The sequence below is a fragment of the Chitinimonas sp. genome, assembly GCF_041904975.1.
In the GTDB taxonomy this organism is placed as follows: domain Bacteria; phylum Pseudomonadota; class Gammaproteobacteria; order Burkholderiales; family Chitinimonadaceae; genus Chitinimonas.
On the sequence record NZ_JAYRLZ010000007.1, the window covers coordinates 1 to 40,514 of the forward strand.

The following is a 40,514-nucleotide window of genomic DNA, read 5'->3' on the forward strand; positions in this document are numbered from 1 at the left end:
GGCATTCGGGCCGGCCAGCAAAGTGATACGTGCTTGGCCGGAACCATCGGTTACCGCCGTGCCCAGCGCAGGTTTCATTACGCCGAAGCGGGCATCGGTAGTAAAGGTCACCAGCTTGCCGGCCAGCGGTTGCCCGGTGGAGTTGACCAGCGTAGCCACTGCGTTAGCGTTGGTGTTCTGATCAATGGTGGCTGGACTCAAAGTCACCGTCATCTTCGAGGTCGGCGTATTGCCGCCACCGCCAAGGCCGGTGTAGTTGATGGTGCTGATGACCTGCGTGGTTAGTGTGGTACCTGGCGTTGTACCGGCAATGGTGACGTTGACCGATGCAGTCAGCGTCGCACCACCGGCAGTTTTGGCCGCCGTGAGGGCTACGCGTGCCTGACCGGAGGAGTCGGTCACGGCAGTGCCCGAAGCCGGCGTAAAGGTGGCAAAGGCAGGCGGCGTGTTGAAGGTGATCAGCTGACCAGCCATCGGACGGCCGTCTACGCCGACCAAGGTGGCGGTCGCACCGGTAGTCGATGCAGCACCAACCACATTGGAATCCATCGTTACCGTCAGTTTAGGCAGGGGGGCAGAATTGCTGCCGCCACCCTTGCTGTTGAAGTTGACTACCGCACGAACCGTATCGGCAGTAGTGGTGCTGGTGGAACCGGGCGGAGCATAGGTCGCAGTCAGCGATGCTGCGCCAACCGAAGGGCCGGCCAGAATGCGGATTTGCGCACGGCCGCTTGCATCGGTGACTGCGGTGCCGGCGCTGGGGTTCAGCAGGCCGAAATTGCTATCAGTGGAGAAGGTGATCAGTGCACCGGGGACAGCCTTGCCTGCACCATCCACCAGGATTGCCGTGGCCGTCGAGGCGACAAACGGATCAACGCTGGCATTGTCGATCGATATCGACATGGACGCGGACTTGGCCGATGGGACGACCTGGTCGCCGGGACCGCCGCAGGCGGCGAGTAATGCTATGGTCAGGGCCATCAACCAGTAGAAAAACTGGCGACTCCCCTCTCTCACTGCTGCAATGTGCATCACAGTTCATTCCTTTTCTTAGGTAATTCACCGAAGTCGTTCAGAGATAAACGTAATTCGAGACGAGCTGACATTCAAATGGCATTTAACGTCAACTGGCCGACAATTGCAATGTTGGGCGGATGTCATACAAAAAGAAAACCCCGCCGTAGCGGGGTTTTCCTGTACGTGGCTGCTGGACTGGCTTACATGCCCATATCCATGCCGCCCATGCCGCCCATGCCACCGCCAGGAGCGGGTGCATCTTCCTTCGGCAGCTCGGCCACCATGGCATCGGTGGTCAGCATCAGGCCGGCGATCGACGCGGCATGTTGCAGTGCCGAGCGGGTCACCTTGGCTGGGTCCAGCACGCCCATTTCGACCATGTCGCCGTATTCACCGGTGCCGGCGTTGTAACCGAAGTTACCCTTGCCTTCCAGCACCTTGTTGATGACAACCGAAGGCTCGTCGCCTGCATTGGCAACAATCTGGCGCAGCGGCGCTTCGATGGCCTTCAGCACGATCTTGATACCGGCGTCCTGGTCGTGGTTGGCACCCTTGAGGGTGTCCAGTGCAGCACGGGCACGCAGCAGGGCTACGCCACCGCCGGCAACAATGCCTTCTTCCACGGCGGCGCGGGTAGCGTGCAGGGCATCTTCCACGCGGGCCTTCTTTTCCTTCATTTCGACTTCAGTGGCTGCGCCAACCTTGATCACGGCAACACCGCCGGCCAGCTTGGCCTTGCGCTCTTGCAGCTTTTCGCGGTCGTAGTCGCTGGTCGACTCTTCGATCTGGGCGTTGATCTGGGCAACACGTGCCTTGATCGCGGCGTCCTGGCCGGCGCCGTCGATGATGGTGGTGTTTTCCTTGCCGATTTCCACGCGCTTGGCTTGGCCGAGGTCGGTCAGCGAGGCCTTTTCCAGGGTCAGGCCGACTTCTTCAGCGATCACGGTGCCGCCGGTCAGGATGGCGATATCTTCCAGCATGGCCTTGCGACGATCGCCAAAGCCAGGCGCCTTCACGGCAACAACCTTCAGGATGCCACGAATGGTGTTGACCACCAGGGTAGCCAGCGCTTCGCCTTCCACGTCTTCGGCGATGATCAAGAGCGGACGACCCGACTTGGCCACTTGCTCCAGTACCGGCAGCAGATCGCGGATATTGCTGATCTTCTTGTCGAACAGCAGCACGAAGGGGTTTTCCAGCGAAGCGATCTGCTTTTCCGGATTGTTGATGAAGTAGGGGCTCAGGTAGCCGCGGTCGAACTGCATGCCTTCCACGGTGTCGAGCGAGTTTTCCAGCGAGGAGCCGTCTTCGACAGTGATCACGCCTTCCTTGCCGACCTTGTCCATGGCGTCGGCAATGATCTTGCCGATATCTTCGTCGCTATTGGCCGAAATCGAACCAACCTGGGCGATTTCCTTGGAGGTGGTAGTGGGCTTGGCGATATTCTTCAGCTCGGCAACCAGGGCAACCACAGCCTTGTCGATACCGCGCTTCAGATCCATCGGGTTCATGCCGGCGGCAACGAACTTCATGCCTTCGTGCACGATGGCCTGGGCCAGCACAGTGGCGGTAGTGGTGCCGTCACCGGCGATGTCGGAGGTCTTGGAAGCCACTTCCTTGACCATCTGGGCGCCCATGTTCTCGAACTTGTCCTTCAGTTCGATTTCCTTGGCGACCGAAACGCCGTCCTTGGTGATGGTGGGCGAGCCGTAGGAACGCTCCAGTACCACATTGCGGCCTTTCGGGCCCAGGGTTACCTTGACCGCATCGGCCAGGATATTGACGCCAACGACCATGCGGGCACGGGCGGAATCACCGAATTTGACTTCTTTAGCTGCCATTTTAACTCTCCAGATTCATTTCACTGCGGCCCGCGGAAGGCTTTGCGCGCCTACCGTCTCCCGCAAAGGGAAAAGGGCCGGGGATGAGGATGTTCGAAAAAGCGTCGCGAAAGCGCCTTACGCTTCTACGACACCCATGATGTCTTCTTCGCGCATCACCAGCAGTTCATTGCCATCAACCTTGACGGTCTGGCCGCTGTACTTGCCGAAGATCACCTTGTCGCCGGCCTTGACCTGCAGGGCGCGGACCGAACCGTTTTCCATGATCTTGCCGGTGCCGATGGCAACCACTTCGCCCATATCAGGCTTTTCAGCGGCATTGCCAGGCAGAACGATGCCCGAGGCAGTCTTTTCTTCGGCTTCGACACGCTTGATTACGACGCGGTCGTGCAGGGGACGAATCTTCATGGTTTGCTCCTGTGGGGATCTGTTTTGAATGCCGTAACAGGCAAATTACTTAACTTCTGAAATCTGCTGTTAGCACTCACGGCTAACGAGTGCTAATAATATGGCCGCCGCTTGGCCATTTCAAGAGTGGCCGCATCAAGTTTGTTCAAGGGAGTTGAGAATGCAGAATCAGCAGTGGCTGGAGCGTAGCCGACGTTCCGTCTGGCATCCGTGTACCCAGATGAAGCAACACGAGCGACTGCCCATCGTGCCGATCGAGCGCGGCGAAGGCGCCTGGCTGATCGATTTCGACGGACAGCGTTATTTCGACGGGGTGAGTAGCTGGTGGGTGAATCTGTTCGGCCATGCCAATCCGCGCATGAATGCGGCGATTCTCGACCAGATGGGCAAGCTGGAGCATGTGATTCTGGCCGGCTTCACCCAGCGCCCGGTGGTGGAACTATCAGAAAAACTGGCCGAGCTGACCGGCCTTGGTCATGCCTTCTATGGCTCGGATGGCGCCAGCGCGACGGAAATTGCCCTGAAGATGTCGTTTCATTACTGGCAGAACGTCGGGCGGCGCGACAAAACGGGTTTTGTCAGCCTGCAAAACAGCTATCACGGCGAAACCCTGGGGGCGCTTTCCGTCACCGATGTGCCCCTGTTCAGCGCCACCTATGCGCCCTTATTACGTACTACGCATCGTGTGATGTCGCCCGACTGGCGTCTGGCCGAGCAGGGGGAAAGCGCTGAGCAATACGCGCACCGTGCTGCCGATGCGCTGGAGGCCCTGTTCCAGCGCGAAGCGGACCGGCTTGCCGCCATGATTGTCGAGCCGCTGTGCCAGGCCGCCACCGGCATGGCCATGTATCACCCGGTATATCTGCAACGGGTAAGGGCTTTGTGCGACAGCTATCAGGTACATCTGATTGCCGACGAGATCGCCATGGGCTTTGGTCGCACCGGTACCCTGTTTGCCTGCGAGCAGGCGGCGATCCGGCCTGATTTCATCTGCTTGTCCAAGGGCATTACCGGCGGCTATCTGCCGCTGTCGGCTGTGCTGACCCGCGACGAAGTCTACGCGGCTTTCTATGACGACGAGGTCGGTCGCGGCTTTCTGCATTCACACAGCTATACCGGCAATGCACTGGCCTGCCGCGCCGCGCTCGAAGTGCTGGCGATCTTCGCCGACGATGATGTGCTGGCGCAAAACCGCCGCAAGGCTGACGCCTGCGCGCCACAGTTTGCCGCGGTGGCAAATCACCCGCGCGTGCGCCATGCGCGCCAGCTTGGCATGATCTGGGCGTTTGATGTGATCGATGCCAAGCCGGGTTTTGCCGGTCGCTGGTTTGAGGCGGCTTTGGCGCGCGGGCTTTTGCTTCGCCCGGTCGGCAATACCGTGTATGTTATGCCGCCGTATGTGGCGAGCAGCGCAGAGCTTGGGCAGGTTTTCGCCGCTCTGGCGCAGTTGCTCGATAGCGGCCTGTGTTGATGGGCCTCGACAAGCCGCTGTTTGCCTATCTATAAAAACAAACTAGCTATCGACGTTTCCTACCCATGATGCTTGCCCTCAATGTCCCAGAGCCGATTACCGGCCGGAGCATTTCAGTCGAAACCAATCCCAAGGCCGTCAAGGCATGGCTGGTGTCGCTGCCGCCGGCCAATCTGAATGAGTCGGCGCGGGCCATCTTCGATGCGCTCACTTCACTAAATCGGGTCAAGCTGCCGGTGGACGACCGCCTGAAGCTGCTTGAGCATTATCAGGTAGCCATCGACCTGCTCGATGCGCCGCTTGAGGCAAGCTATGCCTCGGCGGCCTTGCCGGCCAAGGAAAAGAGCAAGCAGATCGCTCAGCTGGCGCGCAATCTGCAGCTGGAGATGGCCAATGGTTACAAGCTGGTGCTGCTGGAGCGGCTTGGCGCGCGGTTTGGCTTTGGCAACAAGCAGGTGCCGGAGCTGATCCAGAAGCTGATGATGGTGTACCAGAAGCTGATGTGGGTGTGCTGCAAGAGTTATGCACCGGTGCCGGCTGGAGTCTGGTCCGAGGTGCATACGCTGTTTCACCATGCCATCCAGAACAAGCTGATCGATTTGCCGGAAATGCCCGACCAGCCGGCGCGTACCATAGGCGGGTATTACAAGCAGATCTTGTTACTGGCGCTCTCAGATCCATATCGCTACCACCCGGCCGAGCACGACAAGATCAACGACCTGATCAAGAGCTACGGTCAGGCTGCGCAATTTCAGCCCTTGGGCAAGACGCCCAATCCGGCCGGGTTCTTTCTGATCCGGCTCGATAGCGATGCGCCGCCGGTGTTTTTGGGGCAAAAGCCGTTCGATGTGCAGGCCAGCAATGCCATCTTGCTCGACACGATGGAAATGGCGAAATTGCTGCACAAGGCGCTGCACTCGGTAGAACTGAAGCTGGCCACCACCAGCGACAAGGCCAAGGCGCAGGCGTGGATAGATCTGCTGCGCCGGGTCACCCGGCAGTGGAGCATCGCGCCCAAGCGAGTGTTCCAGCGCATTCTGGCCAATAGCCTGGTGTCGGTGACGGTGGGCATGCGCATGACTGCCTTCCATATCAACGACGCACGCCCGATGCTGCAGCCGGTGGTGCTCGATGGCTCAGTGCTCGATGGAGAGGGGCCGGTGTCGCTGGGTGGCAGTCATTACGGCGCACCCGATGAATGGGTGGTGCTCAACGAAAGTCCGGGGGGCTACGCCTTGCGCCTCAAGCCGATCCCGCAGAACTGCCTGTACCGGGTTGGCGATATGGTTGGTGTGCGCGCACCGGGTCAGGCGGAATGGATGGTGGGTTGCATCCGCTGGCTGCAAACCTCTGCCGAGGTCGATGCCCTGGAAATCGGTGTGCAGATTCTGGCGCCCAAGGCCGAGCCGGCCATGGTGCGGCCAAGCATTACGCACGAGCAGGCGAGTTTTCAGCCCTGTCTGCTCTTGCCTGAGGTCGCGGCCATCAAGCAACCGCCGCTGCTGGCGGCACCGCGCGGCACGTTCGGGCCCATGCGCGAGCTGATCGTATTTACCGATGATGTCGAGCTGATTCTGCGAGCGACACGGCTGAGCGAGCAGGCGATAGGCTACGAGCTGTTCGAGTATCAGACTGGCACAGCCAATCACTGAGCCGGCACGGGCGCGGCATGCGGCTGCGCCAGTTCAGCCAGGCTGATCTCGAGCGAAGCATCGATACCGGCAAATCGCTGCGCCAGCGCTGTCTGGACCGGGTCGCCCGGATGATGGCTCGCCAAGGGGTGCGTTACCAACAGCTGGTACATCTCGCGCAACATGATGCGCTCCAGCGCGGTCGACAGTACCCAGCCCTCGTCGCGGGTGGATTGCACCCAGCCTTTTTCCTGCATCAGTTGCAGCAACTCATGCAGCTCATCCTGCCCTAGCGCCAGCGCGCGGCGCAGCCGGTCCAGCGACGGCGTGCTGCCCTCGCAGCGCGCCGCCTCGAGCCTGAACAGAATGCGCACGGCGTCCTGTACCCGCTGGCCGGGGTGTTGGCGTTTGCGCCAGGCCTGGCCGTGCCAGTAGGACAGGCTGGCACTGATCACCGCGCCGCCGAGCACGATGGTCCAGACGAGATACAGCCAGAGCAGGAAAATCGGAAAGCTGGCAAAGGCGCCATAGATCAGCTTGAACGAGGCAAATTTCTTCACATACCAGCCGAACAGATTCTTCATCAGCCACAGGGCAAAGGTGGCTGCTGCAGCGGCGGCCAGTGCATGGCGTGGCGGCACCGGGCAGTTGGGCACGGCGCGGTACAAGAGATGCAGGCCGGCGAGCGCCAGAATGGCCGAGCCGCTATTGACCAAGGTGGCCAGCATCGGCCCGCGATCGGCGATCCAGCCGGTCAGCGACAGGCTGATGCCCATCAATACCGGCCCGAGTGTCAGCACCGCCCAGTAGGTCATGGTCTTGGTCAGCCAGTTGCGCTGACGTTTGACGCGCCAGATACGGTTGAAAGTGCGGTCTATGGTGGCCATCATCGCCAATGCGGTTACGCCGAGCGACAGCATGCCGACGGCGGTCAGGCGGTCGGCATTGTCGGTGAACTGGCGCATATACACGCTGATCACCTTGCCGGCAGCGTCTGGTACCAGATTGCTGAGCAGGAAGGCTTTGAAGTGGCCGGAGAATTCCTGGAACATCGGAAATGCCGATACCACCATCAGGGTGATGGTCAGAAACGGAATCAGTGCCACCAGGGTGGTGAAGGTCAGGCTGCCGGCTGCCTCCAGGCAACGATCATCGCGCAGCCGCCGCAGGATGAACATGCAAAAGTCCAGCGGCGCCGGCAGGCGGCTGATCAAATGGTGGCGATAGTCCGAAAGGCTGGGCATAAGCGGCGCGGGCGAGGCAAAGCCTTATAATAACGGACTATTGCTGTCGTCCCTTGCGATTCCATGTCGCTCGCATAGCCGGCGCGCCAGTGCGGCTTATCGCAAGAGCCATTCACGAAAGAGGTCAATGCTCGATATCCTGATTCTTTATTACTCGCGCCATGGTGCCACCCGCCAGCTGGCCCAGCTGATTGCCCGGGGCGTCGAGTCGGTGCCGGGCTGTAGCGCGCGCCTGCGCACCGTGCCGGCGGTATCCACGGTGGTCGAAGCGAGCGCGCCGTCTGTACCCGATGCGGGCGCCCCCTATGTGGAACTGGCCGATCTGGCGCAATGCGCCGGGCTGGCGCTGGGCAGCCCCACCCGCTTCGGCAATATGGCGGCGCCGCTCAAGTATTTTCTCGACACCACCTCGAATGACTGGCTGGCCGGCAATCTGATCGGCAAGCCTGCCTGTGTGTTTACCAGTACCAGCAGCCAGCACGGTGGCAATGAATCCACCTTGCTCAGCATGATGTTGCCGCTTTTGCACCATGGCATGGCGATTATCGGCCTGCCGTATAGCGAGCCGGCGCTGAGTCATACCAGCGGCGGCGGCTCACCCTATGGTGCCAGCCATATTGCGGGGGCTGACGGTCGGCGCCCGATCGACGAGCACGAAAAAGCCCTGGCCATTGCCATGGGCAAGCGTCTGGCAGAAACCGCGCTCAAGCTGGCGAGGCCGCTATGAGCCCGATGCTGCGCCACGCGCGCAATGCCACCCTGGCGGGTCTGATCGCGCTGTTTGCCCTGTGCGTGGTATGGGAAGCCTGGCTGGCGCCACTGCGCAGCGGCTCGCTGTTGTGGATCAAGGGCCTGCCCTTGCTGCTGCCGCTGTCCGGCGTGATGCGCGGCCGCCGCTATACCTATCAGTGGCTGTGCATGTTTATCCTGATCTGGTTTGTCGAAGGGGTGATGCGCGGCTGGGCCGACCATGGCACGCGGCGCTATCTGGCCCTGCTGGAGGTGGCGTTGAGCATTTGGATCTTTGCCGGCGCCATGGTGTTTGCCCGCTTCAGCCGCCCTGCGCCATGACCCCCTGGCCGTTGTTACGTTTGCTATCGCACGATACCTTCCGTTCCGGTACCGAGCTGGCGCAATTGCTGGGCGTGTCGCGTGCCAGCATCTCGCTTGCCCTCAAGGATGCCGGTGACTTGGGCGTGCCGGTGCAGTCGATCAAGGGGCGCGGCTACCGTCTCGGCCGGCCTCTGGTGTGGCTGGACGAAGCGGGTGTAGCGCGACGCATGGGCAGTGCTGCGCGCTACTTCGATATCAAGCTGTTCGACGAAATCGACAGCACCAATAGCGCCTTGATGGCTGCCGCGCAGCAGGGCGCGCCATCGGGCATGGTCTATGCTGCCGAGCGGCAAAGCGCCGGGCGTGGCCGGCGCGGTCGGCAATGGCAGGGCGAATTCGGCGGCAGTCTGATGTGTTCGCTATTGTGGCGCTTCAATCTGGGCGTGGCCGATTTGTCCGGCCTGAGCCTGGCGGTGGGATTGGTGGTGGCGCGTGCGCTCGATCGCCTGGGCATTGCCGGTGCCGCATTGAAGTGGCCCAATGATATTGTCTGCAGTGAGGGCAAGCTTGGCGGCATCCTGATCGAACTATCGGGCGATGCACTGGGCCCCTCGGCCGTGGTGATCGGTATCGGTCTGAATCTGCGCCTGTCGGCGGCCTTGCGCGCCGGACTCGATCAGGCCGCTTTCGATCTGGCCGGTCTGGGCTTTGCCGGCGATCGCAATGATCTGCTGGCGGCGCTGCTACTTGAGTTTGCCGACTTGCTGCCGCAATTCGAGCAAGGCGGCTTTGCGCCACTGCGCGCCGAGTGGGAAGCGCGCCACGCCATGCAGGGCCAGGCCGCGCGCCTGCTCTTGCCCAATGGCGACGTGCTCGATGGCGCAGCGCTCGGTGTGGCCGATGATGGGGCGCTGCGTTTTGCCGCGCATGATGGCGAACGGCGGGTACACGCCGGCGAAGTCAGCTTGAGGAGAAAAAATTGAGCAAACCGGTACTGCTGCTCGATGCCGGCAACAGCCGCCTGAAATGGGCGCTGGCCAGCCAGGATGGCTGGCTGTGCGAAGGCGTTGCCGAATACGACACGCTGGAGCCGTTCGCGGTGACCCTGTTGTCGCACCCGCCGGCGAGCATGGCGCTGGCCTGCAATGTGGCCGGGCCGCACACTGCGCAATTGGTCCAGGAACTGCTCAGCCCCTTGCATATCGACTGGTTGCGGCCTTCGGCCCGTCAGGCGGACCTGAGCAACGGCTATCGCGATCCGGCCCAGCTGGGGGCGGATCGCTGGGCGGCCCTGATCGGCGCCCATGCGCGCTCACCGGGCGACACCGTGGTGGTGGTGGCCGGCACGGCGATGACGGTGGATGCCTTGACCGAAGAGGGCGAATTCCTCGGCGGGGTGATCGTGCCCGGCTTTAATCTGATGCGCCAGGCGCTGGCCAAGGGTACCGCCGACCTTGGCTTGCCCGAAGGGGAGGTGAGCGATTTTCCGCGCGCCACTGGCGAGGCGATCGTCAACGGTGCCTTGCTGGCCCTGGTGGGCGCCATCGAGCAGATGCGCATGCGTCTGTTTGCACGGCAGCGCCGCCCGGTCAGGGTGTTGCTGTCCGGAGGCGATGCACCGCGACTGGCGCCCTTGCTGGCGCCGATGCTGGCGCAAGCCTTGCTGACTGTTGATAATCTGGTGCTGCATGGCCTGCACCGCCTGGCCTTTTCTCCTTCCGACCGGAAAAACACGCAATGAAATGGCTGTTTGCCTTGCTCGTCTTTGCCAATCTGGGTTTCTGGGCCTATGCCCGACTGGATGCGCCGCCCGCCCCGAACGACTGGAAGGGGAGGGAAATCAATGCTGGCAAGCTGGCCTTGGTGCCCATCGCCGCGGTGAGACCGGCTGCGGCGGCAGAGCTGGCCAAGCCGGAGGCGATTGATGGCAAGGCGGTGGATGGCAAGCCTGCCGACAAACCGGCCGAGAAAACCGCCGAGGCGGCGCCAGCCAAGCCAGAACCTGCCCCGCCGGCCAAGCCGGTCGAGCAGGCCGCCAAAAAGGACGAAAAGCTGGTGTGTTTTGCCTGGCGCGGCATTCTGGCGGACGATATGCCCAATGTGCGTAAAAAGCTCGCCTCGCTCAAGCTGGGGGGCGATACCCATCTGCAAGAGCCCGAGGGCGAGGCGAAAGTGCGCTACTGGGTGTATATCCCGCCGCGCGCCAGCAATGCCGAGGCCCAGCACAAGGCTGATGAACTGAAGAGCCTTGGCGTCAGCGATTACTTCCTGGTCAATGACGGCAGCAAATGGCAGAACGCCATCTCGTTGGGCCTGTTTGCCAACCGCGATTCGGCCGAGCGCCGTTTGAAAGCAATCCGCGATCAGGGCGTGCGCTCAGCGCAAATGCAAGAACGAAACGAGGGCAATGCCGGCAACACCCTGGTGTTGAAGCATGTCGCCAAATCGGCCAAGCCCGAGCTGGAAAAGGCTGCCCAGGGGTTTCGGGGTAGCTCGATCGGCGACACGGCGTGCTGATCTGATAGACGTAACCGCGTTGCTTGCCGGACATCGGCGGGTCTGATTGGGTGTGGCAGGGCGGCCCGTGCCCGCTTCGCCCTGCCTGGCTTTCCACGTGTTGGCGGCGGGTTCGCCCTTAAAGCAAGCCGCTCAGGCGCCGCGCTTTACAAACATCAAATCCCACACGCCATGGCCAAGATTCAGCCCGCGCTGCTCGAACTTGGTTAACGGGCGCCAGTCCGGGCGTGGTGCGAAACCATCCGCGGTATTGCGCAATTCGCTATTGGCGCCGAGCACTTCCAGCATCTGCACTGCATAGTCTTCCCAGTCGGTCGCCATATGGATATAGGCGCCGGGCTTGAGCTTTTTCAGGATGCCGGCAACAAAGGCAGGCTGAACCAGGCGGCGCTTGTGGTGGCGTTTTTTGGGCCAAGGGTCGGGGAAGTAAAGGTGAAAACCGTCGAGCGACTCGTCAGCCAGCATATGGGCCAGCACTTCCACCGCATCGTGGCGGATGATGCGTAGATTGCTGAGCTGCTTTTCATCGATCAGCTTGTACAGATTGCCCACGCCGGGCCCATGCACCTCGATGCCGATAAAGTCGGTATCGGGCCTTGCCGCCGCAATCTCGCTGGTGGCACCGCCCATGCCGAAGCCGATTTCCAGCACCTTGGGTGCATCGCGGCCAAAGGCCTGGGCCAAGTCCAGCACCTCATGCCGGAATTCGATGCCCCAGCGCGGCATGCCTTCTTCCAGCGCGCGGGTCTGCGCCTCGGAAAAATGCCCCTGGCGCAGCACAAAGCTGCGGATATGGCGGTGTTGTGGGTTTTCCATGAATGGTGGGTCTTATGAAGGTAGAAGGGGCGGCGCAGGCCAAGGTGCAAACAACCGGTCTGCACGACACGTGGCGACGCGCAATTACCCTCGATTATATCGCCCAGCCGGCGGCCGCGCCTTGCCCGAACTCAGGCGGCGGTGAACGGATCGAACTTTTACGAAATGGCTGCACGATTGGCGCGTTCATTCCGAGCTTCCCTGAAAGCGCGCACGGCCCGGTGCAGCGACCCGGTTCGGGGCTGCGCACAGGCCGTCCATAAAGCTTTCAGGATAATGCGTTGTTTCGCTGGCGATGCGCTCGCTGGCTAAAAGCCGTCGCGTGTCACTTGCGGCAGGAAGGATTCCACCGTACCCAGATCGAGCGCCTGCCCCTGGGTCAGCGTGCCATAGGCGTAGACCCGGCCATCCTTGATTGCCAGCCAATTTCCCGACTGCGGATATTCGCGGTAGTAATAGCCACCAGCGCTGAGCATGACCCGGCCACGATTGCTGAATAGCGTGGGATAGCTTGCCTCGGCCCAATTGAACAGGCGATCTTCGGTACGTATGCCATTTACGCTATAAAACGGCGATTTCGACAGGGCGGCTTTATCGTCTTCGCGCAAATAGGTATTCGGATAGTCATACATGCCGGAAGACATCAAGGCCTTGTGGTCGCAGCTTGGCAATTGTTGATCGCAACCGGGTGGATGTGGTAAACCCATGGCATGACCCAGTTCATGGCCGAGGCCGCCGGTCCAGCGATCAAACTCAAACTGCCATTGGTGCTTGCATTCGTTCACACCGGTGGCGGCGCCAGACAGGCCGTCAACATCCCCTTGTCCCATGATGGTAATTCCCGTGGTACCGGCACCAATATTGTTCTGGGTGCCACATTGCTGCAGTACTGCGGCATACACCACCCAGGTATAGTCAGGGTCGTTATATTTCCACGGCACGCATTTGCTTAATTCTTCGGAAATGGTATCCCAGGGCCGAGCCTGGAAATATCGTTCCGGCAGGCTGGATTTGCACACTTCCACATCGCTCGATGCAATGGAAAAGGTTTTTCCGCCAAGTTGCTTGCGCGACCATTCTTGCAGGTCGATGGTAATGCGCCGGATATTGTCGGTCAGCGTGGTATTTGCCACCTTGTCCGCCGGCAAAAATAGCACCAGGCGCACACCGCTTGCTGCGGGTGCCGCCTGGCCAGGCAAAGCCTGAAGCATGAAAATCAATAAGCAATATATGTGTTTCAATCTATGCCCCAACGGTATGCAATAAGTGCGCTATCTGCGTTCACCGTATCCCCTCCCCAGGGAATACGGCAGCAACGATGATAGGTCGGGATGCGCTGCCGCGCAGCTAAGCATCGCTAACGCTGCTTAATCGTGTGCTAAGCGGAACGGTTTAGAACACGGTCAACGTTTTAGTGAATGCCGATGGTTTCCGCGGAGAGCCTGTTTGCCCTTGGTGGCGCCGAGCATCGCAGTCCAGGTCGGGAGAAGGTGAGGGGCGATCGGGCAGGGCTCCAGGAATACTGGTTTGGGCAGGCGCGTGATTGATGGGGCTTGTGTCCCCGATTGGGATGAGTTTGTGCCTTATAAGGGAGGCAATGCATATGATTGTTGCTGCACTATGGGCAGGACGAGAGCAGGCTCCAGCAGTGGCGTGGAGCTGCCCGATACGATTTGCGGCGAAGGCCGTAAGGCCAAATTGCGGTGAAATATGCGATGGAGGCGAATATGAAGGCGCGGCATAATCATGCCTCTGGGGATTGGATTTCGATTGCAATGTTGGCTTTTTCAGAGCTATCGAAAGCTGCGATATATATCGAAACTAGACCTGTCGCGAGCGGGGTAAATATGAGCGCCGGGATATAGTGTTCTATGAAAGCAATGGTCGCCGCGGTGGAGCTTGCGGAAACGATGCCATAGCGAACAACCGGTTCGAGCCTTGGAAGTGCGAGCTTCAGTCGGATGCGACTTGTTGCTAAATAGCCGAGGCAGATAGCCAGGACAAAGTACGCAGTGCTGAGCAATACCAGCTCGGCCTGATCGTTTTTGGCGCAGGCGGAAATATCAGTTTCTGAAATCTCCGCGGCAAACATTGCTCCAACGATCGCGGCGCATAGCGAAAACCCGGCAAGAATATAACCCGATGCACGCAAACGTGGTTTCAGCTGCATTATCCGCCAATCATCCCCGTAGTCGGCGAACTCGGGCTGGCCGAATACAGCTTGCGTGGCATGCGCCCGGCCAGAAAGGCTTCGCGGCCGGCTTCCACGCCGAGCTTCATGGCGCGGGCCATGCGGATCGGGTCTTGCGCGGCGGCGATTGCCGTGTTCATCAGCACGCCATCGCAGCCCAGTTCCATGGCAATGGCGGCGTCCGATGCGGTGCCCACGCCAGCGTCGACAATTACCGGCACCTTGGCCGATTCGATGATCAGCTTCAGATTCCATGGGTTGAGAATGCCCATGCCCGAGCCGATCAGGCTGGCCAGCGGCATGATGGCGCAGCAGCCGATTTCTTCCAGCTGGCGGGCCATGATCGGGTCGTCCGAGCAGTACACCATCACATCGAAGCCGTCTTTCACCAGGGTTTCGGCCGCTTTCAGGGTTTCGCTCATATTCGGGAACAGGGTGTGCGCGTCGCCCAGCACTTCCAGTTTCACCAGCTTGTGGCCATCGAGCAGCTCACGCGCCAGGCGCAGGGTGCGCACCGCCTCGTCGGCGCTGTAGCAGCCGGCAGTATTGGGCAGATAGGTGAATTGGCTGGGCGGCAGATAGTCGAGCAGGCTAGGCGCATTGGCATCCTGGCCAATATTCACCCGGCGGATGGCGACCGTGACGATCTGGGCGCCCGAGGCATCAATCGCGGCGCGGGTTTCGGCAAAATCCTTGTATTTGCCGGTACCTACCAGCAGGCGTGAATGGTATTCGGTATCGGCGATGCGAAACGGCTTGCTCATGATCGGCTTCCTGCTTGGGGGAAATGGGCAGGATTTTAACCGAGGCGAGCGGTGACAGGTCGTTCCGGCGTGCGGCTTGGGTCGGTTTGTTCCAAGGTTTGGCCGCCTCATGCCCATGCCTGGCGAATTCATCGCATGACTGCGGCGAGCTGTGGTGGGGATTTGCGACGATGTTTCCAGCGCCCAATAACGGTCGCAGTTTCATTCGAGGAGAGTCCCATGCCCTATCGCTATTTACTGCTGATTTGTCTTGCCGCCGGCCAAGCCCATGCATTTACCAATATTGAGCTATCTGGAAAGCCGAAGGAATTCATTACCGCCGAATCTACCAGCAAGCCTTTATTGCCGACTTTGCAGGAAAACATCCCGGAGGGCTGGTCGGTGGTGTTGCGCGGCGAGCCCGTTGCGCCGCCTGCGGTGCAGGTGCAGGGCGGTGCGACCTGGCTGGAGAATCTCGATAAAGTCGGGCGCGATGCGAATCTGCACTTTCGTATCGATGCGCGGGAGATGCGGGTAGTCGTCGAACAGGCGAATGGCGGTTGAGGCGCAAAAGACTATTTGGCGGGAGGTATGCGGGTGTTCTGGTCATGAACCAGCAGCCAGCGCTTGCCGCGCCGCTCAAATAGCAATGTCAGGTAGTAGTCGAGGTGATAAGGCTGCCTGGCCTCATCCACGTCGTCATAACCCACTTTCAGGGTGGCCCAGCCAACGGCTCCGCGTTGTGCCTGGGTCACTATCTGGTAGGTCCATTTCCAGTCGGTTTCGCTCAACCAGTCCCGCATGGCTTCGCGGTATTGTTGTGCGCTATCGCTGAGTCGACCATTGGGCAGGATCAGCGTCAGCTTGCCGCTATCCGGCACCGTGTCGAACAGGGCACTGCTGTCGCGCCGGTCGATGGCATCCAGGTGCCTTTGCAGGGTTTGGGCGAAATGGCTCTCAGCCTGTGCGGGTAAAGCGGCATGCAAGGCGCAGGCAAAGGCGAATACAGAGAGGCAAGAACGCATGGTGGTCGGCTTTATTGGTGGGAGGGGGCAGAGCTAGGCCTAGCCGCCGCCAACGGCAACCACGATTTCCAACTTGTCGCCGGCTGCCAGCATCGTGCCGCCATGCAGGCTTTTCGGCACGATCTCGCCATTGCGTTCAATGGCAATACGGCGGCCGGTGTGGCCCAGTTGCTCGATCAGGCCCGATAGCGTCAGTTCGGCAGGAATCTGGCGGGTTTCGCCATTGACGGTAATGGTTATCACGCGGGTATCTCTGTTTGCAGAATTCAGGCTTGCGAAGCGGGGCCTTTGAGGCGCTGGATGCGCACCACGGTTTCCAGGCTGCGCAGCGACTGCATCACGCGGGCCAGATGGCCACGGTTTTCCACCTGCACGGTAAAGGCGATCTCGGTGTAGTCGTCGCCCTTGTCCTGGTTGCTCTCCATACGCACATTGTCGATATTGGCGCCGCCTTCGGAGATGGCGGCGGCAATCTGCGCCAGCACGCCACGTTCATGCATGGCCAGTACCTTGATCGGTACATCGAACAATTTGCCGGATGAGACATCCCACTCCACTTCCAGCAGCTTTTCCGGGTCGAGGCGGCCGTTGCGGACGATTTGCGGGCAGTCGTGGGTGTGGATCACTAGACCCTGGCCCTGCTTGATCAGGCCAATGATCGGGTCGCCCGGAATCGGGTTGCAGCAGCGGGCAAACTGCACCGCCACGCCTTCGCTGCCTCGGATCAGGATGGGCCCGGTCTTGCCCTCGCCCTCGGCCAACAGGCCGGCGAGGGTGAGCAGGCGCTGTGCCACTACCACGCCAAGGCGCTTGCCCAGGCCGATATCGGCCAGCACCTCGTCGCGCTTGCTGGGCGCGTTTTCGCGCAGATAGCGATCCCAGGCGTCTTGCGGCAATTCGATGCTGTCATTGAGCAGGCCGCGCACGGCCTGGGCCAGCAGGCGCTCGCCCAGCTGCACCGCCTCTTCATAGCGCATGGTTTTGATGAAGTGGCGGATATGCGAGCGCGCCTTGCCGGTCACCACGAAATTGAGCCAGCCCGGATTGGGGCGGGCATGGGCGGCGGTGACGATATCCACCTGATCGCCGGTCTTCAGCACACTGCGCAGCGGCACCAGATCGTAATTGATGCGGGCGGCAATGCAGCGGTTGCCGATATCCGAATGCACCGCATAGGCAAAGTCCACCGCGGTTGAGCCCTGCGGCAGGGTGAGGATCTTGCCCTTGGGGGTGAAGACATACACCTCGCCGGGGAACAGGTCGACCTTGATATGTTCGAGAAACTCCACCGAGTCGCCCGACATCGACTGGATTTCCAGCAAAGACTGCAGCCACTGGTGGGTTTTTTTCTGCACATCGCCAAAGCCTTCGTCGCCGGACTTGTACATCCAGTGCGAGGCCACGCCCGATTGCGCCACCTTGTGCATATCGTGGGTGCGGATCTGCACCTCGATCGGCGTGCCATAGGGGCCGGACAGCGCGGTATGCAGGCTCTGGTAGCCGTTCGGCTTCGGTATGGCGATATAGTCCTTGAAGGTGCCGGGGCGCGGCTTGTACAGGCCATGCAAGGTGCCGAGCGATAGATAGCAGGTCGGCACATCCTTGACGATGACGCGAAAGCCGTAGATATCCAGCACTTCGGAAAAGCTCAGCTGCTTTTCCTGCATCTTGCGGTAGATGCTGGCCAGGTGTTTTTCGCGGCCGTAGATGGTGGCCTCGATGCCGGCTTCGGCCATCTTCAGCTTGATGGCGTCGAGTATCTTGCCCACCACCTCGCGGCGATTGCCGCGCGCCGATTTGAGCGCCTTGCTCAGCACCTCGTAACGCTTCGGATGCAGGTAGCGAAAGCTCCAGTCTTCCAGTTCCTGGTAAATGGCATGCAGGCCGATGCGGTTGGCAATCGGTGCGTAGATTTCCAGCGTCTCGTTGGCAATGCGCTTTTGCTTGTCTTCGCGCATGGCATCGAGCGTGCGCATATTGTGCAAACGGTCGGCCAGCTTCACCAGAATGACGCGCACATCGCGCGCCATCGCCATCAGCATCTTGCGAAAGTTTTCGGCCTGCGCTTCTTCCTTGCTCTGGAATTCCAGCTTTTCCAGCTTTGACAGGCCGTCGACCAGATCGGCAATATGCTTGCCGAAGCGCTCGCTCAATTCCAGCTTGGAGACGCCGGTGTCTTCCATCACATCATGCAGGAAGGCGGCAGACAGGGCCTGCGCGTCCAGATGCAGGTCGGCCAGGATATCGGCCACCGCCAGTGGATGGGTGATATACGGCTCGCCGCTGCGCCGCGCCTGGGTCTTGTGGCATTCGGCGCTGAAGCGGAAGGCGGCTACCAGGCCGGGCAGATCGTCCGGTTTCAGATAGGCCGCTGCCTTGGCGAACAGGGTGTTCGCATCCCGCGCCACGCTGGTGGCGTATTCGTCGGGTACCGGCAGTTCAGCGGCGCTGATCATATTTACAAGCCTAGGCTGGCACGCCAGAGGCACAAAAAGCGGGCCGGGCCCGCTTTTGCCTTGGCGCGGCCGCTTAGCTGCGGGCGCGATTGAGAATCTCGATACCGATCTTGCCGGCGGCCAGCTCGCGCAGTGCCAGCACGGTCGGCTTGTCACGGCCGGGCGCCTCAACCAGCGGGGAGGAGCCGTTCGCCAGCTGGCGGGCGCGGTAGGCGGCAACCAGGGTCAGGTCGAAACGGTTGGGAACGCGGTCGAGACAGTCTTCTACGGTGATACGGGCCATGATGGGTGCTCCAGAAAAAAGCGCATTGCTTGCTAAAAAATACGGCGTACGGCTAAGTCAAAAACCACTTCAAACTCAGATCTTGAACCACAGGGAACATGGAGGACTCGGACGAAAGCGAGGCTCACACTGACTGTGGTTCAAGCCGTGACGTTCTTGGTGCGAACCTCAGCCCTTTTGCAGGCTGGCGATCAGCTCGGCATGGCGTTCGGCCTGAGCGGCCATGCGGCAGCGCTCGGCGCGGACAATGCCGATGATGTCGCGCACGGCGATGTCGATATGTTCGTTGATGATCACATAGTCAAACGAGCTGACCTGGGCGATCTCGCCGCGGGCATTGGCCAGCCGGCGCAGGATGGCCTCCTCGCTATCGGTGCCACGGCCGCGCAGGCGCTGCTCCAGTACTTCGGATGACGGTGGCAGGATGAAGATGCCGACCGCATCAGGAAAAGTGCGGCGAACCTGCTGGGCGCCCTGGACGTCGATCTCCAGGAGGATGTCCTGGCCGGCGGCCATCGCCTCGGTGATCCAGGTCTGCGAGGTGCCGTACAGATTGCCGTGCACCTCGGCATGCTCAAGGAAATCGCCATGGTTGACCATGGCGACAAATTGTTCACGGCTGACAAAGTGATAGTCGCGTCCGTCCTGCTCGCCATCGCGCGGTGCGCGGCTGGTAAAGGATACCGACAGCTGCACGCGGGAGTCGGCCGCCAGCAGGGCTCGCACCAGCGTGGCCTTGCCCGCTCCGGAGGGACCTGCGACGATCAACAGCTTGCCCTTGCTCATGGCTTATCTCGCTGAATTCGTTGGGTTCATGGCAGCGTAACACAATCCGCTACGCGGCTCACTTTGCCGCCAAGCGACAAGGGCTGCGAACGGGCTGCCAGAACAATGGGTTGGCTATGGCTGCAACCGTCAGTTTTTGACGATATGGCCGCTTTATTCAATGTTTTGTACCTGCTCGCGCATCTGCTCGATCAGGACCTTTAGTTCCAGCGAGGCCTGCGAGGTCTCCACCGCTACCGATTTGGAACCGAGTGTATTGGCTTCGCGGTGCAGCTCCTGCATCAGGAAGTCGAGACGCTTGCCGACCGCGCCGCCGGCCTTGAGGATGCGGCGCAATTCGCCCAGGTGGGCCACCAGTCGGGTCAACTCTTCCGCTACATCGATCTTTTGCGCGAACAGCGCCACTTCCTGACGTACCCGGTCATCGTCGACGCTGCCGAGCGCTTCTTGCAGGCGCTGTTTGAGCTTGTCGTCATAGGCGGTAATGATGGCCGGCAGGCGCGGCTGCACTTCGGCGACGATGGCCTCCATCTTGCCGATGCGCTCGATCATGCTGGCAACCAGCTTGTCGCCTTCGCGGCCACGGGTGGCGGCGAAGTCGGCCAACGCCAGATCCAGCAATTCCAGCGCGGTTTGCTGCATGGCTTCAGGTGTCACCGAATCGGTGGCCAGCACGCCGGGCCAGCGCAGTAGCTCACCCATTCTCAAGTCGCCAGCCTGAGGGGCAATCTCGCGCGCTTCGGCGGCAAGGGCAATCAATTGTGCCAACAGGGCCTTATTCAGTTGCAGGCGCGGCTGGGTCTCGGCGCGGGCGGAAAAGCCCACCCGGCAATCGAGCTTGCCACGCGATACCTTGCCAGCCAGCTTTTCGCGAATCAGGTTCTCGATCTGCCGCAGCTCTTCCGGCAGGCGCAGGTTCAGATCAAGAAAACGGTGGTTGACTGCACGTAGTTCCACGCTGAGCAAGCCGCCGGCGAGTTCACGGCTGGCAACGGCATAGCCGGTCATGCTGAGGATCATGTGGGCTCCGAATTGGGCTTTATTCACAAATTACCCGGTACTGCCATGCATCCGGGGGCGGTGCCGCTTTACTTTGGGCCGTGGCAAAACCACAATCCACGGGTGTACAGGCCTGTTCCAGTTCCAAACAGCTTCGTTTGAGGCCGGAATGTTATCACACCCCTCGCAAAGCCCCGATGCCGCCCCCAACCAATATGCCGCTTGCACGCGGCTACCAATTGCTCAATTACACCATCGTCAAGCAGTTGTCGGCGGGTGGTTTCTCCATTGTCTACCTCGCCCACGACGAGAATGACAAGCCGGTGGCCATCAAGGAATACCTGCCCAATGGCCTGGCCTTGCGCAGCGAGGGGGACCGGGTGCTGGCTACTTCTGCCGACAATCTGGCCCTGTTCCGCCATGGCATGAAATGCTTTTTCGAAGAAGGCAAAACGCTGGCGCAGATCAACCATCCCAATGTGGTCAGCGTGGTCAACTTCTTCCGCGCCAATGAAACCGTCTACATGGTGATGGAGTACGAGCGCGGGCGCACCCTGCAAAAGGAAATCCAGCTGACCGAGGGCGGCGTGAAGGAAAACATGATCCTTTACGTGTTTGTGCATCTGCTCAACGGCCTGCGCGAAGTGCATCTGAAGAAGATGCTGCATCTCGATATCAAGCCGGCCAATATCTATATCCGCCGCGATGGCTCGCCGGTGCTGCTCGATTTTGGCTCGGCGCGCGAAGCGCTCAATGAGTCGATCAATAAATTCACCCCGATGTATACCCCCGGCTTTGCCTCGCCCGAGCACTACGCCAACCGTGAGCGCATGGGGCCGTGGAGCGATATCTACAGCATTGGCGCCACCATTTTTGCCTGCATGAGCGGCCTGGCACCGCAAGCGGCCGACCAGCGCATGCGCGAGGACAAATATCAATCAGTGAAAAAGCTGTGGGCGGGCCGCTACCACTCCGATCTGCTGGAGCTGGTTGACTGGTGCCTGCAGCTGGATCAGCTGGCGCGGCCACAAAGCGTGCGTGAAGTGCAGAAGCTGCTGCTCGATATCGCCGCGCGCGGTCCGCAGCGCAAGACAAGCAGCCTGTTTACCGACATCAAGACGACGATGACGCGCCTTGGCAAGTTCAAGCTTGGCGGGCGCAGCCAGGACAAATAACGCGCCCGATCGGCGCGGACAGCCCCTTGCATGGGGCGCGACACAGAACAGACAGGCACACCAAGATGAAATTCACCATTTTTCAGGAAACCCGGCGCGGGGCACGCCAGTACAACCAGGACCGCATGTGTTACTCCTACAGCCGGGATTCGCTGCTGATGGTGGTGGCCGACGGTATGGGCGGACATTTGCACGGCGAAGTGGCCGCGCAGATCACCGTGGAGTTGATGGCCGAGCTGTTCCAGAAGAAGGCCAAGCCGGTGATCCAGAATCCGCACCAGTTCCTCAGCGATGGTTTCGAGAAGTGCCACGACGCCATCCTTAACTACGCCGCCAACCATTCCTTGCTGGAAACGCCGCGCACCACGGTGGTGGCGGCCATCATCCAGGATGGCATGCTGTACTGGGCCCATGTCGGTGATTCGCGCCTCTACCTGGTGCGCGATGCCAAGCTGGTGGTGCGCACGAAGGATCACTCCAAGGTGCAGCAGATGGTTGACCTGGGCCGGCTCACCGAAGAGGAAGCCGAGCGCCATCCGGAAAAAAACAAGATCTACAACTGCCTCGGTTCGATGTTCCCGCCCGATGTGGAAATCGGCGGCAAATTGCCCTTGATTGATGGCGACACCGTGCTGCTGTGTACCGACGGCCTGTGGGGCGGGGTAACCCAGCCGGAGCTGGAGCAGATGCTGACCGGCTACCCAGCCTTGTATGCGTTGCCGCAGCTGCTGGATCGGGCCGAAAATCGCGGCGGTGTGCATGGTGACAACCTGACCGGCGTGGCGGTGAACTGGCATGACGAGGACGACACCTCCACCGAGCTGCTATCCACCCATCGCCTGTCCGATGGCGAAGTGACTACCCGGCTCGATACCCTGAATGCCCACAAGGCAATACGCGGCAACAAGGATATTTCCGAGGCCGATATCGAAGCGGCGATCAACGAGATCCAGAACGCCATCAAAAAGTATTCGAAATAGCGGCTTGTTGCGGCGCCATCCCTTTGCGTGCCCGGCCGATGGCCGGGCTCATTCATGATTGATCAGGGTCAGCTGCCTGTCATTGCAGGCGCGACCCGACTTCTCGAGGCTAACACCATGCGACCATCCGGCCGTCACGCCCAGCAACTGCGTGCTTTCCGTCTTACCCGCCAGTTCACCCGCCATGCCGAGGGCAGCGTGCTGGTGGAGATGGGCGACACCAAGGTGATCTGCACTGCCAGCGTCGAAGAAAGCGTACCGCCCTTTCTCAAGGGCAAGGGTGAGGGCTGGGTGACGGCCGAATACGGCATGCTGCCGCGCTCCACCAATACGCGCATGAAGCGCGAGGCGGCCAGCGGCAAGCAAAGCGGCCGCACCCAGGAAATCCAGCGCCTGATCGGCCGCAGCCTGCGCGCGGTGGTCGACCTCAAGGCGCTGGGCGAGCGGCAGATCACCATCGACTGCGATGTGATCCAGGCCGACGGCGGCACCCGCTGCGCCAGCATCACCGGCGCCTTTGTGGCGCTGGCCGATGCCGTCAGCAAGCTGATCCATGACGGCAAGCTGGCCGCCAGCCCGATCCGCGACCATGTTGCCGCCGTGTCGGTCGGCATGGTCAATGGCGAGGCGGTGCTGGACCTGGACTACCTGGAAGACAGCGGTTGCGATACCGATATGAATGTGGTGATGACCGGCGCCGGCGGCTTTGTCGAACTGCAGGGCACGGCAGAGGGCGCGCCATTCAGTCGCGCTGAAATGGATGCGCTGGTGGCGCTGGCCGAGGCGGGCATTGCTGAATTGATTGCAGCGCAGCGAGTGTCCTTGGCGCAGGCACGCTGAGCCTGGGCGATCGACCCAATCGGCTCCTTGCCGTGTCGATTGCAGGTTTTTGAGGGACAATGCAGCTTTTGTTCCTTGCGAACCATGGTGTGCCAGTGAGTCAGCTTCAGCAGTTGTCAGTAAACAAGTCCAGTGTCCGGCGCGTCTGCGTGGCACCAATGTTGGACTGGACGGATAGGCATTACCGTTTCTTTCTACGGCAGATTTCGCGGCACGCCTTCCTGTATACCGAGATGGTGACAACCGGGGCGCTGATCCATGGCGATCGCCATCGTTTTCTCGATTACTCCGACATCGAGCATCCGGTAGCCCTGCAGCTGGGCGGCTCTGATCCGGCTGACCTGGCCACCTGCGCGCGCTTGGTTGAGCAGTGGGGTTACGACGAGGTCAATCTCAATGTCGGCTGCCCGAGTGAGCGGGTGCAGTCGGGGGCGTTTGGCGCCTGTCTGATGGAAGAGCCGCAGCTGGTGGCCGACTGCGTGAAGGCGATGCGCGATGTGGTGAGCATTCCGGTGACGGTCAAGCATCGCATCGGCATCAATGAAGTCGAGCATTACGAATACCTGCGCGATTTTGTCGGCACGGTGGCGGCGGCCGGTTGCGAGGTGTTTATCGTTCATGCCCGCAATGCCATCCTCAAGGGACTCAGCCCCAAGGAAAACCGCGAGATTCCGCCGCTCAAATACGACTATGTGCACCGCCTCAAGCGCGATTTTCCGGGTTTGGAGATCATCCTCAATGGCGGGCTGAATGACTGGGATGAGATCGATGCACAGCTCGACCAGGTCGATGGCGTGATGATAGGCCGCATGGCCTACCATGATCCCTACCAGTTTGCCGCTGTCGATGCCCGCTACTATGGCGATGCCGGCCCGGTGGCAAGCCGCGCCGAGGTGGCGCGCGCCTTGATGCCGTATATTGCCGAGCGCATGCAGCAAGGCCGCAGCGAGCCCAAACATATTGTCCGCCATGTGCTGGGCTTGTATCAGGGCCGGCCGGGCGCCCGCACCTGGCGGCGCATGCTGTCCGACAGCAAATTGCTCAAGGGTGCCGGGCCGGAGCTGATCGAGGCCGTACTGGCCGAAGTGGAGAGGGCTGCAATATGACCAGGTATTTCCGTATTGTGCTTGCCGCGCTGGCGAGCCTGCTGGCCGCGGCCGACCCGTCGCTGATCGCTATCATGGGCAGCAAGGCGGCGCTGTCGATCGAGGGCAAGCGGGTGATGCTGGCGCCGGGCGAATCGGCCAAGGGCATCAAGCTGATCGCCATCCAGGATGAGGCGGTGGTGCTCGAGTCCGGCGGCAAACGCAGCACAGTGCGGCTGGGCCAAGATTTCTATGCTGGCGGTAGTAGCGGCGGCCCGTCCAGCGGTGGCAACCGCGCGGTGTTGTTCAATGGCGGCGATGGCCACTTTATGGCCGATGTTGCCATTGGCAATGGCGTTGTGCGCGGCATGGTCGATACCGGTGCCACCATGCTGATGCTGTCGGGCCGGCAGGCGCAGCAGATGGGGGTGAAGCTCGAAGGCGGCCGGCTGGCTGGCGTCTCTACCGCGCAAGGCAATGATGTGGTGATGCATATCACCATTCCGGAACTCAGGGTGGCCGGTATTCCGCTCTACAACGTCGATGCAGTGGTATCGCGCGGCGATTTCCCGCCGGTGGCGTTGATCGGCATGAGCGTGCTCAGCCATTTTTCCATGCAGCGCGATGGCGACAGCATGGTGCTGGTGAAGAAATACTGATGCCTGCCACAGCGCAAACGCCCCTGCGGCAATGGGCCATCTGGTCGCCGGCCATGGCCGGTGTGGTATTGCTGGCTATCGGCTTTGGCGGCTTGCTCACGTCCAGCTGGCCGCGCCAGCTGCTCGGCCTGTATGCCGCGCTGGCCTTGCCCTTACTATGGTGGCTGTCGGCCCGGCTGGGGCTGATGCTGTGGAGCGATGGCCAGTCCTTGTGTTGGCGCTGGGGCGTGTTGCGCCACGGCCGAGTCCACCGCCTGCCGCTGACCGAGATTGCCACGGTCGAGGTACAGACCTTGCCCGATCAACCGCGCCGTGCGGTCCGCATGCTCGACGGCGTCGAGCTGCATGGTGGCAACTTCACCCCCAAGCTCAATCGCGGCCTATTGGTCAGCTGTCGCGATGGTCGACGTTACGGCTTCGGCCTGCCCGAGCCGCGCCGTTTTGCCGACGCGCTGCGTCAACAACTTCCGAGCCCCTAGCCATGAAACAACTGGTACTCGCCAGCAATAACGCCGGCAAACTTCGTGAATTCCAGCGCCTGTTTGCGCCGCTGGCCATCGAGCTGATTCCGCAAGGCCAGCTCGGGGTGAGCGAGGCGGAAGAGCCGCATGCCACTTTCGTGGAAAACGCACTGGCCAAGGCGCGCCATGCGGCGCGTGCCACCGGCCTGCCGGCACTGGCTGATGATTCCGGCATTTGCGTACCGGCGCTGGGTGGCGCGCCGGGCGTGTACTCGGCGCGCTACGCTGGCGAGCCGAAGTCGGATGCCCGCAATAACGAGAAACTGGTGGCCGATATGGCGGGCCAGGCTGACCGGCGGGCGTTTTTCTATGCGGTGCTGGTGCTGGTGCGCCATGCCGACGATCCGCGCCCCTTGATCGCCGAAGGCCGCTTCGATGGCGAGCTGATCGCCGAGCCTCGCGGCGCAGGCGGTTTCGGTTACGACCCCTATGTGTGGGTGCCAACACTGGGCAAAACCGTGGCCGAACTGAGCCCGGAGGAAAAGAACCCGATCAGCCATCGTGGCAAGGCTTTGGCGGAGCTGCTGGAAAAACTGCAGGCGGAAGCGTTGTAGGGCTAGGGATGTGTACAAACAAACCTTGAACCACAGAGGGCACAGAGAACACAGAGGGAGCACGGAGAGAAACGAGAACATGGGCAACGAAGACTGCGATTTGTCTCGCTTTTCTCTGTGCCACCTCTGCGCCCTCCGTGTCCTCTGTGGTTGAAGATTTTGCCTTTGCAGCAAGCGTAGGAGGATGTAGGCAATGAGTAACTGGCCGAAATGGCTGAAGGACGACGGCTCGGTGGTGAGCTGCTTCGAGAAGGTCAAGGTGATGGAAGAGAATCTCAACGAGATCCGCCAGATGACCCAGGACGCCTTCGAGGACGGCCTGTTGATGGAAGTGGCCGAGGCGCAGATGCGTGAGGCCTTGCACCGCATGGTGGACGAATTGCTCAATCCCTATGACAAGCGCTGATGGACCCGGCACACGCGGATAGCGCGCCACGCAGCATCACCATCCGCCAGGCGACGCTGGCCGAGCGCGAGGCGGTGGCCAATATGGCGGAGCTGTATCTGCACGATCTGTCGGAATTCTGGGTGCTCGATGTCGATGAGCGCGGCCGTTACCACTACATCGATACCGATAAATACTGGAATCTGCCCCAGCATTTTGCCTATGTGTTCCTGGTCGATGAGCGCTACGCCGGTTTTGCCCTGGTGAACAACGATGTCTGCCAGCCCGGCAACCAGTGGTGGATGGCGCAGTTTTTTGTGATGCGCCGCTATCGCCGCCTCGGCGTGGCACGGCAAGCCGCCCGGACGATTTTCGACGCAATGCCGGGCCGCTGGGAGGTCGGGCAGATCCCGTCCAACCTGCCGGCGCAGGCGTTCTGGCGGCAAACCATCGCCGACTATACCGGCGGCCACTTCGAGCAAGCCTGGCGCGATGACGAGGTATGGCGCGGTGCGCTGCAGTGGTTTGACAATACGGGGCAGACCAGCGTAACGCCCTGAAGCCCGACGTTTTCCTGCCCCTCGCCTTTGGCGCCATCAGTGAGCCAGCTTTTTTCGTTCGCCGCAGGCCGGATGTCGGTTCTGGTAGGTCGGGATTTATCCCGACAATGATTGTGAGGGGTAGCGCTGTCGGGATAAATCCCGACCTACTGGTCAGTTTCTCGCTTGAATGCGCCGGGAAACATCATTCGCAGTGAATTGTTCAGAGTTTTCCCAACACCATGACCGAACGTAAACCGATCTATCTGCAGGTGGTGGGCGCCGCCCGGCCGGTATCAGCAACTGCCGCTGCCGGCTGGCAGCTGGCTGCCCTGCCGCCCTTGGCCCTGTATATCCACTTCCCCTGGTGCGTGCGCAAATGTCCGTATTGCGACTTCAATTCGCACGAAGCGCGTGGCGGCTTTGACGAGGCCGGCTATATCGCTGCCTTGCTCACCGATCTGGAGCACAGCCTGCCGCTGATCTGGGGGCGACCCATACACACCATTTTCATGGGTGGCGGCACGCCCAGCCTGTTTTCGCCCGAGGCAATGGACAGCCTGCTGGCTGGCATTCGCGCCCGCGTCAAATTGCTGCCCGATGCCGAGATCACCCTGGAAGCCAACCCGGGCACGGTGGAAGCGGACAAGTTTCGTGGCTACCGTGCGGCCGGCATCAATCGCCTGTCGATCGGCATCCAGAGCTTCAATGCCGAGCATCTGCAGGCCATCGGCCGCATTCACGGTGCCGACGAAGCGCGCCGCGCTGCCGCATTGGCCGGTGAGGTGTTCGACACCTTCAATCTGGACCTGATGTTTGCCCTGCCCGGGCAGACGCTGGCGCAAGCGCTGCAGGATGTGGAAACGGCGCTGTCGTTCGCGCCCAGCCATCTGAGCTGCTACCACCTGACCCTGGAGCCGAATACCTATTTCCACCGCTATCCGCCCAGCTTGCCCGATGACGACACGGCGGCCGATATGCACGACGCTATCGAGGCGCGGCTGGCGCAGGCAGGCTTCGAGCATTACGAAACCAGCGCCTATGCCCGCTCCGGCCATCGTGCACGCCACAATGTCAATTACTGGCAGTTCGGCGACTATCTCGGCATTGGCGCCGGCGCCCATGGCAAGCTGAGTTTTCCCGATCGCATCATCCGCCAGCAGCGCTACAAGCAGCCTGCGGCGTATCTGAAAGCGCTGGCCGAGGGCAATGCGGTGCAAAGCGAGGCAGCCATCGCCGAGCAAGAGCTGCCGTTCGAATTCATGCTCAATGCGCTGCGCCTGGCCGAAGGCTTTGCTACCCCGTTGTTTGCCGAGCGCACCGGACTGCCGCTGGCGGTGCTGGAGCCGCAGCTGGCCGAGGCGGCCCGGCTTGGGCTGATCCAGCGCGATGCGCAGCATATTGCGCCGAGCGAGGCAGGGCGGCGCTATCAGAACCAGCTATTTCATTGCTTTTTGCAGGACGACTGAATCTTTGCCGGCACCAGTAAACCTGGTTTGCTGTTCCCCCATCGAGGCACGCTTGCTTGATGCGAAATCAGCTCCACTCCCTCTCATCTCGTGGGGGAGGGCCGGGGAGCGGGGGCGTCCGAGCACCAAGCTTGGTCCGGGACTGCGCCCGAACACCGGTTTTGAAGTTGAAGTTTGAAGCGACAAACCCGCCACCTGAATGTTTTGGCCATGGGAGCGGCCGTCGCGAAAAAACGGTATCTTCGCGGCGCAAGCTGCTCCCACGAAGTGCAAGCTTTATCCAGCAATCAAAAAACTGCGGCCAGCGCCGCCTATCTACTCAAGCCAGGAGACTGACCATGTCCAAGCAAATCATTCATTCCGATCACGCCCCCAAGGCCATTGGCGCCTATTCGCAGGCGGTCAAGGTCGGCAACACCGTCTATCTGTCGGGCCAGTTGGGCCTCGACCCCGCCACCATGGAGCTGGCCGAGGGCTTTGAAGCGCAAGCGCATCTGATGTTCAAGAATCTGCGTGCCGTGGCCCAGGCCGCTGGTGGCGATCTGAAGGACATCGTCAAGCTCGGCGTGTTTGTCGTCGATCTGGCCAACTTTGCCAAGCTCAATGACATCATGGGCCAGTATTTCGAGGCGCCGTACCCGGCGCGCGCCGCCGTGCAGGCGGCCGCTCTGCCCAAGGGCGGCTTGGTGGAAGCCGATGCGGTAATGGTGCTGGGCTGATCCACTCGCCTCGGCTGCACCGGGAGCGGGCTGCCCGGTGCAGCGGCCAAACCGACTGCCGGAAGGGTTACCCGTATGCCTACCCATATCATCAGCACGACCGAGCAACTCGATGCCCTGTATGGCGAGGTCGGCGCGGCGTCGCGGATCAAGGAGACGAACACCATCCATCCGCACTACCGCGCCATGATCGCGGCCTCGCCGTTTGCTGTTCTCGCCACCAGCGGCCCGGATGGGCTGGACGCTTCGCCGCGTGGCGATCCGGCCGGCTTTGTGGTGGTGGAGGATGAGACCACCTTGCTGTTGCCGGAGCGGCGCGGCAATAACCGGGTCGACAGCTTGCGCAATCTGCTCAGCGATCCGCGCATGGCGCTGCTGTTCCTGATTCCGGGCTTGGGTGAAACCCTGCGCGTCAATGGCCGCGCCACCATCTCGGTGGCGCCGGATCTGCTCGACCGCTTTGTCATGCAGGGCAAGCCGCCCAATTGTGTGCTGGTGATCAAGGTGGAAAGCGTGTTCTTCCAGTGCGCGCGTGCGATACAGCGCTCCGGGCTGTGGCTGCCAGCGCATGAACGGCCGCGCTTGCCGACGCCGGGGCAAATCCTCGAAGCATTGACCGAGTCGGCAATCGATGGCCGGCAATACGATGCCGAGCTGCCGGCCCGGCAACGCGCCACCCTGTATTGAGCATGCGGCCGAACGAGGACAAAGCCATGCATACGCTGGCCAATCTGGGAAAAGCCTCTGCCGCCATGCTGGCGCAGGCCGGCATCGAATCGGAAGCGCAATTGCGTGAGCTGGGCGCCGTTGCCGCCTTTCTGGCGGTAAAGCGCGCCGGCGCCAAGCCGAGCCTGAACTTGCTGTGGGCGCTGGAAGGCGCTTTGAGCGGCAGGGACTGGAAGCAGGTAGCCCGAGACGATCGCACCGCCTTGTTGATCCAGCTCGATTGTCTGTCCGCCGACGCTAGCCACGGCGCCGCACCTTGATTTGCCGGCAGCCCGGGCCGGGTTGCCGTGCGGCCTCATCGTCCCTGCCCGGCGCGCATCACGCAGCGTCATTCATTGAATATTTCCCGAGGTGTTATGTCCTTCCTGTTTCTGGTGTTGTTGTTATTGGCCGTTCTGGTGTGCGCGCTATGGCGCAAGCGGCGCGCGGCACAATGCTTTACCGTGCTGGCCATTGCCAGCCTGATCGGCATTGGATGCGGCCTGTTGCCCACGCTGCTGTTGCAGCGCTTGCAGCAGCCCTATATCGCTGAAGCGTCGCGCAGCTGGTCGACAGACAATGCCATCGTGCTGCTGGGTGCCGGCACGGTGGCAACCGGCGCCAGCATCGAGCCTGAGCTGTTTGCCTATGGCCGTATCGACAAAGCGGCGGCGATCTACCGGGAATGTCGATCGGCCGCGGCGCATTGCCGGCTTATCATCAGCGGCGGCGATGCACGGCGCACCGGTATCAGCGAGGCGGCGCTGTATCAGCAATATCTGTCGAAACTGGGCGTTCCCGAAGCCGATATGGTGCAGGAGTCATCCAGCATGAATACCTGGCAGAACGCCGAATTCACCAGCAGGCTATTGCGCGCCAAGCCGGGCGAGAAAGTGTGGCTGGTGTCATCCGGGGCGCATTTGCAGCGCGGATTGCGGTATTTCGCGCATTTCGGTATCTCGGCCCATCCGGTTCGGGCGGATTATCTGTCGGCGCATCTGTCGATACTGCCATTGGCCATCAATTTCACCGTAATGGATGTGGCCATGCACGAAGAGATCGGCCTGCTTCGTTATGCGCTGTATGAATCTTTGGGCTGGAATGCGACGAGCAGTCGCCCTGGTGCGGTGTAGAAAAAAGGGGGTGAATGCCCCCGCAGCGCTCAATTGGCGCGGCTTGTTTGCAGCAAGCCGCGAACTTTCAATGAAACGGCTGTGAAGGAAGCGCTGAACAAAACGGGTTTTCAACCCGCATCGCCGGTCCCGGGAAGCCCGGGACTTAAGCCTTTAAGCGACCCGACATCAGGCAAGCCGGAGGCGATGGCATGTTTGCTGGAAATAAGACTGAGGGTTAATGAAAAACCTCTCCGGCATGATGTGATAGGCAGCAAGCGCCTGTTCGACGCATTGATAACCCACCGATTCGGCTAGCTCAAAAGCCGCCAGGCCCTTCGCGATTCTTTCGGCTTTTGACGAAAAATCGCGAAACGGCAAGCCCACACCTTTGCCGAAATAGGCGAATTCGATTTTGGGCCGCATGGCCAGCCATTTGACACTGGGCCAGGTAAAGTCCGCCACTGCCTGCTCCACCGCAGGCGCCACGATGGTTTCTTGCTCCCAAAGGAAAAATGCTTCAAACAGCCTTTTTCTCTCCAGCCGGTTCAGCGCGACGCCAGAGCGAGCGGCATCGTGGCAATGATTCAAGGCCGCCAGCAGTGGCGCGGGAATCTTTTGCGCCGCAAATAGGCTATGCCCGTATTGCTTGGTGAAGTGATAGGCGCAATAGGCTTCTGCACAGACACGGCGGTTGATATCGCGAAAGGCATTGGCGAAGGCGATGAGTGAGTCGTATTGGCGAATCAGCTTGGTCGGGCTGTAGGCATATTGCAGCGATAACAGCTTGCCGGCCAGCATGCCTTTCTGGAAATAACCCTTGGCCCACAGTGCGCCATGGGCAGCAATCAAAGGAAAAATATTGCGGCCGCCAGAGTCTTCATACAGATGGTAATAGACGGCGGCTCGTTGCGATAAATCATTCAGGTCGCCTGCCAATGCGTAGCCAATTCGGCGCTGTCTGTCGTATTCCAAGGCGAGAAAATCAGTATCCCGGTTCATTATCACTCCCATTGATTGCGCGAAAAATACCAATTCCGGCTGCTGCTTGATCAGGCTGTATTTCGTGGCTGGGGGCACGGTTGTGAGTACATGGCTACATCGGCTTATTCACCATCAACCAGTAAACAACAAGCAGCGCGCCAAAGGCCGGGAAGCCCAGGGCGGTCCAGATGCGCTCGAATTGCCAATAGCGGGCAGGCAAGGGGAGGGCGTCGCGGGCGGCCAGTTGCGCCATGTCGCGCATTTTCAGCTGCAGCCACACCACCGGTAGCCAGCACAGCCCGGCCAGGGCGTAGAGCGCGATCGATAGCACGATCCAGTGCGACTGCAGCGGAAAGCCGGCAAGATGGATCATCCACAGGCCGCTGAGCGGCTGGACGATCACCGACGGGGTGGTAAACCACCAGTCCGCCCGCGCCACCCAGCGCGTCACCACCGCAATCGCCTGCACATTGCCGCTGCGATTGGTAAAGAACATATAGAAGGCGGTACCGAAGCCGGTGCCGAACATCAGGGTGGCCGACAGGATGTGCAGCCATTTCACGGTGAGGTAGTCCATGGGCGGGTCTCAGGGTTTTGGGTTTTGGTTGGCGGGCGTGGCGGCGGCTAGCAGGCCCATCAGGGCGAGTACCGGCAGGTTCTTGCTGATCGGGCCGAATGGGTGCAGCCACCAGTGCGGCAGCCACAGGCTGATGTAGCTGGTGTAGGCAAGCGTCAAACCGAGCTGTAGCTGCCACAGCCGGCGCGATGGTCGCAGCAGGGTCAAGAAACCGAGCACGGCGTCGCAGGCGCTGCTGCTCAGCAGGGCCGGCCAGTGCCAGGCTGGCGGCAGGCGGCTTTCGGCCAGCAAATGCAGGCCGGTGGCGGAGTAGCGCAGCGATACCCAGGCGGTCCATAGCCACAGCGAGGCCAGGCTCATGCGCAAGATCGGCAGCCAGATGGCCAGCACATGGTGGGCGCGCAGTGCCGGATTGCTGAAGCTGGCCGGGTCGCGCAAGGGTGTGGCCAGCAGGCTTTGCGCGGCGGCTGGATCAACCGGCCTACCGGCCGCCAGCATCTGTAGCGCATCTTCACTCACCAGGCTGCCCGGCAAGTGGGCGGCCAGCCGCGCCAGTGGGCGCGCCAAGGTACTGGTCAGCGTGCCTTGCCTGGCCGGTGCCATACCCATGCCTTGCCGCAGCGCTTGCAGGTAGTCGCCAAAGCCCAAGGCGCGCGGACCGACCGCGTCGATGATGGCGCGGCGTGGGCTGGCTTTCAGTGCCAGCGTGCACAGCAGCGCGGCCAGGTCGTCGAGGTGGATGGGCTGCACCGGCGCGCTGCGATGCGGTAAAAGCAGCATGGGCAGGGCAGCCAGCTGGCAGAACAGCTGGCTGCTGGCGCCATGATCGGCGTACACCAGCGAGGGCCGCACCACTGCCCAGTCCAGCGGCAAACCGGCCAGCGCTGCATCGGCGCGGGCCTTGCTGCGCCAGTAGGCGCTTGGCGCGTCGAGGCTGGCGCCCAGCGCCGACAGCTGCACTACCCGGTCGACATTGCACTGCACGCAGGCGGTAAACAAGGCAATAGCGGCATCGCCATGCAGGGCAGCAAAGGTTTGCGCGCCGTGCTCGCGGAATATGCCGGCGCAGTTGATCACCACCTCGATACCATCGAGCAGCGGTTGCCACTGCTCGGCGCTATCCAGGGTCGCCATATCTGCCTGCAGCCAGCGCAGATTGGGCTGCTGGGTTTGCGGGTGACGACTGACAGCGCTGACCTGGTGGCCCTGTGCCAGCAGGCGCGTCAGTACCGCTTGGCCGATCAGGCCGCTGGCGCCGGTAAGCAGGATATTCATGGTGTTTCGCCTTTCGCCTGCGTATCGGCGACCAGGCTGAGCTGCCCTTCGGCAAGGCAGACACGGCGGCCGCGCCAGTCGGGGTTGATGGCGGGAATGATGGCGGCCGGTTTTCCCAGTTCGCGCAGCAAGGTGGCGCCGTGCGAGAGGCGCCCGCCGCGCAGGGCCACCACGCCAAGGGCGCGGGCATAGTCTTGATAGCGGCCGGGGTCGAGGCTGGCTTCCAGCAAGATGTCCTCGCCCAGCACGCCCTCCGCCGTGCCGCCGTGAATCAGGAAGCCGCTGCTGTGGCAGCCACTATCGCGACCGTCTTGCCAGAAGCTGCCGCTGCGCGACCTGGCCTGCGGGTGAGGGGCAAACCAGTCGGCACGCTCGGCCTTTGGCATGGCGTGATGCAGGCGGAAGAAGATGCGCAGCAGATTGTCGCGAAACCATTCGCGTACCTGGCTGTAGTAAGCGCGCATGCCGGGCAGGCCATGGTGATGTGCCAGCCTGACGGTGGCAGGCCAGCGCGGTAAAGGCTGCAAGGGCGGTACCGGCCCGGCAAGGCGCGCGGTGGCCGGGTCGGTCTCCCAGGGCAGGCGGTGACTGGACTGCGCCATATGGCGGTAGACGGTGGGCGGCGTGCCGAGCCAACTGCCGCCGGCACTGCCTAGCGCGGTGCCGATGCAAAGATTGCTCTGCACCACAAACAGGTAGAAGCGGCAGAACCAGTTGGCCAGCTGCGCACCGTTGGCCCCCCGTGACGCCAGCTGTGCCAGTTCGGCGTCGAACTGCGCCAGCTGTGCCGGCAGGGTGTCGATTTCGGCGCGGCAGGCCAGCTGCATGCGGCGGATGCGTGGCAGTGCCGCCAGTAGCCGCAAGGGTCGCCACGGCAGCTCGGGTGTGGCGCCGCCCAGCTCACCGGCATAGCGCTCGCTGCTGATGCCAAAGCGCTGCAGTTGCGCCAGAAACAGGTCGTCGTTGATATAGGAGGCGCCGGCATAGGGCACGGTAAATGGCTCATTGTCGGCCAGAACCGCCGGGTCCCAGCGCGCCATGATGGCCGGGATGCTGGCCGCTGCGCGCTGTTGCGCGTATTCCATCAGCCGGCTCGGCGCCGGTGGCAGGATCTCATCGAGATTGGCCGAGGTGATATGGCGGCGCCAGCCATAGCGAGTCACCGGCCGGTATTGCAGCAGCCATAGCTGCTGGCCGTCCCACGCCCACTCCACATCGCCATGCACATAGTGAAACGCGCGCAGCACCGCTTGCAAAAACTGCCAGAGCCGCGTTTTGCTTAAACCTTGGCAGCCTTGGAATTCGCCGTCTTGCCAAGGCGCTGGCAGGCGCGACAACACGGCGCGCTGCGGGGTTTGCACGCCGTCGGCCAGGGCAGACAGATGGCCTTCCACCCATTCCAGCTCCACGCTGAGGTGGCGCACAAAGGCGATGCCGGACAGGCGTGGTTCGATGAATTGCTGTACCACGACCTCGTTGAGGCCATCGGCAAACAACGCAGCGGCACGTGCTGGTACATCGTGTGGCGCAAGGCGCAGATAGCTGGTGTTGACGCCGGCATTGGCGTGGTCGGCCTGATCTTCATTGGCGCCGGAGGAGCGAACCGCCCATTGCGCAATGCTGGCGTGGGCCTCTAGCCAGTCGCCCAACTTGGCTTGCTCGGCGTGGTTGAGACTGATTGCCGGCGGCACGTTCAGGCGGGCCAGGGCTGCCAGTCGCAGGCGGCCGCCCTTGCTGTGCGCCACGAATCCCGGTGTGGCCGATTCCAGCCAGCTCGCGAATCCGGCCGGGTCATCAATCCACGGGTAATGGCCCCAGCCGGGATGGAGCGTCACCCGCAGATCGGCCCGCGCCAGCACCGCCGCCCATGCCGCCGCATGCTGCTGGCCGACCACGCCATCGGCGCCACCCCAGATCAATTCGATCGGATCGCTGATCCACTCCAGCAAGGGCAGGGCGGTATCGGCGCGCACCATATCCCAATAGGGCAGAAACGCCCGGCAGCGCCGATAGCCCTCGCCCATGCGCCGGTATTGTTCCGGCCGCCAGCGCTGGCGCGAAAACTTGCCTGCAAAGGCGCGCGGGAAGTTGGACAGTAGCCAATGGGCCAGCTGGCGTATTGGTTTGGGTGCCATCAGCGCCGGCAGGCGGCGCTGCCACAAAAACACGCCTACCGGTGCCAGCAGCATGGTGCGGGAAAAGTGGCCCGGTTGCCGTGCCAAGGCGTGCAGCACCGGCAGGCTGTTCACCCCGACGGCAAAGATGCTGCTGCCCGGCGCGGTAGCGGCCAGCAAGGCGTCGGCATAGGCCGACAAGGAGGCAAGTGGCGGCTGGGCATTGTCGCCAAAGCCGGGCAGCGCCAGCGGGCGCACCTCATGGTGGCGAAAGTACGGCAGGGCATCGTCCCACCAGTCGGCAGCGCTGCCATTGCCGGCCAGCAGGTAGAGGACGGGCTTCATTTTGGTTCGCCTGCCGCGCTTTGCAGATAGTGCTTGAATGCGGCGAGGCGGCGACGCGCTTCCCAGGCAAAGTAGCGACACATCAGTGCCTCGCACCAGCGCCAGAGCGGTGCGGCCTTGATCAGGTAGCGAAAGCGGGCGTCAACGCCATCGGCACATTCAACAAATGCCCAGCTACCGGCAAAGGTGGCCAGCATGCGCGGGCCGCGCACCATGCGGATGGCAGCCCGCTCCGGCGCTTGCCAGGCGACATATTCCACTTCCATGCTCAGGCCATGCCATGCGCGCACCAGCACGCGGCTGCCACGGCCCAGCGCGCCATAGCCGTCGAGCTGGCGCACAAACGGATCCCAGGCCTTGCGTAGAGAGGCGTCTTGCGAGCAGCGAAAAGCATGCGCGGCATGGGTTGGGAGTAGGCAGCGGGCTTCAACGATCGGCATGGCGATTCAATCCATTGCTTGCAGGTGGCCACGGTAGTGCAGTAGCGGATGCTGGCCCAGGCGGATTGCTACATCGAATTGCAGGCGATCGCCGCTGGCCGATTCGCGTGCCACAACATTGAGTGCCAGCCAGCGCGGCAGGGTGATGCCAAACAGCTGGCAGGCGCTGGCGTGCTGGCGCAGTTCACCCGCGCTCACTTCGCTACGCAGCCACAGGCGGATCGGCCCGAATTGCTCGGCCAGCTGTCCTTGCCGCAGCGATTGCTGCGAGCGCATCGGCCGGCCGGCAAAGCGGCGAGCCCAGGTTTCGCCGCCCGCGCTGGCGTGCAGGCACACTTCGCAGCGCTGGGCGCCGACGGCAGGAAAGCGGGCCAGGCTCAGCAGGGCGCGCAGCAGCGGCTGCGTGCTGCGACTCACCTCGGCTTCGCCTTGCCAGCGCAGGCCGGGCTCGCGGTGAAAACGCTGCAGGCAAGGGGCCAGTCGGGAAAACGCCGGGCCCAGATGCTGCTCATACAGGCTGGACATCAGGCTTCCTTGGCCAGCGCGGACGCGAGGGTGGGATAGCGGAAGGTGTAGCCCTCAGCCAATAGCCGTTGCGGCACCACGCGCTGGCCATCGACAAACAGCTCGGCCATTTCACCCATCAGCCAGCGTAGTGGTGTGGCGGGCAGGTGGAACCAGATCGGGCGGTGCAGGGCCTTGCCAGCCGCCGCCACAAACTGCGCCTGGCTGGGCGCCTCCGGTGCGGTGGCGTTGTAGATGCCGGCCATGGTGCTATCGGCCATGGCACGCGCCATGATGGCCAGCACATCGTCGCGATGTATCCAGCTCATGATTTGCGCGCCATTGCCCATGCGCCCGCCAAAGCCGAGGCGGATCGGCAGCAATAGCGCCTGCAGGCCGCTGCTGGGCCCGAATACCAGGCCAAAGCGCAGGATCACCGTGCGCAGGCCCAAGGCCTCGATATTGCGCGCTGCCTGTTCCCAGCCCTGGCACAACTCGCTCATATAGCCCTTGCCCGGCTTGGCTGTCTCGTCCAATGCTTCTTCGGGTGGGCGCACGCCAAAGAAGCCGATGGCGGAACCGTTGATCAGCAAGGAGGGGCGCTGGGTACGGCCGCTTAGCCAGGCATGCAGTTTCTCGGTGGTGCCGATACGGCTGCCCCACAGCACTGCCTTGCGGCCGCTGCTCCAGCGCGGCCCGACCACCGGCGCACCGGCCAGATTGACGATGGTGTCGATATGCTGGCCGGCTGCAATATCGGCCAAGGAGGCCACTACATGGGCACGGCCTTGAAACTGCTCGATGGCGGCACGACGCTGGCGGCTGAGGATGGTTACAGCGTGGCCGGCGGCCAGCAGTTGTTCGGCCAGCTTGCTGCCGATAAAGCCGGTGCCGCCGGTAATCAGCACCGACTGCGGCGCCAGTGTGCTGAACGGGTTGGCTTCGACCTGCTTGGCTGGTGCTGGCTTGCGAAAGCTGGCAAGGGCATTGCGCAGGCCCGATAGTGCGACGCCGGCGGCGAACAGGGTCAGCACATCGCCGCGCCAGCCCAGCCCGGCGGCGGTCAGTGCGGTGGCGTCTTGCCACTGCGGCCACACTGCAAAGCCGTAGAGCGCAAACACCGCGCCGCCGTTGATGGCCAGGATGGTGTGCAGCACCCGCTCGGTGGCAGGCAGCTGACGGCTGCGGTCTTCTTCGACAAAGTCCATGAGGGTGAGGATCACCTCCACCGCGATCAGTGCCGCCAACGCGGCCAGCCAGGCGCCGTGCAGCGACAGCTGCCCTACGCTGGCAAACAGCAGGCCATACAGCAAGGCACGCACGGCGTGCAGGCGCAGCTCACGGCGGGCGCTGGCGCGCCGGGGTAGCGCTTCGGTCCATTCATGGTGATAGAGGGTGTCAAAGGCACCGAGCAGGCCTTGCAGGATCAGCAGATTCAGCGACAGGGTCAGGGCGGTGGCGTGCATGGATCGCTCCGGGGCGGTGTGTGGTGGCGGCGACTGGGTGGTAAATGGATTGTCGGTAATTTCTGTTCGGACAGAAATGTCCGGATAAAAAAATCAGCGCTGACGCAGCTCGCACACACCGTTATCGCAGCGAAAACCGAGCAGCTGGCTGGCGCGATAGCGGTTGCGGGCGAACCAGCGGTAGAGGCGGCGCCAGGCCGGCTTGCTCCATTCGATGGTTAGCGGCCACACCAGCCAGCCAAAGCCGATGGCGCCATAGGTGGCGGCGATGCAGTCGATGCCGACCAATAGGCGGCCGTCGTCGGTCAGGCCGTGCAGTTCGGCGTCCATGGCGGCGACGGTGGTGCCATAGCGACCGGCGTCAAAGCCGTCGCCATGCATATCGATGTAGGCCAGCCGCTGGTGGCGATCCCAGGCAGCAAGTCGCTTGATTTCAGCGGCGCACAGTGGGCAGCGGCTATCGTAGAACAGGGTCAGGCTGGTCATGGCGGTCTCCCTTGTCATCATTCATCGTCGGCGTCGCTGAGAAAGCGCGCCACCTTGCCGCCCATGCGCAGAAAGCGCTGCAGGGTGGCCGGCGGCAGGCCCTTGAAGTCGTCGTAGGCCTTCATAAAGGTTTCCATGAATACCAGCACCTCATCCATCTTGGCGCGGGTGGCGGCATCGAGGGCGGTGTCGTTGTCGGCCTCCAGCTTGCATTCGCGCAGCACGGTAAGGGTGGGGTCCAGCTCGCGCTTCTTGCGCTCTTCCACCACCACGCGGAAGATTTCCCATACATCCTGGTGGGCAACAAAATGGTCGCGTCGATCGCCCAGCACATGCACCGCCCTCGCCAGGCCCCAGCTTTGCAATTCCTTCAGGCTGGTGCTGACATTGGAGCGGGCCACGGTCAGCGTGTCGCTGATGTCCTCGGCGGTGAGCGGCGCATTGCTCAGGTAGAGCAGGGCATGGATCTGCGCAACGGTGCGGTTCACCCCCCAGCGGGTGCCCATTTCCCCCCAGTGGAGGATGTACTTCTGCATGGTAGGACTGAGTATCATGGCGTTTCAGTAATTTCTGTCTAAAGAGAAATTACCTGTCTGAACTGTGCGAGTCAAGTAAAGCGACTGGTGTAATTTATTGGATTGACGTTGCGGCGCTGCACGTCAGATAGTCCGCACCGCCGCTCTGGTAGCGGCTTGGCGCGGAATTCACCCCACTAAAAGGAGGCAGGAAATGTTGAAAGCAGCAATGGCATGTATCGCATTGTGTTGGGCATTGCACGGGCAGGCGGCGTCACTGAGAAATGACTGTGAGGCGACGTATACAAGTAGTTCAAACGGGACTGGCGAGTTGGTTGTTCCTTGCGTGCGTGCTTCCCAGACGCCCGGCGTGGAACTTTACAATGTGCGTATGCCGACAAGTGATGGCAAGACGTTTGCTGTGTCGCGGGTATTCCCATCCGCCTTTGGTGCTTATCACAGCGGCCCGCAAATTGATGAATCCAGCATCAAGTTGACTTTGTCACCGCAGCCCCTGGTTCAATTCAACCTGGTGTGGAGTGATCCCTGCCGTGGCGTAACGAATGTGCGCGAGTCCATGCCGG

General features: G+C 61.8%; 47 protein-coding genes. 24 read left to right on the plus strand and 23 right to left on the minus strand.

The genetic code is table 11. The features are described from left to right. The 3 genes from ACE3OH_RS01250 to groES all read right to left on the minus strand — a co-directional run. The coding region (locus ACE3OH_RS01250; RefSeq protein ID WP_374347415.1) for a hypothetical protein at window positions 1–1,032 on the minus strand (1,032 nt) is incomplete at its 3' end. Between the two features lie 185 nt (window positions 1,033–1,217). Beyond that, on the minus strand, window positions 1,218–2,858 hold the full coding sequence (groL, locus tag ACE3OH_RS01255) for a chaperonin GroEL (RefSeq protein WP_374347417.1): 1,641 nt from the start codon (window positions 2,856–2,858) through the stop codon (window positions 1,218–1,220). A 117-nt stretch (window positions 2,859–2,975) separates the two neighbouring features. Then, the gene (groES, locus tag ACE3OH_RS01260; RefSeq protein ID WP_374347419.1) at window positions 2,976–3,266 is read right to left on the minus strand and encodes a co-chaperone GroES; all 291 of its coding nucleotides are present in this window, start codon (window positions 3,264–3,266) and stop codon (window positions 2,976–2,978) included. A 160-nt stretch (window positions 3,267–3,426) separates the two neighbouring features. Between groES and bioA the strand changes: the two genes are divergently transcribed. Both bioA and ACE3OH_RS01270 read left to right on the plus strand, forming a co-directional pair. Next, complete coding sequence (gene bioA, locus ACE3OH_RS01265; RefSeq protein WP_374347423.1) at window positions 3,427–4,737, plus strand: adenosylmethionine--8-amino-7-oxononanoate transaminase; 1,311 nt, start codon at window positions 3,427–3,429, stop codon at window positions 4,735–4,737. A gap of 65 nt (window positions 4,738–4,802) precedes the next feature. Next, a complete protein-coding gene (locus ACE3OH_RS01270) occupies window positions 4,803–6,389 on the plus strand; it encodes a hypothetical protein (RefSeq protein WP_374347425.1) in 1,587 nt (528 codons plus the stop codon). On the opposite strand, the gene ACE3OH_RS01275 is transcribed toward ACE3OH_RS01270, so the two are convergent. Next, window positions 6,383–7,612 (minus strand): YihY family inner membrane protein, encoded by a 1,230-nt coding sequence (locus tag ACE3OH_RS01275; RefSeq protein WP_374347428.1) that lies wholly within the window; start codon window positions 7,610–7,612, stop codon window positions 6,383–6,385. The genes ACE3OH_RS01270 and ACE3OH_RS01275 overlap by 7 nt on opposite strands. Window positions 7,613–7,739: 127 nt before the next feature. Between ACE3OH_RS01275 and wrbA the strand changes: the two genes are divergently transcribed. The 5 genes from wrbA to ACE3OH_RS01300 are packed head-to-tail and all read left to right on the plus strand — an operon-like array spanning window position 7,740 to window position 11,182. Beyond that, complete coding sequence (gene wrbA, locus ACE3OH_RS01280; protein WP_374347430.1) at window positions 7,740–8,339, plus strand: NAD(P)H:quinone oxidoreductase; 600 nt, start codon at window positions 7,740–7,742, stop codon at window positions 8,337–8,339. Beyond that, window positions 8,336–8,683 carry a DUF2069 domain-containing protein gene (locus ACE3OH_RS01285; RefSeq protein ID WP_374347432.1) on the plus strand — a complete coding sequence of 116 codons (348 nt, stop codon included), beginning with the start codon at window positions 8,336–8,338 and terminating at the stop codon, window positions 8,681–8,683. The genes wrbA and ACE3OH_RS01285 overlap by 4 nt, the downstream gene beginning before the upstream one ends. After that, a complete protein-coding gene (locus ACE3OH_RS01290) occupies window positions 8,680–9,648 on the plus strand; it encodes a biotin--[acetyl-CoA-carboxylase] ligase (protein WP_374347434.1) in 969 nt (322 codons plus the stop codon). Before ACE3OH_RS01285 ends, ACE3OH_RS01290 begins: the two co-directional genes overlap by 4 nt. Beyond that, window positions 9,645–10,406: a type III pantothenate kinase gene (locus ACE3OH_RS01295; RefSeq protein ID WP_374347436.1), complete on the plus strand. Its 762-nt coding sequence runs from the start codon at window positions 9,645–9,647 to the stop codon at window positions 10,404–10,406. The genes ACE3OH_RS01290 and ACE3OH_RS01295 overlap by 4 nt, the downstream gene beginning before the upstream one ends. After that, on the plus strand, window positions 10,403–11,182 hold the full coding sequence (locus ACE3OH_RS01300; protein ID WP_374347438.1) for an SPOR domain-containing protein: 780 nt from the start codon (window positions 10,403–10,405) through the stop codon (window positions 11,180–11,182). Before ACE3OH_RS01295 ends, ACE3OH_RS01300 begins: the two co-directional genes overlap by 4 nt. Window positions 11,183–11,314: 132 nt before the next feature. Here the strand turns inward: ACE3OH_RS01300 and trmB are convergent, their stop codons facing one another. Then, window positions 11,315–11,998 (minus strand): tRNA (guanosine(46)-N7)-methyltransferase TrmB, encoded by a 684-nt coding sequence (trmB, locus tag ACE3OH_RS01305; protein ID WP_374347441.1) that lies wholly within the window; start codon window positions 11,996–11,998, stop codon window positions 11,315–11,317. Window positions 11,999–12,012: 14 nt separating this feature from the next. On the opposite strand from trmB, the gene ACE3OH_RS01310 reads away from it, so the two are divergent. Beyond that, the gene (locus ACE3OH_RS01310; protein ID WP_374347443.1) at window positions 12,013–12,261 is read left to right on the plus strand and encodes a hypothetical protein; all 249 of its coding nucleotides are present in this window, start codon (window positions 12,013–12,015) and stop codon (window positions 12,259–12,261) included. 45 nt (window positions 12,262–12,306) lie between these two features. Here the strand turns inward: ACE3OH_RS01310 and ACE3OH_RS01315 are convergent, their stop codons facing one another. The 3 genes from ACE3OH_RS01315 to ACE3OH_RS01325 all read right to left on the minus strand — a co-directional run bounded on the left by ACE3OH_RS01315 (window position 12,307) and on the right by ACE3OH_RS01325 (window position 14,953). After that, window positions 12,307–13,209 (minus strand): hypothetical protein, encoded by a 903-nt coding sequence (locus ACE3OH_RS01315; protein ID WP_374347445.1) that lies wholly within the window; start codon window positions 13,207–13,209, stop codon window positions 12,307–12,309. A 533-nt stretch (window positions 13,210–13,742) separates the two neighbouring features. Further along, a complete protein-coding gene (locus ACE3OH_RS01320; RefSeq protein ID WP_374347447.1) occupies window positions 13,743–14,168 on the minus strand; it encodes a hypothetical protein in 426 nt (141 codons plus the stop codon). Continuing rightward, window positions 14,168–14,953, minus strand: coding sequence for a thiazole synthase (locus ACE3OH_RS01325; RefSeq protein ID WP_374347449.1), 786 nt, complete (start codon window positions 14,951–14,953; stop codon window positions 14,168–14,170). Before ACE3OH_RS01325 ends, ACE3OH_RS01320 begins: the two co-directional genes overlap by 1 nt. Window positions 14,954–15,172: 219 nt before the next feature. On the opposite strand from ACE3OH_RS01325, the gene ACE3OH_RS01330 reads away from it, so the two are divergent. Further along, window positions 15,173–15,496 (plus strand): hypothetical protein, encoded by a 324-nt coding sequence (locus tag ACE3OH_RS01330; RefSeq protein ID WP_374347451.1) that lies wholly within the window; start codon window positions 15,173–15,175, stop codon window positions 15,494–15,496. Between the two features lie 11 nt (window positions 15,497–15,507). On the opposite strand, the gene ACE3OH_RS01335 is transcribed toward ACE3OH_RS01330, so the two are convergent. The 6 genes from ACE3OH_RS01335 to ACE3OH_RS01360 form a co-directional block, all read right to left on the minus strand. Next, window positions 15,508–15,957, minus strand: coding sequence for a nuclear transport factor 2 family protein (locus ACE3OH_RS01335; protein ID WP_374347453.1), 450 nt, complete (start codon window positions 15,955–15,957; stop codon window positions 15,508–15,510). Window positions 15,958–15,996: 39 nt separating this feature from the next. Continuing rightward, window positions 15,997–16,200 (minus strand): sulfur carrier protein ThiS, encoded by a 204-nt coding sequence (thiS, locus tag ACE3OH_RS01340; RefSeq protein ID WP_374347455.1) that lies wholly within the window; start codon window positions 16,198–16,200, stop codon window positions 15,997–15,999. A 23-nt stretch (window positions 16,201–16,223) separates the two neighbouring features. Further along, the gene (locus ACE3OH_RS01345; protein ID WP_374347457.1) at window positions 16,224–18,413 is read right to left on the minus strand and encodes a bifunctional (p)ppGpp synthetase/guanosine-3',5'-bis(diphosphate) 3'-pyrophosphohydrolase; all 2,190 of its coding nucleotides are present in this window, start codon (window positions 18,411–18,413) and stop codon (window positions 16,224–16,226) included. 73 nt (window positions 18,414–18,486) lie between these two features. Further along, a complete protein-coding gene (gene rpoZ / locus ACE3OH_RS01350; RefSeq protein WP_374347460.1) occupies window positions 18,487–18,696 on the minus strand; it encodes a DNA-directed RNA polymerase subunit omega in 210 nt (69 codons plus the stop codon). 168 nt (window positions 18,697–18,864) lie between these two features. Continuing rightward, a complete protein-coding gene (gmk, locus tag ACE3OH_RS01355; protein ID WP_374347462.1) occupies window positions 18,865–19,482 on the minus strand; it encodes a guanylate kinase in 618 nt (205 codons plus the stop codon). A gap of 153 nt (window positions 19,483–19,635) precedes the next feature. Continuing rightward, complete coding sequence (locus ACE3OH_RS01360) at window positions 19,636–20,502, minus strand: YicC/YloC family endoribonuclease (RefSeq protein WP_374347464.1); 867 nt, start codon at window positions 20,500–20,502, stop codon at window positions 19,636–19,638. Window positions 20,503–20,678: 176 nt separating this feature from the next. Between ACE3OH_RS01360 and ACE3OH_RS01365 the strand changes: the two genes are divergently transcribed. From ACE3OH_RS01365 to ACE3OH_RS01430, 14 genes are all read left to right on the plus strand, one after another. Continuing rightward, window positions 20,679–21,656, plus strand: a complete 978-nt coding sequence (locus tag ACE3OH_RS01365; RefSeq protein ID WP_374347466.1) for a serine/threonine protein kinase — start codon at window positions 20,679–20,681, stop codon at window positions 21,654–21,656. Window positions 21,657–21,721: 65 nt separating this feature from the next. After that, window positions 21,722–22,636, plus strand: a complete 915-nt coding sequence (locus ACE3OH_RS01370; RefSeq protein ID WP_374347469.1) for a PP2C family serine/threonine-protein phosphatase — start codon at window positions 21,722–21,724, stop codon at window positions 22,634–22,636. A gap of 117 nt (window positions 22,637–22,753) precedes the next feature. After that, window positions 22,754–23,476 (plus strand): ribonuclease PH, encoded by a 723-nt coding sequence (gene rph, locus ACE3OH_RS01375; protein ID WP_374347471.1) that lies wholly within the window; start codon window positions 22,754–22,756, stop codon window positions 23,474–23,476. A gap of 59 nt (window positions 23,477–23,535) precedes the next feature. Next, window positions 23,536–24,582, plus strand: coding sequence for a tRNA dihydrouridine(20/20a) synthase DusA (dusA, locus tag ACE3OH_RS01380; protein WP_374347473.1), 1,047 nt, complete (start codon window positions 23,536–23,538; stop codon window positions 24,580–24,582). Beyond that, complete coding sequence (locus ACE3OH_RS01385) at window positions 24,579–25,220, plus strand: TIGR02281 family clan AA aspartic protease (RefSeq protein WP_374347475.1); 642 nt, start codon at window positions 24,579–24,581, stop codon at window positions 25,218–25,220. The genes dusA and ACE3OH_RS01385 overlap by 4 nt, the downstream gene beginning before the upstream one ends. Next, a complete protein-coding gene (locus ACE3OH_RS01390; RefSeq protein WP_374347477.1) occupies window positions 25,220–25,699 on the plus strand; it encodes a hypothetical protein in 480 nt (159 codons plus the stop codon). Before ACE3OH_RS01385 ends, ACE3OH_RS01390 begins: the two co-directional genes overlap by 1 nt. A gap of 2 nt (window positions 25,700–25,701) precedes the next feature. After that, entirely contained in the window at window positions 25,702–26,295 is a 594-nt protein-coding gene (rdgB, locus tag ACE3OH_RS01395; RefSeq protein ID WP_374347479.1) for an RdgB/HAM1 family non-canonical purine NTP pyrophosphatase, read from the plus strand. 193 nt (window positions 26,296–26,488) lie between these two features. Next, complete coding sequence (locus ACE3OH_RS01400) at window positions 26,489–26,701, plus strand: hypothetical protein (RefSeq protein WP_374347482.1); 213 nt, start codon at window positions 26,489–26,491, stop codon at window positions 26,699–26,701. Beyond that, window positions 26,701–27,240 (plus strand): GNAT family N-acetyltransferase, encoded by a 540-nt coding sequence (locus ACE3OH_RS01405; protein ID WP_374347484.1) that lies wholly within the window; start codon window positions 26,701–26,703, stop codon window positions 27,238–27,240. The genes ACE3OH_RS01400 and ACE3OH_RS01405 overlap by 1 nt, the downstream gene beginning before the upstream one ends. Window positions 27,241–27,461: 221 nt before the next feature. Continuing rightward, window positions 27,462–28,688, plus strand: a complete 1,227-nt coding sequence (hemW, locus tag ACE3OH_RS01410) for a radical SAM family heme chaperone HemW (protein ID WP_374347486.1) — start codon at window positions 27,462–27,464, stop codon at window positions 28,686–28,688. Window positions 28,689–29,026: 338 nt separating this feature from the next. Further along, entirely contained in the window at window positions 29,027–29,407 is a 381-nt protein-coding gene (locus ACE3OH_RS01415) for a Rid family detoxifying hydrolase (RefSeq protein ID WP_374347488.1), read from the plus strand. Between the two features lie 75 nt (window positions 29,408–29,482). Next, the gene (locus ACE3OH_RS01420; RefSeq protein WP_374347490.1) at window positions 29,483–30,094 is read left to right on the plus strand and encodes a pyridoxamine 5'-phosphate oxidase family protein; all 612 of its coding nucleotides are present in this window, start codon (window positions 29,483–29,485) and stop codon (window positions 30,092–30,094) included. Between the two features lie 26 nt (window positions 30,095–30,120). Beyond that, on the plus strand, window positions 30,121–30,393 hold the full coding sequence (locus ACE3OH_RS01425; RefSeq protein WP_374347492.1) for a TfoX/Sxy family protein: 273 nt from the start codon (window positions 30,121–30,123) through the stop codon (window positions 30,391–30,393). A 96-nt stretch (window positions 30,394–30,489) separates the two neighbouring features. Continuing rightward, window positions 30,490–31,245 carry a YdcF family protein gene (locus ACE3OH_RS01430; RefSeq protein ID WP_374347494.1) on the plus strand — a complete coding sequence of 252 codons (756 nt, stop codon included), beginning with the start codon at window positions 30,490–30,492 and terminating at the stop codon, window positions 31,243–31,245. Window positions 31,246–31,413: 168 nt separating this feature from the next. Here the strand turns inward: ACE3OH_RS01430 and ACE3OH_RS01435 are convergent, their stop codons facing one another. The 9 genes from ACE3OH_RS01435 to ACE3OH_RS01475 form a co-directional block, all read right to left on the minus strand. After that, window positions 31,414–32,226 carry a hypothetical protein gene (locus ACE3OH_RS01435; protein WP_374347496.1) on the minus strand — a complete coding sequence of 271 codons (813 nt, stop codon included), beginning with the start codon at window positions 32,224–32,226 and terminating at the stop codon, window positions 31,414–31,416. A gap of 94 nt (window positions 32,227–32,320) precedes the next feature. Beyond that, entirely contained in the window at window positions 32,321–32,785 is a 465-nt protein-coding gene (locus tag ACE3OH_RS01440; RefSeq protein ID WP_374347498.1) for a DUF2269 family protein, read from the minus strand. 9 nt (window positions 32,786–32,794) lie between these two features. Next, window positions 32,795–34,060, minus strand: coding sequence for an SDR family oxidoreductase (locus tag ACE3OH_RS01445; RefSeq protein ID WP_374347501.1), 1,266 nt, complete (start codon window positions 34,058–34,060; stop codon window positions 32,795–32,797). Continuing rightward, window positions 34,057–36,519 carry a PEP-utilizing enzyme gene (locus ACE3OH_RS01450; RefSeq protein WP_374347503.1) on the minus strand — a complete coding sequence of 821 codons (2,463 nt, stop codon included), beginning with the start codon at window positions 36,517–36,519 and terminating at the stop codon, window positions 34,057–34,059. Before ACE3OH_RS01450 ends, ACE3OH_RS01445 begins: the two co-directional genes overlap by 4 nt. After that, the gene (locus ACE3OH_RS01455) at window positions 36,516–36,959 is read right to left on the minus strand and encodes an SRPBCC family protein (RefSeq protein ID WP_374347505.1); all 444 of its coding nucleotides are present in this window, start codon (window positions 36,957–36,959) and stop codon (window positions 36,516–36,518) included. Before ACE3OH_RS01455 ends, ACE3OH_RS01450 begins: the two co-directional genes overlap by 4 nt. A 6-nt stretch (window positions 36,960–36,965) precedes the next feature. Next, a complete protein-coding gene (locus tag ACE3OH_RS01460) occupies window positions 36,966–37,484 on the minus strand; it encodes a DUF4166 domain-containing protein (protein WP_374347507.1) in 519 nt (172 codons plus the stop codon). Beyond that, window positions 37,484–38,929, minus strand: coding sequence for a TIGR01777 family oxidoreductase (locus tag ACE3OH_RS01465; protein ID WP_374347509.1), 1,446 nt, complete (start codon window positions 38,927–38,929; stop codon window positions 37,484–37,486). Before ACE3OH_RS01465 ends, ACE3OH_RS01460 begins: the two co-directional genes overlap by 1 nt. 93 nt (window positions 38,930–39,022) lie before the next feature. Continuing rightward, window positions 39,023–39,415: a thiol-disulfide oxidoreductase DCC family protein gene (locus ACE3OH_RS01470; RefSeq protein ID WP_374347512.1), complete on the minus strand. Its 393-nt coding sequence runs from the start codon at window positions 39,413–39,415 to the stop codon at window positions 39,023–39,025. Window positions 39,416–39,432: 17 nt separating this feature from the next. Beyond that, on the minus strand, window positions 39,433–39,969 hold the full coding sequence (locus ACE3OH_RS01475; RefSeq protein ID WP_374347514.1) for a GbsR/MarR family transcriptional regulator: 537 nt from the start codon (window positions 39,967–39,969) through the stop codon (window positions 39,433–39,435). Window positions 39,970–40,144: 175 nt separating this feature from the next. On the opposite strand from ACE3OH_RS01475, the gene ACE3OH_RS01480 reads away from it, so the two are divergent. After that, window positions 40,145–40,514: hypothetical protein (locus tag ACE3OH_RS01480; protein ID WP_374347516.1), on the plus strand; the 370-nt coding region annotated here is incomplete at its 3' end.

Bases quoted from the DNA above. Each gene is read 5' to 3' on its own strand.
- groL (WP_374347417.1), bottom strand. From the start codon at position 2,858: ATGGCAGCTAAAGAAGTCAAATTCGGTGATTCCGCCCGTGCCCGCATG.
- groES (WP_374347419.1), bottom strand. From the start codon at position 3,266: ATGAAGATTCGTCCCCTGCACGACCGCGTCGTAATCAAGCGTGTCGAA.
- bioA (WP_374347423.1), top strand. From the start codon at position 3,427: ATGCAGAATCAGCAGTGGCTGGAGCGTAGCCGACGTTCCGTCTGGCAT.
- ACE3OH_RS01270 (WP_374347425.1), top strand. From the start codon at position 4,803: ATGATGCTTGCCCTCAATGTCCCAGAGCCGATTACCGGCCGGAGCATT.
- ACE3OH_RS01275 (WP_374347428.1), bottom strand. From the start codon at position 7,612: ATGCCCAGCCTTTCGGACTATCGCCACCATTTGATCAGCCGCCTGCCG.
- wrbA (WP_374347430.1), top strand. From the start codon at position 7,740: ATGCTCGATATCCTGATTCTTTATTACTCGCGCCATGGTGCCACCCGC.
- ACE3OH_RS01285 (WP_374347432.1), top strand. From the start codon at position 8,336: ATGAGCCCGATGCTGCGCCACGCGCGCAATGCCACCCTGGCGGGTCTG.
- ACE3OH_RS01290 (WP_374347434.1), top strand. From the start codon at position 8,680: ATGACCCCCTGGCCGTTGTTACGTTTGCTATCGCACGATACCTTCCGT.
- ACE3OH_RS01300 (WP_374347438.1), top strand. From the start codon at position 10,403: ATGAAATGGCTGTTTGCCTTGCTCGTCTTTGCCAATCTGGGTTTCTGG.
- trmB (WP_374347441.1), bottom strand. From the start codon at position 11,998: ATGGAAAACCCACAACACCGCCATATCCGCAGCTTTGTGCTGCGCCAG.
- ACE3OH_RS01310 (WP_374347443.1), top strand. From the start codon at position 12,013: ATGAAGGTAGAAGGGGCGGCGCAGGCCAAGGTGCAAACAACCGGTCTG.
- ACE3OH_RS01315 (WP_374347445.1), bottom strand. From the start codon at position 13,209: ATGCTTCAGGCTTTGCCTGGCCAGGCGGCACCCGCAGCAAGCGGTGTG.
- ACE3OH_RS01320 (WP_374347447.1), bottom strand. From the start codon at position 14,168: ATGCAGCTGAAACCACGTTTGCGTGCATCGGGTTATATTCTTGCCGGG.
- ACE3OH_RS01325 (WP_374347449.1), bottom strand. From the start codon at position 14,953: ATGAGCAAGCCGTTTCGCATCGCCGATACCGAATACCATTCACGCCTG.
- ACE3OH_RS01330 (WP_374347451.1), top strand. From the start codon at position 15,173: ATGCCCTATCGCTATTTACTGCTGATTTGTCTTGCCGCCGGCCAAGCC.
- ACE3OH_RS01335 (WP_374347453.1), bottom strand. From the start codon at position 15,957: ATGCGTTCTTGCCTCTCTGTATTCGCCTTTGCCTGCGCCTTGCATGCC.
- ACE3OH_RS01345 (WP_374347457.1), bottom strand. From the start codon at position 18,413: ATGATCAGCGCCGCTGAACTGCCGGTACCCGACGAATACGCCACCAGC.
- rpoZ (WP_374347460.1), bottom strand. From the start codon at position 18,696: ATGGCCCGTATCACCGTAGAAGACTGTCTCGACCGCGTTCCCAACCGT.
- gmk (WP_374347462.1), bottom strand. From the start codon at position 19,482: ATGAGCAAGGGCAAGCTGTTGATCGTCGCAGGTCCCTCCGGAGCGGGC.
- ACE3OH_RS01360 (WP_374347464.1), bottom strand. From the start codon at position 20,502: ATGATCCTCAGCATGACCGGCTATGCCGTTGCCAGCCGTGAACTCGCC.
- ACE3OH_RS01365 (WP_374347466.1), top strand. From the start codon at position 20,679: ATGCCGCCCCCAACCAATATGCCGCTTGCACGCGGCTACCAATTGCTC.
- ACE3OH_RS01370 (WP_374347469.1), top strand. From the start codon at position 21,722: ATGAAATTCACCATTTTTCAGGAAACCCGGCGCGGGGCACGCCAGTAC.
- rph (WP_374347471.1), top strand. From the start codon at position 22,754: ATGCGACCATCCGGCCGTCACGCCCAGCAACTGCGTGCTTTCCGTCTT.
- dusA (WP_374347473.1), top strand. From the start codon at position 23,536: ATGCAGCTTTTGTTCCTTGCGAACCATGGTGTGCCAGTGAGTCAGCTT.
- ACE3OH_RS01385 (WP_374347475.1), top strand. From the start codon at position 24,579: ATGACCAGGTATTTCCGTATTGTGCTTGCCGCGCTGGCGAGCCTGCTG.
- ACE3OH_RS01390 (WP_374347477.1), top strand. From the start codon at position 25,220: ATGCCTGCCACAGCGCAAACGCCCCTGCGGCAATGGGCCATCTGGTCG.
- rdgB (WP_374347479.1), top strand. From the start codon at position 25,702: ATGAAACAACTGGTACTCGCCAGCAATAACGCCGGCAAACTTCGTGAA.
- ACE3OH_RS01400 (WP_374347482.1), top strand. From the start codon at position 26,489: ATGAGTAACTGGCCGAAATGGCTGAAGGACGACGGCTCGGTGGTGAGC.
- ACE3OH_RS01405 (WP_374347484.1), top strand. From the start codon at position 26,701: ATGGACCCGGCACACGCGGATAGCGCGCCACGCAGCATCACCATCCGC.
- hemW (WP_374347486.1), top strand. From the start codon at position 27,462: ATGACCGAACGTAAACCGATCTATCTGCAGGTGGTGGGCGCCGCCCGG.
- ACE3OH_RS01415 (WP_374347488.1), top strand. From the start codon at position 29,027: ATGTCCAAGCAAATCATTCATTCCGATCACGCCCCCAAGGCCATTGGC.
- ACE3OH_RS01420 (WP_374347490.1), top strand. From the start codon at position 29,483: ATGCCTACCCATATCATCAGCACGACCGAGCAACTCGATGCCCTGTAT.
- ACE3OH_RS01425 (WP_374347492.1), top strand. From the start codon at position 30,121: ATGCATACGCTGGCCAATCTGGGAAAAGCCTCTGCCGCCATGCTGGCG.
- ACE3OH_RS01430 (WP_374347494.1), top strand. From the start codon at position 30,490: ATGTCCTTCCTGTTTCTGGTGTTGTTGTTATTGGCCGTTCTGGTGTGC.
- ACE3OH_RS01435 (WP_374347496.1), bottom strand. From the start codon at position 32,226: ATGAACCGGGATACTGATTTTCTCGCCTTGGAATACGACAGACAGCGC.
- ACE3OH_RS01440 (WP_374347498.1), bottom strand. From the start codon at position 32,785: ATGGACTACCTCACCGTGAAATGGCTGCACATCCTGTCGGCCACCCTG.
- ACE3OH_RS01445 (WP_374347501.1), bottom strand. From the start codon at position 34,060: ATGAATATCCTGCTTACCGGCGCCAGCGGCCTGATCGGCCAAGCGGTA.
- ACE3OH_RS01450 (WP_374347503.1), bottom strand. From the start codon at position 36,519: ATGAAGCCCGTCCTCTACCTGCTGGCCGGCAATGGCAGCGCTGCCGAC.
- ACE3OH_RS01455 (WP_374347505.1), bottom strand. From the start codon at position 36,959: ATGCCGATCGTTGAAGCCCGCTGCCTACTCCCAACCCATGCCGCGCAT.
- ACE3OH_RS01460 (WP_374347507.1), bottom strand. From the start codon at position 37,484: ATGTCCAGCCTGTATGAGCAGCATCTGGGCCCGGCGTTTTCCCGACTG.
- ACE3OH_RS01465 (WP_374347509.1), bottom strand. From the start codon at position 38,929: ATGCACGCCACCGCCCTGACCCTGTCGCTGAATCTGCTGATCCTGCAA.
- ACE3OH_RS01470 (WP_374347512.1), bottom strand. From the start codon at position 39,415: ATGACCAGCCTGACCCTGTTCTACGATAGCCGCTGCCCACTGTGCGCC.
- ACE3OH_RS01475 (WP_374347514.1), bottom strand. From the start codon at position 39,969: ATGATACTCAGTCCTACCATGCAGAAGTACATCCTCCACTGGGGGGAA.